This is a genomic window from Streptomyces sp. NPDC002787 (genome assembly GCF_053592095.1).
In genome coordinates this window covers 1-57,671 of the sequence record NZ_JBSFVC010000027.1, presented here as the reverse complement: position 1 = coordinate 57,671, position 57,671 = coordinate 1, and the positions used below count along the sequence as shown (strand labels likewise).

Below are 57,671 nucleotides of genomic sequence, written 5' to 3'. Positions count from 1 at the left end.
TGGGCGGCCGAACGGTTTTCGTACGGCCGGGCGAGTGATCTCCTGGGCCGGCACGGAGCCGATCATGGTCCGCCGGTGCGCCGCGCGACCTGCGGATCCTCCCCGCCGACCAGGCATGTGAGGGAAAGTCCGCAGGTCAAACGGCGGTTGACAGTCGGCCGCAGGTGGCCGGTAGGTTCGGCCGGGTCCACCACCGGACGTCCGACCGGGGAACTTCCGCGCGGTCGTCGAAGCGCCGCTGGGTCAGGGGTGGTGTGCCGCATCGGCGCACCGCCACTGGGAGCCAGGCCCAGGGTTCGCGCTACGTCGAGGGAACGTTCCGGCTCGGTCGGGTAGGTGTGACCCGGGTGGGGCCCGGACGCTCAGTAGACAACGGCTCTCGGTCGACCCGCAGCCAGCGGGCCCCAGGTCGGCCCGAAGGGCGTCGGGCCCCCATCCGCAGCTCGGCGCACGACACCTGGACTCCGTACCGCGTTGGTATCAGATTGGTTCTGTGGCGGCGCACGGGCCACTCAGGGCGCGCTCCCGCACACCCCTGGTTGAATCGACACCCCTCTGGACACGAGCCGACACTCCATCGCAGGCCGCGGCCACTATGGTGGTCCCCTGCGTACGGACTTGAAGGGGCAGTAGTGAACGACGGCGACGGGACCCTCGCGGCGGAAGGCCAGGAGAGGCGGTTCGGCCCGCTCGGCACGGCCTTGGTGATCATCCCGACCTACAACGAGGCGGAGAACATCAAGGCGATCGTCGGCCGGGTGCGCAAGGCCGTTCCCGAAGCGCACGTCCTGGTGGCCGACGACAACAGCCCCGACGGCACCGGCAAGCTCGCCGACGAACTGGCCGCCGAGGACGACCACGTCCAGGTGCTGCACCGCAGGGGCAAGGAAGGGCTCGGCGCCGCCTACCTCGCGGGCTTCCGCTGGGGCATGGAGAACGGCTACGGCGTACTGATCGAGATGGACGCCGACGGCTCCCACCAACCCGAGGAACTGCCCCGGCTGCTGACCGCGCTCAAGGGGGCCGACCTCGTCCTCGGCTCCCGTTGGGTGCCGGGCGGGCGGGTGGTCAACTGGCCGAAGTCCCGCGAGTTCATCTCACGTGGCGGCAGCCTCTACTCCCGGGTCCTGCTCGACGTCCCCGTGCGTGACGTCACCGGCGGCTACCGTGCCTTCCGCCGCGAGACCCTCGAAGGGCTCGGTCTCGACGAGGTCGCCTCCCAGGGCTACTGCTTCCAGGTCGACCTCGCCCGCCGTGCGATCAAGGCGGGTTACCACGTCGTCGAGGTGCCCATCACCTTCGTCGAGCGCGAGTTGGGCGACTCCAAGATGAGCCGGGACATCCTCGTCGAGGCGTTGTGGCGGGTCACGGCGTGGGGTGTGGGGGAGCGGGTCGGCAAGGTGCTGGGGCGGGACGTCAAGGGGACCGGGGAAGGCAAGCAGGGCTGAGGCCGAGGGTGGCCGGGGGCCGTGCGGATCGACGGCCGTGCCTGATCATCCCCTTATCCCGTGCTGAGCCGGGGCCAGGCACACTGGGAGCATGACGACTGGCGTTCCGTCCTCGACGTACCCTGCCCGGCCCCGGCGTTCCCGGCTGCGCACGTTTCTGCCGTTGGGTGTCGCCGCCTGGCTGGTGCTGGAGATCTGGCTGCTCACGGTGGTCGCGGGTGGGGCCGGTGGGTTCACGGTCTTTCTGCTGCTCGTCGCCGGGTTCCTCGTCGGATCGGCGGTGGTGAAGCGGGCCGGGCGGCGGGCGTTCCGGGCGCTGTCCGAGACGCTGCAACGGCAGCAGGGCGGTGGGGGTGTGCCGGGTGCCGGTGCCGGCGGCGGTAAGAGCGAGGGCAACGGCTTCCTGATGTTGGGGGGTCTGTTGCTGATGCTGCCGGGGCTGGTGTCCGACGCGGTGGGGCTGGTTTTGTTGGTTCCGCCGGTGCAGAAGGCGTTGGGGCGGTATGCCGAGCGGACCTTCGAGCGGAAGATTCGGGAGGCGGGGTCCGGGGCCTTGGGGGATGCCTTTCAGCAGGCGCGGATGCATCGGCCTGACGGCAAGGTCGTGCAGGGGGAAGTCATTCGGGACGACGAGGGCCCTGGTTCCGGGGATGTGCCGCCGCGATCGCCGCTGGGCAGCTGAGACGTTTTTTCCTCGCCCCCGCCGCCCCTACCCGTCCCATCCTCCAGGGGCTGTGCCCCTTCGACCCCCCTTTTCGCGCTCCGCGCGGGGTGGGTGGGTGTGCGAGCGTCCGGTGGGGGCTGGTCGCGCAGTTCCCCGCGCCCCTTAAGGGCCTGCGGCCCTTTCGGGGGCGGAAAAGCAGGGGGTCAGCCCCGCTTTTTCAGGGGCGCGGGGAACTGGCGCGAGAAGCCCGGCTACCCGCACCCGACAACGAACCCAAAAAGACCGAGGGCGCCGTACAGGTTCGTACGGCGCCCTCGGTCATCGGTTGCGCTGTTGGTCCGCCCGACCCCGGAGGGGTTACGCGGACTTGCGGCTGTCTCGCGGATGTACCGCGATGTTCATCGCGCCGGAGCGGAGGACCGCCAGGCGCTCCTCGAGGACCTCTTCGAGTTCCTCACGGGTGCGCCGCTCCATCAGCATGTCCCAATGCGTACGCGCGGGCTTGGCCTTCTTTTCCTCAGGGCCGTCGCCGTCCACGAGGAGTGCCTGGGCCCCGCAGACCTTGCACTCCCACTCCGGCGGAATCTCCGCCTCGACCGAGAAGGGCATCTCGAAGCGGTGCCCCTTCTCGCATGCGTACTCCACGGCCTGGCGCGGAGCCAAGTCGATGCCGCGGTCCGTCTCGTAGCTGGTCACCACGAGGCGCGTGCCGCGAAGAGCTCGCTCACTCATGAATCGTGCCTCCCGGGCTTGTCGCCCACAGGACAGGTGTCGCTGTCGTCGTCATCCGGTCAACGTCCGGTCGGCGGTAAAGATTCCCGTTCCGTGTCCCGTTCCGGGTCATGCGTCGCCGTCGTAGCCGCCCTTGTTGTACCCACCAGCGCCCGGTTTGTCACATCTGACAGCAGATGTCACCCAGCGTTTCGGCATCTTTGACGCGCAGTAACGGTACGCCTGGCAGGCCAAACGCGTACACTACAGCCCTTTCGCTCCGGGCGCTAAATCCTGTCGGGTACGGGATTGCCCGCGTCGCTGATCGCCCGGCGCACCGGAACCCTTGCGAGCAGGGCGAATCCCAGAATGAAGAAGCCCACCAGGGAGATGATCGCGTCGCGATAACTTCCGGTCAGCTGGTACGTCACACCGAACAGCAGGGGGCCCAGCCAGCTCATTCCGCGGTCGCTCATCTCGTACGCGGAGAAGTACTCGGCCTCCTTGCCGGGCGGTACGAGGTGGGAGAAGAGGGAGCGGGAGAGGGCCTGGCTGCCGCCTAGGACCAGGCCGATGCCCGAGGCGAGGACGAAGAACCAGACGGGGGCGCCGGACGGGAGGAAGTAGCCGGCGGCGAGGATCAGTGTCCAGACGACCAGGGAGCCTAGGATCGTGCGCTTGGCACCGTAGCGGCGGGAGAGCCGACCCATGCCGAGGGCGCCGCACACCGCCAGGACCTGTACGAGCAGCACGGCCACGATGAGCGTGGACTGCCCCAGGTCGAGCTCCTCGGAGCCGTACACCGAGGCCTGCGAGATCACCGTCTGGATGCCGTCGTTGTAGACGAGGTAGGCGAGGAGGAAGCCGAGGGTCAGCGGGTGGCGGCGCATGTCGCGGACGGTCGCCGCGAGCTGGCGCAGGCCGGGGGCCGTCGCCTCCTCGGACCTCTTGGACTCTCCCGCCGGACCGCGGCGGTCGCGCAGGCGGCTCAGCGGGATCAGGGTGAACGCGCCCCACCACAGGCCGGCCGAGGCCAGGCAGATGCGGACGGCCATGCCCTCGGAGACCCCGAAGGTGTCGTGGGCGGTGAACAGGACCAGGTTGGCGACCAGGACCAGGGAACCGGCCGCGTAGCCGAAGGCCCAGCCCCGCGAGGAGACGGCGTCGCGTTCCTCCGGGGGTGCGATCTGGGGGAGGTAGGAGTTGTAGAGCATCATCGCGACGGACTGCGCCGCGTTCGCGACGACCAGCAGGACGCCGCCGAGGAAGTAGCGGTCGCCGTCCAGGAAGAACATGCCCGCGGTCGCGGCGGCCCCGATGTAGGCGGCCGCGCCCAGGAGGGGCTTCTTGCGGCCCGTACGGTCGGCGGCCGCGCCCACCAGCGGCATGATCACGACGGCGAGGATCACCGAGAGGGACACCGAGTAGGCGAAGAAGGAGCCCGCGCGGACCGGTATGCCCAGAGGGTGGACGTACCCGTCCGCGTCGGCGGCGGACTTGGCGACCTCGGTCAGATACGGGCCGAGGAACACGGTCAGGACGCTGGTCGAGTAGACGGAGCAGGCCCAGTCGTAGAAGTACCAGCCGCGTTGTTCGCGCCGTCTGCCCTCGGCCTCGTCGGCCGCGTCCGTCCGCACGGTGTCGGTGCCCACCCGTGCCCCTCGCTTCCCCCTGAACGGGCCGCGTGAGGGCGTCAGACCCAGGTCCCCCGGTCCTCAAGCACCTTGCGCAGCGTGTCGATGTGATCGGTCATGATGCCATCGACGCCCAGGTCCAGGAGCCGGTGCATACGTTGCGGTTCGTTCACGGTCCAGACGTGGACGTGCAGCCCGCGCGCGTGGGCGGCGCGCACGAACCGGTGGTCCACGACGGGCACCCCGGACTGCGCCTCGGGCACCTGCGCCGCGACCGCCGAGCGGCGCACCGTGGCGGGGATGCCCCAGGAACGCAGCCGCAGCCCCAGGACGCCGCTCGTGCCGTACGAGGTCGCCAGGCGCGGTCCGGCGAGGCGCTGGGCACGGGCGACCCGGCTCTCGGAGAAGGAGCCCACGCAGACGCGGTCCCAGGAGTCGGTGCGGGCGATCAGGTTGAGGAGGGGGTGGAGGGCGGGCTCCGCCTTGATGTCGACGTTCCAACGGACCTCGGGGAAGGTTTCGAGGAGTTCCTCGAAGAGGGGGACCGGTTCGACGCCCGCCACGCGCGCGTGCCGGATCTCCTTCCAGGGCAGGTCCGCTATCCGGCCCGCCCGGTCGGTCATCCGGTCCAGGGTCGCGTCGTGGAAGGCGACGAGCTTGCCGTCGAGCGTGGCGTGCACATCGGTCTCGATGTAGCGGTAGCCCGACTCCACCGCCCGGCGGAACTGGGCCATGGTGTTCTCCAGGCCGTCCGCCGCTCCGCCCCGGTGGGCGAAGGCGATCGGGCCCGGATGGTCGAGGTAGGGGTGGCGTATGAGGGCGGTCACCCGGGCAGTATGGCCCGCTTCGATGGACCGGTGGCAACGACCGTGCTGCCGGATTCCGAGGGGACGGCGAACACGCGCAGGAAGAGCTGGGCGAGCGGACCGATGGAGAGGGCGTAGAGGAGCGTGCCCACACCGACCGTGCCGCCGAGGGCGAAGCCGGTCGCCAGCACCGCCACCTCCACGGCGGTCCGCATCAGCCGGACCGAGCGGCCGGTACGGCGGTGCAGTCCCGTCATCAGGCCGTCGCGCGGGCCCGGGCCGAAGCGGGCCGCGATGTAGAGGCCGGTCGCCACGCCGTTGAGCACGATCCCGGCGATCATCAGGGGAATCCGCACGGCCAGGGTGTGCGCCTCGGGCACCAGCGCCAGAGTGGCGTCCATCGCGATGCCGACGACGAAGACGTTGGAGACCGTGCCGAGACCCGGGCGCTGGCGGAGCGGGATCCACAGCAGCAGCACCACCGCGCCCACGACGATCGACACCACGCCGATGGTCAGGCCGGTCAGCTCCGCCAGGCCCTGGTGCAGCACGTTCCAGGGCTCCAGGCCGAGGCCCGCCTCCACGAGGAGCGCGGAGCTGGCGCCGTACAGCGCGAGGCCGGTGTACAGCTGGATCAGCCGTCGCCCCAGACGGCGCGGTGGGTGGTGTGGCTGGTGTGGCTGGTCCTGTGGGTCCTGCTGCGGCTCGTGCTGCGCGGACAAGACGTCCCCCCGTGGTGTTGGTGGCCTGACGCATGACACTCTGTGGCTTGGAGAACGAAGCCATCCATGGCCAATTCGGGGAAGGTGGACTGGAATCATGGCGCAGTGGACTTCGGCGGTCGGGGCGGCCCAGCTCGCCCGGCTGCTCACTTCGCAGCAGGAGCGTCCCGCCGGTCCCGGCACCCGCCGCCCGCCCGCCTATCGTGCGCTCGCCGACGGGATCCGGCTGCTGGTGCTGGAGGGCCGGGTGCCCGTGGCCGCCCGGCTGCCCGCCGAGCGCGAGCTGGCGCTCTCCCTCTCCGTCAGCCGTACGACAGTCGCGGCGGCCTACGAGGCGCTGCGGGCGGAGGGGTTCCTGGAGTCCCGGCGGGGGGCGGGCAGTTGGACCGCCGTACCGGCCGGGAATCCGCTGCCCGCGCGGGGGCTGGAACCGCTGCCGCCCGAGGCGCTCGGCTCGATGATCGACCTGGGCTGTGCGGCCCTGCCCGCGCCCGAACCCTGGCTCACCCGAGCCGTGCAGGGCGCGCTGGAGGAGCTGCCGCCGTACGCCCACACGCACGGCGACTATCCCGCCGGGTTGCCCGCACTGCGCTCGATGCTCGCCGACCGGTACACCGCGCGCGGGATCCCGACCATGCCCGAGCAGATCATGGTGACGACGGGCGCTATGGGGGCCATGGACGCCATCTGCCACCTCTTCGCGGGGCGCGGTGAGCGGATCGCGGTGGAGTCGCCGTCGTACGCCAACATCCTGCAGCTGATGCGGGAGGCGGGGGCCCGGCTGGTGCCGGTCGCCATGGCCGACGGGCTCGCCGGGTGGGACATGGACCGGTGGCGGCAGGTCCTGCGGGACGCTGCGCCCCGGCTCGCGTACGTCGTCGCCGACTTCCACAATCCGACCGGTGCGCTCGCCGACGAGGACCGGCGGCGGGGGCTCGTCGACGCGGCGCGGGCCGCCGGGACGGTGCTCGTCGCCGACGAGACGATGAGCGAGCTGTACCTCGACGACGATGTGTCGATGCCGCGGCCCGTCTGTGCGTTCGACCCCGCGGGGTCCACCGTCATCACCGTCGGATCGGCGAGCAAGGCGTTCTGGGCCGGCATGCGGATCGGATGGGTGCGGGCCGCGCCCGAGGTCATCCGGAGTCTGGTGGCGGCTCGGGCGTACGCGGATCTGGGGACGCCGGTGCTGGAGCAGCTGGCCGTGAACTGGCTGATGAGTACGGGGGGTTGGGCGCAGGCCGTCGGGATTAGGCGGGAGCAGGCGCGGGACAACCGGGACGCGCTCGTCGCGGCGGTGCGTCGGGAGTTGCCGGACTGGGAGTTCTCGGAGCCGCGGGGTGGGCTGACCCTGTGGGTGCGTACGGGAGGTCTGTCGGGGTCACGGCTGGCGGAGCTGGGGGAGCGGGTGGGGGTGCGGGTGCCGTCGGGGCCTCGGTTCGGTGTCGACGGGGCCTTCGAGGGGTATGTGCGGTTGCCGTTCACGGTGGGGGGAGCGGTTGCCGAGGAGGCGGCCGTGCGGTTGGCCGCGGCGGCGCGGTTGGTGCGGGACGGGGCGTCGGGTGGGGGCGAGGGGCCGCGGACGTTCGTGGCCTGAGCGTTCGGCTGGGCCCCGCCCGGCGGCGCTGTGCCCGGGCGGGGCCGGCTTTCGCTTGCCGGCGCGGGCGGGGTGCCGCCGCGCCCATCCGTGCCGCCGCCCCCCCACCGTGTCGCCCTGGTGGCGAGCTGCCCGAGTTGAGTACGGCCGTGCGGGGTCGGTTCAGGTCTCGGCTGCCGCTGTCTTCGTCAAGGCGTCCGCCGGTGTCGTGTGGGGTGGCAGGAGGGCGAGGACTGCCTCGCGGTAACGGTCGGGGGTCGTCTCGTCGTAGGGGTCCGGGGTGGCGGGGACCTGGAGGCGGAGTGTGGGGGTGGAGCCGAGGCGGGCATAGCCGCGGCCCGGGGGGACGTCCGGGGTGGGGGTGGTGGGCGGTGGGGCGCCCAGGACCGCTTCCACTTGTTCGGCGGAGGCGGGGCCCAGGACCACGCGCGCGCGGGTGTGGTGGCGTACCGCGTCCGTGAGGGTGTCCAGTTGGTCGAACTGTTCGGTGACCACCACGGTGACGTTGGCCGCGCGGCCGTGTCGGAGGGGGACCTGGAGGAGGGACTGCGGGTCGCGTTGGCCGTCGGCGCCGGCGAGGTGGGTGAGGACGCTCGGGCGGTCCAGGAGGAGCCAGAGGGGGCGGAGGGTGTCGTCCGGCGTGGGGTGCCCCGCCTGGCGGGCGCGGTTCGTGGCGATGAGCCGGCGTTCCGTCTCCTGGGACGCCCACTCCAGGCTCGCCAGGGCCCCGGAGAGGCCGCACTCCACGGCGAGGACCCCGTCGCGGCCGGTCAGGCACGCGTACTCGCCGCTGCCGCCGCCCTCGACGATGACGACGTCGCCGTGCTGGAGGGCCTGGAGGGCGATCGAGCGGAGCAGGGTCGTCGTGCCGCTGCCCGGTTCGCCCACGGCCAGCAGATGCGGCTCGGTGGAGCGGGCGCCGGTGCGCCAGATGACGGGCGGTACATCGCGCTGTTCCTCTCCGGAGGAGAGCTGCTCCTCCCCGGAGGGGAGGGGCAGCGTGCGCTGGACATGGGCGGCGTCGGTGAAGCCGAGGACCGTCTCGCCCGGGGCCGTCACGAACCGCTGGGCGGCGATGTCGGTGGCGAGCGGGGGAAGGACGGCGACGGTGAGCTCGTTGCCCTCCTCGTCCCAGGTGAATCGGTACTCGCGGCCGCGGCCCGCCTTGGTGTGCAGCAGCTGCTCCACGCGCGCGCGGGTCCCGGCATCGCCGTCGGCGAAGTACGCCGGGTAGCGGATCAGCAGATGGCTGACGCGGCCGGTGCCGTCGAACGCGTACGTGGGAAAGGCCTTGTCCCAGGCACCGCCGTGCGCATAGAGGGGCTCGGGGTCCTCGGCGGCCGAGAAGCAGGGGACCAGGGCTTCGTAGAGGGACCGCAGACGCTGGGTCTGGGACTCGTCGGGCCCGGCGGAGTCCGGGCCGGCGCTGTCGCGGCCCGACCAGGCTGCCGCCGCCATCAGGGCGATGACGGCGAGCAGCGGGCCGTACGGCACCAGGGTCACGACCAGAAGGACCGAGGCCGCCAGGAACAGCAGCGACCCGCGCCGGTCCTTCGGTGTCTCGGCCCATCTGCGTCGCCCGGCGGTGACCAGTCGGCGCAGTCCACGCGTGATCGTGATCAGCGGGTGGAGAACGTCGGTGGCGCCGTCGGCCGCCGTCCGGACCAGCTCCCGGCTTCTGGCGAGGTGCGCGCCGCCGGTGCTCAGAATGCGGGGGAGGGGGACCCGGGCCACGGCTGTCTCCTGGGGGTGCGTACGGATGGGGGCGGGGTCAGAACTTGATCCCACCGAGAAGGCTCGCGAGGCTCTCGCCGCCCGCCGTGATGCTCGGGGCGATGCCCGTGCTGGCGAGGTAGAAGCCGAAGAGGGTCACGACGATGCAGTGCGAGGCCTTCAGGCCGTCCTTGCGGAAGAACAGGAAGACGATGACGCCGAGCAGGACGACGCCTGAGATGTTCAGGATCATTTGGGCTCTCCTGGTTGAGGGGACAGTCACCATGAGTTCTTCCAAGGTCACAGCATGTATCCATACGATAAAAGGTGCAACTGGGTGAAATCCTGCCGATTTCGCCTGTATGGCCGAATCGGCGTTGGGCCGTCCGGGCTGGGCTGTTGCGCACGACGGGACTCGATGTGATCTTTGCCTCGGCTCTGTCCGCGCTTGTGCGCGATGAGCCAGTACTCTGGCGACTCACCCGTTCGGCTTGCGGTGCGTATGTGAGAGGTGGTCCCGGCGATGAGCGAAGCCCCCGACCCTGAGGTCGTGGAGCTGGCGACCAAGATCTTCGATCTGGCCCGGAGGGGCGAGACCGAGGCACTCGTGGCGTACGTCGACGCGGGTGTTCCGGCCAACCTCACCAATGACCGCGGCGACTCGCTCGTGATGCTCGCCGCCTACCACGGTCACGCCGACGCGGTACGGGCCCTCCTGGCCCGCGGTGGTGAGGCCGACCGCGTCAACGACCGGGGCCAGACTCCGCTCGCCGGCGCGGTTTTCAAGGGTGAGGAGAGCGTCATCCGGGTCCTTCTGGAAGGCGGGGCCGACCCGCTCGCGGGCACTCCGAACGCGGTGGACACCGCCCGGATGTTCGGCAAGACGGAACTGCTCGAACTGTTCGCAACACACTGATCCACATGTTCTGACCAGGCAAAACGCAAAAGACGGGGGAGGCGGTACAGGGCCGCCGGAAATTTCGGTCGCGGCAGGACGAACCGCCGGGTCATCATGACGTCGTGATTCACGGACATGATGGCTGGGCAGGTGTTGCCGCACCGCGTGGGCCGTGATGCGGTCCGCATGGGCCACCGACGAGAGGCAGAGGAAGATGGTCTACAGCAAGCAGGAAACGGCGGGCGCCCCGACGTGTTGTCACGCGGCCAGGTGAAGCAAGAACCCCGGTTGCGTCGACGCTTGATGTGAGGCTGTTTCCCATGTTCGAACCGGTCATAGCGCCCAGCGGTACGCTGCTCGGCCTGCTGCAGCGGGGCCGCGGCGACGGCACCCTGCACGCCCTCACCGCCCCGCGGGCCGAGGCGCTCGCGGCACTGAACCACTGTGTGCTGAGCGACCCCCGCCACGACTGGCAGGTGGAGAACCGCTCCCTGTACTACGCCCGTCTCTACCTCGACCTCGGCGGTGAGCTCGACGAGATCGAGCGGCACCTCTTCGACGCCGAGGACGTGCTGGACACCGACGAGTCACGCACCGGGCTGGCCCTCGCGGTCCTCGGGCACCTCGCCTCGTACGGCAGGCGGGACGCGCTCGAACTGCTGCGCAGGTACGCCGCCGTGGGCACCAGCTGGGCCTGGGCCCTCGACGAGCTGGCCCTCAGGGACGACGACGAAGGGCTGCGCGCCCTCGCCGAACCCGTCCTGGCCCGCTTCACCACCGATCCGCAGGGCGAGGCCGAACTGGCCGCCGCCGTCCGTGACGCCTTCGAGCCCCGGCCCTGGCGGTTGTGGGCCGACGATGCCCGCGAGGCGATCGCCACACGCGTGCGTGCCGCCCAGGAGACCGGCTGTTTCGACCGCTGGCAACGGCAGATGCGACCAAGCGGGCCCCGGCCGGGGTGGAGCGTCAAGGCCGTGTTCGAGTGGGCCCAGCAGGGCATCGAACGCGGAGCCGTTCTCCATGTGCCGGCCGCCCGGTGTCTCACGGCCGTCGCCGGTCCCGAGGACCGGCCCGAGATCCTCCAGGCCGCCCGATCCGGTGACGACGGCGCCCGCTGCACCGCCCTGCGCTACCTCGCCGACGGCAACGATCCCGACGCCCTCGACCTGATCGAGGGCGCCGTGACCGACGGTACGACGATGGTCGTGGAGGCCGCCGTCGACGCCTTCGAACGGATGCGCAGCGTGGCCGCCGTCGACCGGGCGCGCGGCTGGGTCCACCGGCCGGACCCCCTCGGCGCCGCCGCCGGGCGCATGCTCGCCTGTCTCGGCGGAGCCAAGGACAGCGACCTGGTGCTGGGCGCGCTGCGGGAGGCCGTACGCGGCGAAGGACCCGACGCGCCGACCCTGTGGACCCTCGTCGACGGCACCGGCCGCCTGGGCATCGCCTGCGCCGCACCCGTGCTGCGCCACATCTACCGCGAGACCGCCTCCTCCCACCTCCGTGGCCGCGCCGCCCGCGCGCTCGCCGCCACCGACCCCTCCTTCCCGGCCGGCTTCGCCGTCGAGTGCCTCTGGGACTGCGAGGAGACCACCCGCGAGATCGCCGCCCGGTACGCCGAGACCGGGGACACGCGAGTCGTCGACCAGCTTCGCCGCCTGGCCGCCGACCCGGCCGAGGAGGCCGAGGTCCAGACAGCCGTACGTAGCCGAATCGGTCCTGACATGCCCGCAGTGTGAACATCGGGTGACTCGGAGGTCAGGTGGGCGTGGACGTGGCCTGACCTGGACATGTGCGCAGCGCAACGCTCATGGGACGTTCCCCGCCCGGAAAGATCCACGTTGACGCGGCCACGTCCAGCACGACGACAACACCGGTATGCGTGTCGTCATAGTGACCGAGTCCTTTCCCCCCGATGTGAACGGCGTGGCCCACTGCGCCCTGCAGACCGCGCGACACCTCGTCGCGCGGGGGCGTGCCCCGCTCGTCGTGGCCCCGGCCACCGCCCAGGGAACCGGGGCCGGAGCCGACCTCCAGGCACCGTGCCCCGTCGTCCGCGTCCCTTCCCTTCCGCTCCCGGGTTACCCCCAGGTCCGCGTCGCCCTGCCCAGTCGCAGAGTCGCCGCGGCGATCGTCGAACACCGGGCCGACATCGTCCATCTGGCCAGCCCCTTCGTCCTCGGCGTGCGCGGCATGGCGGCCGCCGCCCGCCTCGGTGTCCCCGCCGTCGCCATCTACCAGACCGACCTCGCCGGATACGCCCGCACCTACGTGCACGCCGGCGAGGCGGCGGCCTGGCGGCGCATCCGCTCCGTGCACGCCGCCGCCGACCGCACCCTCGCGCCGTCCAGCGCGGCCCTGCGCGACCTGGAGGCACACGGCGTGCCCCGGGTGAGCCTCTGGCCGCGTGGCGTCGACACAGTCCGGTTCCGCCCCGAGCTGCGCGACGAGGCGCTGCGCCGGGAACTGGCCCCGAACGGTGAACTGATCGTCGGCTACGTCGGCCGACTCGCCCCCGAGAAGCAGGTCGAGCTGCTGGCCGGGGCATGCGGCCTGGACGGCGTACGCGTCGTCGTCGTGGGCGACGGGCCGAGCGAACCGGGCCTGCGCGAAGCCCTGCCCGGCGCCGTCTTCCTGGGCCGCCGCACCGGCGACGAGCTCGCCCGGATCTTCGCCTCGTTCGACGTCTTCGCCCACACCGGCCCCTTCGAGACCTTCTGCCAGACCGTGCAGGAGGCCATGGCGAGCGGGGTTCCCGTGGTGGCGCCCGCCGCCGGAGGCCCGCTCGACCTCGTCGCCCACGGGCGCACCGGGCTGCTCGTCCCGCCGCGCGACGGGGCCGCCGTACGCGACGCCGTGTGGTCGCTGGCCGCCGATCCCGGACTCCGGGCCGCGTACGGGGCCGCCGGACGGGCCATGGTCGAGGGCCGCACCTGGGCGGCCGTCGGCGACCAGCTCATCGGGCACTACGCCGATGTGCTCGCGGCGCGGACGGTGGTGGCGGCATGAGCGGAACCACGTCCCAGAGGCTGAGGATCGTGCGGCTCGCCAACTTCGTCGCGCCCGCCTCGGGTGGGCTGCGGACCGCGTTGCGGGAGCTGGGCAAGGGGTTCGAGGCGGCCGGGCACGAGGCCGTGCTCGTCGTGCCCGGCGAGCGGTACACCGACCGCGAGACCGAACAGGGCCGGGTCATCACCCTGCCCGGGCCGCTGCTGCCGGGGACCGGCGGCTACCGGGTCCTCATCGACAAACGGCGGGTGGCCGGCCTGCTGGAATCGCTGGAGCCCGACCGGCTGGAGGTCTCCGACCGCACCACGCTGCGCTGGACCGGCGCCTGGGCCCGGCGGGCCAGGGTGCGCGCGGTGATGGTCTCGCACGAGACCGCCGACGGCGTGCTGCGCACCTGGGGCCTCTCCGAGGGCATGGCCCGACGGGCCTCCGACGCCCTCAACGTCCGTACCGCCCACACCTACTCGCGGGTCGTGTGCACGACCGAGTTCGCGGAACGGGAGTTCGTGCGGATCGGCGCCCGGAACGTCGTACGGGCACCGCTCGGCGTCGACCTCGTGGGACGCCACCCGGCGCTGCGGGACCCGGGGCTGCGCGCGCGGCACGCGCGCGGGGACGAGGTTCTGCTGGTGATGTGCTCCCGGCTGTCGGTGGAGAAGCGGCCCGGTACGGCCGTCGACGCCCTGGAGGCGCTGCTCAGGCGCGGACGGCGGGCCGTGCTGGTCGTCGCCGGGGACGGGCCGCTGCGCGGCAGGCTCGAACAGCGGGCGAAGGGCCTGCCGGTGACCTTCCTGGGGCATGTGGGCGACCGCGACATGCTGGGCGCCCTGCAGGCCTCCGCCGATGTGGCCCTGGCCCCTGGGCCCGCCGAGACGTTCGGGCTGGCCGCCCTGGAGGCGATGGCCTGCGGTACGCCCGTGGTGGCCAGCTCGTCGTCCGCGCTGCCGGAGGTCATCGGGTCGGCCGGGGCGACGGCGGCGGACAACGGGGACCCCTTCGCGGACGCCGTCGAGCTGCTCCTAGACCTGCCCGAGGACGAGCGCAGGGAGGCGGCACGCGCGCGTGCCGAGTGCTTCGGCTGGCAGGCGGCGGTGGACGCCTTCCTCGCCGCGCACGACGCGACCGTCGGGCGCCCGGTGCGGGAGGGCGTCGGATGAGACCCCTGCGGTTCGTGGCCCTCGGCGACTCCCTCACCGAGGGCGTGGGCGACCCCGCCGAGGGCGGCCGGCGGGGCTGGGCCGCGCTGCTCGCCGAGGGGCTCGGACCCGCGGTGGAGTTCAGCAACCTCGCCGTCAGCGGCTCCCAGACACGTGACGTGCTGGACCGGCAGCTGTCCGCCGCGCTCGCGCTCGGCCCGGACATCGCCTCCGTCGTCATCGGCGTCAACGACACCCTCCGCTGCACCTTCGACATCCACGCCGTCGCCGCCCGCCTCGACGAGATCTACGGGGCCTTCCGGGAGCGGGGCACGATCCTGCTCACTGCGTGTCTGCCCGACCCCGGGGCGATGCTCGGCCTGCCCGGGGCGCTCGCCAGGCCGCTCGCCCGTCGCCAGCGGGCCGTCAACACGGTGGTCCACGCCCTGTCCGAGCGCCATGGGGCGGTGCATCTGCACGTCTCCGAGGGCGCCTGGCTGACCGACCGCGCGATGTGGAGCGCGGACCGGCTGCATCCCGGCGAGCGAGGGCACCGGCAGCTCGCCGTCCGCTTCCACGCCCTGCTCACGGAGGCCGGCATCGCCACGGGCCCCGCTCCTTGCGCCGAGCCCGAGTTCCCGACGCCCACCCGCGGTGCCAGCCTGTGGTGGCTGGCCACCGCGGGCACGGGCTGGGTGGCCCGGCGCTGCACCGACCTGCTGCCGCAGCTCCTCACCCTCGCCGCCGCCGAGGTGCGCCACAAGGCGCGCGGCACCAGCGCCCGCCTCGACCTGTCCGCCTCCCACGCGGTCGCGTCGGCCCTGGCGGCACTGTCCGTGTCGGAACAGCGGCCGGAGGTGGCGTGAGGCGGCCCCCGGCGACGGACACGCGACGGTTACGCGCGGTTGGTCAGCGGCGGTGCCGTACGGCGATGAACCGCACTGGCGTTCCCGGCGCGGCCTGGGCCGCGCCGGGCAGGTCCGCGGGACGGACCACCGCGATCACGGGGTAACCCCCGGTGGTCGGATGATCGGCGAGAAAGACGACCGGGCGGCCGTCCGGCGGCACCTGGACGGCGCCCAGCACCATCCCCTCACTGGGCAGTTCACCCGCCCGGGCACGCTTTAGCGCGGGTCCCTCCGTGCGCAGCCCGATGCGGTTGCTCGCGGACGAGACGGTGTACGGGTGCCTGGTGAGGGTGCGCAGTGCCGTGGCCGTGAACCAGTCGTCGCGGGGCCCCAGCGTGACGCGCAGGACGAGTTCCGAGGGCGGCGCCGGGTGCGGGACGACGTCCACGCGCGCGTGGACATGGGTCGGGCGGCCGAGCGGGAGCACGGTGCCGTCCGTCAGCGGCGCCGGGCCGAGACCCGACAGCAGATCGGTGGAGCGGCTGCCGAGCACCGGCTCCACGGCCACACCGCCGGAGACGGCCAGATAGCCGCGTACGCCGGAGCGAGCGGCACCGACATCGAGGAGAGCCCCGCCGGGTACCCGAACCGGTGCTCCCCAAGGGGCCGGGCGGCCGTCCACGGTGACGGGGCACGGGGCGCCGCAGACAGCGACGGTCACCGTCGAGCGGGGGCGGACGGAACAGCCGTTGAGGGTGGTCTCCAGAACGGCGGCCTGCGGGGGGTTGCCCACCAAACGGTTGGCCAAGGCCGCCGCGGGCGCGTCGAGCGCTCCCGAGCGCGGTACGCCGAGGTGGGCGTGGCCGGGGCGACCCTGGTCCTGGACGGTGGTCAGCGCACCGGCGCGGACCACCACGAGGGCATGGTCCGTCACGACGTCCCCAGGGGCGTGAAGCGGACGCGGGTGCCCGGTGCCAGCAGCGCGGCCGGCACGCGCGCGTGGTCCCACAGAACGGTGTCCGTCGTACCGATCAGCTGCCAGCCGCCGGGGGAGGAGCGCGGGTAGACCCCGGTGTACGGGCCGGCCAGGGCGACCGACCCCGCCGGGACGGCCGTCCGCGGGGTCGCCCGGCGGGGGACCTCGCGGGGCAGCCCGGTGAGGTAGCCGAAGCCGGGGGCGAAGCCGCAGAAGGCCACCCGGAACTCGGCCGACGCGTGGATACGGGCCACCTCCGCCTCGTCGACACCCCAATGGGCGGCGACATCCGGCAGATCGGGGCCGTCGTACCGTACGGGGATCTCGACGACGTCCTCCGCGCGCGCGGCGACGGGCGGTACGTCCCAGGCGGTGAGGCGCTCGGCGAGGCGGGACGGGTCGTCGAGGCCGTCCAGGAGCACCGTGCGGGCCGCGGGGACGATCTCGGTCGCCGCCAGCTCGCCCGTCGCGCGGCGGCGCAGCAGCTCGGCGTGCAGGGCCTCGGCCTCCTCACCCGTGCCCACCTCGATCAGCAGCGCGCGGTCCCCCACCGGGAGCGTCCTCATGCGAACGCCTCCACGCGCACGTCGGCCGCCGTCAGTTCGGTCCGCACCCGCCGGGCCAGCTCCACCGCGCCCGGAGTGTCCCCGTGCAGGCACAGGGAGCGGGCGCGGACGGGGATGCGTTCCCCGGAGCGGGAGACGATCGTGCCGGAGCGGGCCAGCTCGACCGACCGCCCGACCACGGCATCGGCGTCCGTGATCACGGCACCGTCCTGGCCGCGCGGCACCAGTGTGCCCTGGTCGGTGTACGCGCGGTCCGCGAACGCCTCGGTGACGGGGGGCAGTCCCGCCCCCTCGGCCACCTTGAGGAAGCGCGAGCCGGGAAGGCCGAGGACGGGCAGCGAGGCGTCGGCGAGGAGCACCCCGTCGACCACCGCCGCCGCCTGTTCCTCGTCGAGCACGACACGGTTGTAGAGCGCGCCGTGCGGTTTCACGTACGACACGCGCGTGCCCGCCGCGCGTGCGAAGACCTCCAGGGCGCCGATCTGGTAGGCCACCTCGGCCGCCAGTTCGGCGGGCGGCACGTCCATCGCGCGCCGCCCGAAGCCCGCCAGGTCGCGGTACGAGACCTGGGCGCCGACCCGTACACCGCGCTCGGCCGCCAGCTCGCACACACGGCGCATGGTGGCCGCGTCCCCGGCGTGGAAGCCGCAGGCCACGTTGGCGCTGGTGACGACGGACAGCAACTGCTCGTCGTCTGTCAGCGTCCAGCGGCCGAAGCCCTCGCCGAGGTCGGCGTTGAGGTCGATGGAGATCATGGGTCCCATTCTGCTGGTCGTTCCGGTGGTCGGTCCGGTGGTCGTTCCGGTGGTCGGTCCGGTGGTCGGTCCGGTGGTCGTTCTGCCCGTCTCCTGGGCACGGCTCCCGTGGGATCACGGCTCCCGTCGGATCGCCCGTCAGAGCACGCGATACTGCTCGTCACGGGCGTCGGTCAGGAACATCTGGCCCGGTGCGTGGGTGATCGCGAACGGCGGGCGTGAGGCCATCACCGCGGCCTGCGGTGTCACCCCGCAGGCCCAGAACACCGGGATGTCGTCCGGTTCGGCGTCCACCGGGTCGCCGAAGTCCGGGCGGGACAGGTCCGCGATGCCGAGGCCGGCCGCCTCGCCGCAGTGCACCGGGCCGCCGTGCACGGCCGGGAGCAGGCTGCTCTCCCGGATCGCGGCGGCCAGGTGCTCGGGAGGCACGGGGCGCATCGACACCACCATCGGGCCGCGCACGCGCCCTGCGGGCCGGCACTGACGGCCGGTGACGTACATGGAGACGTTGCGGCCCTGCTCGATGTGGCGCATCGGGACGCCCGCCTCGGTGAGCACCCACTCGAAGGTGAAGCTGCAGCCGATCAGGAACGACACCAGATCGTCCCGCCAGACGTCCACCACCTCCGTCGGCTCGGCCACCAACTCGCCGTGCTCCCAGACCCGGTAGCGCGGCAGATCCGTACGCAGGTCCGCGCTCTCCGCCAGCGGAGTCGTCCACGCGCCCGCGTCCGTGACGTCGAGCACGGGACACGGCTTGGGGTTGCGCTGGCAGAACAGCAGCATGTCGTACGCCCAGTCGGCGGGCACCGAGATCAGGTTCGCCTGGGTGTGGCCGGCGGCGACCCCGGCCGTGGGGCCCGACACGCCCGAACGGAACCGGGAGCGTGCCTCTTCGGGGGTCCACGCGTGCGCGTGCGGGTCGACGAGGGTCAAGGGGCGGTCGGGCGGAGGGGGTTGCGTGCTGCCGGTGCCGCTGCTGGTGCTGGTGCGGGGGCGGGGGCGGGGGCGGTCCTGGGTGGTCACGTGGTTCACACCAGTTCCTTTCCGCGCGTCTCCGGAAGGCCGAGCAGGGCCACCGCCGCCAGGCCGTAGCCGATCGCGCCGAAGATCAGCGCGCCGCCCACGCCCCAGCTGTCGGCCAGGAAGCCGACCGTGGTGGGGAAGATCGCGCCCACCGCCCGCCCGGTGTTGTACGTGAAGCCCTGCCCGGTGCCCCGGACGGCCGCCGGGTACAGCTCGCTGAGGAACGAGCCGAAGCCGCTGAAGATGGCCGACATGCAGAACCCGAGCGGGAAACCGAGCACCAGGAGCAGGGTGTTGGCGCCGCTGGGGATGTTCGCGTACGCCAGGATGCACAGCGCCGAGAGCACGGCGAAGAGCCAGATGTTCCGGCGCCGGCCCAGCCGGTCGGTGAGATAGCCGCCGGTGAGGTAGCCGATGAAGGCGCCGGAGATCAGGAAGGTGAGGTAGCCGCCGGTGCCGACGACCGACAGGCCGCGCTCCGTCTTCAGGTACGTGGGGACCCAGGTCGCCAGCGTGTAGTAGCCGCCCTGCACACCGGTGGAGAGCAGCACCGCGAAGACCGTGGTGCGCAGCAGTCCGGGAGCGGTGGCCGTGCCTCGCCGGAAGATCGCGGCGAACGAGCCCTTCTCGGCGCTCTGCTCCCGCGCGGCCGCCGCTTCGGGCGCGTCCTTCACCGAGCGGCGCACCCAGACCACCAGCAGTGCGGGCAGTGCGCCGGTCCAGAACATGACGCGCCAGGCGAGGTCGTCGTCGAAGAACGAGAAGACCATCGTGTAGACGATCACGGCCAGTCCCCAGCCCACGGCCCAGGAGCTCTGGATGGCGCCGAGCGTGCGCCCCCGGTGCTTGGCGCTCGCGTACTCGGCGACCAGGATCGCGCCGACCGCCCACTCACCGCCGAAGCCCAGTCCCTGAAGGGCGCGGAAGACCAGCAGGGTCTCGTAGTTGGGCGCGAAGCCACAGGCCACGGTGAACACCGCGTACGTCGCGACGGTGATCATCAGAGCCTTCACGCGCCCTATCCGGTCCGCGAGCACACCCGCGGCGGCGCCGCCGATCGCCGAGACGACCAGGGTGACCGTGGTGAACAGCCCGGTCTGGCCGCTGTCCAGGCCGAAGTAGGCCGCCAGCGCGACCATGCTCAGCGGCAGCGTGAAGTAGTCGTACGAGTCGAGCGCATAGCCGCCGAACGCGCCGCCGAAGGCGCGTCGGCCGCGCGGGCCGAGGGCGCGCAGCCAGCCGAACGCGCCGTCGTCGGAAGCCGGTTCGTCCGGGCCGGGCTTGGTGGTGGAACTCAGGGCCGGGGAGGGAGGGGTCGTGCTCATGGGCACCTCGCAGTGAGGGAGGAGAGTGCGTGAGGACTGAGCCGTGCCGTGTTGCGGTGCGTCGTGGTGCCGTGCCGTAGTGCTGTTCCGTGGTGCGCCTTGGCGCCTCGATGTGCGTCGCGGTGCGTCGCAGTGCCGTGCGGGAGCGGGCGGCGCCGGGGACGAGCGGAGGGCGCCTGCCCAGCAAGGTAGAGGATCGTTGAACGATCCCTCAATACCCATGTTGTTTCGTTCTTGTGTCTGCGGTTGAATTCCGGGCATGGCCCCCGAACTGACCGGCCTTGCCGACGATCGCGCCCTCCTGGGGCGGACCAGCACCGCCGAGCGGGTTTCGGACATCCTCCGGAGCCGGATCGCCGAGGGCTTCTTCCTGCCCGGGACGCGGCTGTCCGAGGACAGCATCGGCGGCGCCCTCGGTGTGTCCCGCAACACCCTCCGTGAGGCGTTCCGCCTGCTCACCCATGAACGGCTCCTCGTGCACGAGCTCAACCGCGGGGTCTTCGTGCGGGTGCTGACCGTCGAGGACGTCGAGGACATCTACCGCACCCGCCGCCTCGTCGAGTGCGCCGTCGTACGCGGGCTCGGTGAGCCGCCGTACGGCCTCGACGGGCTCGCCGAAGCCGTTGCGGAGGGGCAGCGCGAGGCCCGCGAAGGTGACTGGAAAGGTGTGTCCACCGCCAACATCCACTTCCACCGCGAACTCGTCGCCCTCGCCGGTAGCGCCCGCACCGACGAGCTGATGCGCAGCGTCTTCGCCGAACTCCGGCTCGCCTTCCACGTGGTGGACAATCCGCGCAAGTTGTACGAGCCGTACCTGGCGCGAAACCTGCTGATCCTGCAGACGCTGCAGCGGGGGGAGCGGGACGAGGCGGAGCGGATGTTGGCGGCCTATCTCGACGACTCGCTCCAGGGCCTGGTGGAGGTCTACGGGCGAAGGGTGATGGACAGCGCCCCGTAAGGGACGCGGGGAAGCGTTTGGGTTGTTGTCAGACCCAGGACCTAGTCTGTGCAGCGTGACTTCACCCGCATCGACGGACAGTGTTCCGCCCCAGTTCAGCGCGGGGTCGCGCCCCGCACCGGGCCCGGCCGCCGACGAGGGACTGGCGCGGCGGCTGCGCGCGCTCGCCTGCACCGCGCCGCTGCACGACCTGGACGCCCGCAAGGCGAACCTCGCCGGTGAGTACTCGGTGTACGGCATGGCCGAGGTCGCCCTCGCCGCCATCGACCTGGTCACACTGAACATGGACTTCGATACGGGCGCGGACCACGACCAGATCGTCGCCCGCCTCATCCCGCGCATCGCCGCCCAGGCCCCGCAGCGCCCGGTCGAGGAGCACGAGCGGGTGGCCCGCTGGGTCCTGGAGAACCTGATCAACGTCGGCAGCGTCGACCGGGGCTTCCGGGCCGTGTACGGGACGTTCGCGCCGGACGGCACCTATGTCCGCCGCGACTACGACTTCAAGCTCATCGAGGAGGTCCCCGGCTACGGCGGCGGTGTCTACCTCCGTACGACCGACGAGGCCGTCAACGTCCTGGTGGGTGCCCTCGACACCGATGTCACCAGCGCCCAGATCGCCGCCGAGGTCAAGCTGGAGGTGCTGATCAGCCGGGGCCGCCTCGCCGACGCCCAGCTCGCCGCCGAGCAGGCCCGGTACCGGACCGTGCAGTACTCGGAGACGCTCAGGAAGGCACTGGACGCCACCCGGCGCAATGTCCGCGCGGTCGACTGGCTCCAGACCGTCCCCGACATGATCGCCGAGGCGCTCGACCACGTCGCCGACCGCTACCGCCACGAGAACGCGATCCTCACCAACATCCGCAAGGCCCGCGACGAGTCCGAGGACCCCGAGCACAAGCGGCGCGCCGCCGAGCTCGTCGACATCGTCAAGGACTGCATCCGGCGCCACACACAGCTCCAGTCCCGGCTGCTGGAGGCCGGCCCGCTGTTCCGCGCGGAGCAGGACCGACAGGCGTTCGCCACACCGATGACGACGTCGGGGATCGACCTGTACGGGCATCTCGTCGCGCCTCTGCTTCCACTGCCCGTGGAGCGGGCCCGGCGGGTGACCGACGCGTTCTTCGCGCGCGGGACGGGCATGCGTACACCGGTGTCCGTGCGGGTCGGGGATCTCGTCGATCTGCTGTTCACGCCGCCGGTGGAGCGGGAGCACCTCGGTGCGGAGATGCCGGAGCCGGATCTGATCGCCACGCCCGACGACAGCCGGTTCAGCGAGGAGCAGTTGGCCGCGGCGAAGGAGCTGCTGGACCTGCCGGCGGACGCGCCGCGGCGGTTGTCCGGGCTGTTGGCGGAGGCGCGGCTTCAGGATCCTGAACTGCCTTACCTGGTAGCCCTGTTGGCCGTGCATGCGGCCAGCCCGCCCGTCGGTACGGCTTATCGGCAGGGGGAGGAGAAGCTCCTGTTCGCCGTGGACGACGGGACGGAGTTGGACGATCCCGAGTTCGGCGGGGCCGATCTGATCGTGGGGATGGCCTTGCTGGACGCGGCGGGGATGGCAGCGGACAGGGAGGCGGCGTGAACGCTCCGCCGGGAGAGCCGAGAAACCGCCGGGCGTGCGTCGGGTGCGGGTCGTCCGTGACTGGTGGCGCGGTTCCCCGCGCCCCTTACCTTGCTGCCCCGCCCTCTTGCCATGAGATCAAGGAGTTCTGCCGTGAGTGAGCACGTCGAGTGGAGTGAGCCGGAAGTCGCTGCCGCTCCGGTGGCCGCCGCCCTCACCCCCGCCGACGCCGCTGACGCGGCTCGGCTCGTCGCCTTCGGGCTGCAGCCCAAGTTGCAGCCTGCCCGGGACCAGGAGTACGGGGAACTGCTGCGGCGATATCGGGAGGATCCGGCGTTCGCGCGGCTGGCCGATGCCGTGGCCGCCGGGCTCGGGCTGGTCGTGTTGGAGGTCTCGCCCCGGGCGGGGATGGCGGTGACGGCGGCCGAGGACTCGGTGTTCGCGGTGCGCATGGGGGACTACGCGCGGCGGACGTCGGCGGACTCGGTGGACCGGTTCCTGCACGGGCTGGCGCATCTCGCGGTCGCCGCGATGGCCTTTCCCCGGCCGGAGGATCTCGCGGACGACGGGTACATCGGGCGGGTGTCGGTCAACGGGGTCGACGCCTTCGTACGCCAGGCCTGTCGGCGGCTGGAGGAGCGGGCCGAGGAGCAGGGGGAGAACACCGACCCGGCCAGCGACGCCCCAGGACTGGAGTCGGCCTGGCGGATCTGGGCGAGACGCAGCTCCACCGGGGCCACCAAGGACGCCCGCCGACTGGCGGGGTCCACCACCGGCATCATCGGCAAGGCGGTGGGCTTCCTGACCGAATCGGGCTTCCTCCAGCGCACGGGGGACGACAACGGCGGTACGTATCGGACGACCGCGCGTTATCAGCTCCAGGTGCGGGACATGGCGGGCAGCGCCGCGATGGCCGAGCTGCTGGAGCTGGGCATCGTGCCGGTCACCGACGGCACGGCCACACTGTTGCCCGCCGAGGACACCGATGATCTGGAGCTGGTGGGCGACGCGGGGCTGCCGTTCCACTCCTGATTCCAGGCCACTCCGTAGCCCCGACATCCCTGAAACTCCCGAGATCCCTGAAACGCCCGACATCCCTGACGCACCACCGACATCCCCAGCTTCACGCACCACCGACCGCACCACCGTTACGACCGCGAAAGTCCGCCGCCATGTACGAGCTGTCCCGGGTCCGCCTCTACTCCATCGGGCCGGCCGGTGCGCGTTACGCCGACACCGTGCTGGACCTGAGAGGTGTGGGCGAGTACGTGCCCGACCCCGCGCCGCAGCAGGCGGAGTTCTTCGAGGAGGAGCCGACCGGGCCGCCGCGTCGGCCCGCCCCCGCCGGCGTGCTCTTCCTGGAGAACGGCGGTGGCAAGTCGGTCCTGCTCAAGCTGATCTTCTCGGTGATGCTGCCGGGCCACCGGAACACCCTGGGCGGTGCCAGCTCGGGCGTCCTGCGGAAGTTCCTGCTGGCCGACGACTGCGGCCATGTCGCGCTGGAGTGGCAGCACACGCTGACCGGTGAATGCGTCGTCGTCGGCAAGGTGAGCGAGTGGCGGGGGCGGCAGGTCTCCAACGACCCCAGAAAGTTCGCCGAGGCCTGGTACTCCTTCCGGCCCGGGCCCGGGCTGAGCCTGGACAACCTGCCTGTGGCCGAGTCCACCGCCGTACGGCCGTCCGTCGAGGGCGCGTCCGGCGCGCAGGGGCGGCGGCGGACCATGAAGGGATTCCGTGACGCGATCACCGAGGCGGGCAAGGCGTATCCGCACCTCGAAGTGCACTGGGAGGAGATCCACGACCGCTGGAACGAGCATCTGACGGCCCTCGGACTCGACCCCGAACTCTTCCGGTACCAGCGGGAGATGAACGCGGACGAGGGCGAGGCCGCCGGCCTGTTCGCGGTGAAGAAGGACTCCGACTTCACCGATCTGCTGCTGCGGGCCGTCACCGACACGCGCGACACCGACGGACTCGCCGACCTGGTCTCCGGCTTCGGCAACAAACTGGGGCGGCGGTCCGAGCTGATCGCCGAGCGGGACTTCACCGCCGGGTCCGTGGACCTGCTCGGGCGGATCGTCGAGGCCGCCGAGGCGCGGTCGCGGGCGCGGGACATCCACACGGGCGCCGAGCGGCGCACCCGCACCCTGGTCCGGCGGCTGTCGGCACGGGGCACGCGGGAGCGGGTGCGGGGCGCTGACCTCGCCCAGCGCGTCACCGCCGCCGCGTACGCGGTGACGCACGCCGAGGCCGCCCGGGACCGCAGCGCGCTGATCGCGGCCGAACTGGCCTACCGGCACGCCTCCTTGGCGCTGGCCGCCGCCGAGAAGTCGGCCGCCGCGCAGAAGCGGGAGCTGGCCGACGCGCGCACCCTGCACTCCGCCTGGCAGGCCGCCGAAGCCGTGCTCAGGCACCGGGCGGCAGCCGACCGCGTCGCGCGCGTGGCCGCCGCCATCCAGGAAGCCGAACGGGACGCGGCCCCGGCACTCGCCGCCCGCGCCAAGGCCGCCGTCGACCTCGTACGCGCCCTGCACGCCGCCGCCGAGGGCGCCGAGAACCTGGCGAACGAGGGCGAGGAGCGGTCGGCCGCCCTGCAGGAGATCGGCGAAGCCGCCCACCGGGACGCGACGGTCGCCGCCACCGAGGCGCAGCGCGCCCGCAGCGAGGTCGGGCATCTGAAGCAGCGGCTCAGCGAGGTCGAGCAGGAGACCGCCGAGGCGGTCCGCGCGGGCTGGCTCGACGACAGCGCGCCCGACGCCGATCCGGCCCGGGCCGCCCTCGCCGCCAGTGACGCCGAGAAGTCGGCCGTCGCCGCCTGGGACACCGCGCGCGAGGCCTCGCGCCGTGCCTCCGAGCACGCCCGGGAGGCGGCCACCGCCGAGTCCCGCGCGGAGCTGACGGCCGCCCGCGCGGCGGACGCGGCCGTCGCCGCCGAGCGCGCCTACGACGGGGAGCGGCGCACGGCGGAGGCCCTGGCCGGGGAGGAGCGGCTGGCGGAGCTGCTGAGCCTGCCGGGGGCGCGGCCCGGGGTGCCCGTGCCGCGCAGCGCCGAGGGCGCGGGCCGTGCCGCGGCCGCGAAGAACGCCGGAGCCGAGGGCGCGGTGGCCGACGGCGCGCGTACGGAGTCCGGTTCCGCCGAAGCCACGCCCGCTGCCGCCGAAGGCCCCCTCACCCCCGAAGAGCTGGACCGCTTCGCCGACGAGCTGCGCGAGTTGCTCGACGAGAACGTGTCGTCCGCCGAGCGCCACCTCTTCGAGCTGCGCACCGCCGCCGCCGACGACTCCCGCATCCTGGGCGCCCTCGGCGACGGCGGGCTGCTGCCGCCGGGTCCGGACGTCCTGGCCACCGTCGAGTTCCTCGGCGAGCACGGCATCCCGGCCCTCCCCGGCTGGCGCTACCTCGCCCAGGCCGTGGACCCCGTCGACCACGCGCGCGTGCTGGCCGCGCGCCCGGAGCTGGTCGACGGCGTGATCATCACCGACCCGGCCTCGCACGCCCGGGCCCGCGAGGCGCTGAGCGCCGCCGCACTGCTCCCGAGGTCCGCCGTGGCCGTCGGCACGGCAGCCGCCCTGCTCGCACCGACGCCGCCTGTGGACGCGGGCGACGGCCCCTCTCCCGACGTGTTCCTCGTCCCGCCGAACCCGGCCATGCACGACGAGCGCGCCGCCGACGAGGAGCGGCAGGCGCTGCGCGCGCGGGCCACCGAGCGGGACGAGGAGATCCGCGAGCTGGCGGCCCGCCTCGGCAAGGACCGGGAGCTCGCCGCGCGGCTCGCCTCGTGGCGCACGGGCTGCCCGGCCGGGCGGCTCACCGAGCTGGCCGCGGCCGCCCAGGAGACGCGGGCGTTCGCCGAGGAGGCCGAGGCGGAGCTGGCGGAGGCGCGGACCGTGCGGGCCGAGGCCGATGAGGCGGCGGCCGAGGCGGCCCAGGTGCGCGACGAGCGGCAGGAGGCCGCGCAGAAGGCGCGCCGCGCCGCCGACGCTCTCGCCGGACTCGCCTTCCGTCTGCGCGAGCGCGCCGGCTGGCAGGTCAAGTTGCGCGAACTCGCCGACGAGGCCGCCGAGTCCGAGGCCCGCGCCCAGTCCTGCCTGGAGCGGGCCCGAGCCGCCGACGAGGACCGGCGTGCCACCCAGCGCGGCGCCGACGACGCCCGCCGCACGGCGCGTGCGCTGCGCGCCGAGCGCGCGGAGATCGCGGGCGCCCCCGACGACGTACCGGAGACGGACGCCGGCGCGCCCAAGCAGCCCCTCGCCGCCCTCCGTGAGGCCTACCGCGCCGCCTCCCAGGTGTACGAGAAGGTCGGCGTCGGCGCCGATCTGCGGGCCGAGCAGGCGCGGGCCGAGAGCGACGAGAGCGCCGCGATCGCCGAGCTGGACCGGTTGACCAACAAGGTCCGCAACCGCGCCGAGCAACTGCTCCAGTCACCCGACGGCTCCGACGGGCCCTCCCGGCAGGCGGCCGCCGCCCGCGCCGAGGAACTCGTACAGCTCCTCGAAACCCGTGTGTCGACCGCGAGCGAGCAGCTCGGGCGGCTGCGCGGCGAGGCGGAGCGGCACGCGCCCGAGGACGGTGAGGCGCACACCGAGCTGCCCGAGGAGCTGCTCCCCCGCGACGCCGACCACGCCCAGGCCCTGCTGCGCACCGCCACCGCCGAACTCGCTTCCCACACCGAGGCGTTGACCCAGGCCCGTGAGGCCCACGCCGAGCTGCTGGACTCCCACCGCGCCGCCGAGGACGCGGCCGGCGGCTTCGACGAGACCGCCGCCCTGCTCCGGGACCTCCTGCGCGACCACTCCACGGACGACGACCAGGAAGAACCCGAGCCCTACCCCGGCAGCCTCGAAGAGGCCCGCAAGGCCGCCGCCGAGGCCCGCCGCTCCCTGCGCGGCTGCGCCGCCGACCTCTCCGCGGCCGAGGGCGCCGTACGCGAGGCCAGTGATGTCCTCGTACGCCACGCCAACTCCACCCGCTACGAACAGGTCCGCACCCCCGCCCGCCAGCAGATCCGCGAGCTGCCCGCCTCCTCGCTCCCCGAGCACGCCCAGAAGTGGGCGGACGCCTTCGCGCCCCGGCTCCGGGTCCTCACGGACGAGCTGGCCCAGCTGGAACGCAACCGGGACTCGATCGTCGACCGGCTGCGGGGCCTGGTGGAGTCGGCCCTCGCGACCCTCCGCTCCGCCCAGCGGCTGTCCAGGCTCCCCGAGGGGCTGGGGGAGTGGTCCGGGCAGGAGTTCCTGCGGATCCGCTTCGAGGAGCCCGACCAGGCCACCCTCACCGAACGCCTCGGAGAGGTGGTCGACGAGGCGACTCGCGCGGCGGTGAAGAAGAACTCGGACATGCGCCGCGACGGCATGTCCCTGCTGCTCCGGGGCGTCAGCGCCGCGCTCCAGCCCAAGGGCGTCGCCGTCGAGATCCTAAAGCCGGACGCCGTGCTGAGGGCCGAGCGGGTCCCCGTCGGACAGATGGGCGACGTCTTCTCGGGCGGCCAGCTGCTCACCGCCGCCATCGCCCTCTACTGCACGATGGCCGCGCTGCGCAGCAACGACCGGGGCCGTGACAAGCACCGCCACGCCGGCACGCTCTTCCTCGACAACCCCATCGGCCGGGCCAACGCCACGTACTTGCTGGAACTTCAGCGGGCCGTGTCGGACGCGCTGGGCGTCCAGCTCCTCTACACCACGGGCCTCTTCGACACGACCGCCCTGGCGGAGTTCCCCCTGGTCATCCGCCTCCGCAACGACGCGGACCTACGAGCGGGCCTGAAGTACATCAGCGTCGAGGAACACCTCCGCCCGGGACTGCCCAAGCAGCCCCAGGCGGGGGAGGCGGTACACACGGAGATCACCGCGACACGCATGTACAAGAGGCCCACCGCAGCCGCCCCTTGAGGGGCGCGGGGAACTGCGCGACCAGCTCCGACGGACCCGCGGTTCCCCACTGCCTTGCCGGCGCGGCGATTACGCGTCGGCCCTCAAAAGATCCGCACACTTCTCGCCGATCATCATCGTCGTGATGCAGGGATTCACGGTCACGAGATCCGGCATGACCGACCCGTCCGCCACCCGCAATCCCTCCACCCCCTTGACCCGCAACCGCGCGTCGAGCGGGGCCGAGGCGTCGTCGTCCGCGCCCATCTTCACGGTGCACGCGGGGTGGTAGACGGTGTTGTGGGTCTTGCGGATGTAGTCCAGCAGTTCCTCGTCGGTCCGCACGTCGGGCCCGGGCGCCAGCTCGGCCCCGGCCCACCCGCTCAGCGCCGGCTGCGCCGCGATGTGCCGGGCGAGACGTAGGCCGTACGTCATCACCCGCACATCGTGTTCATGCGTGAAGTAACGCGGATCGACCTTCGGCTTGTCCCGGTAGTCCCGGGTGCGCAGCCGCACGGTCCCCCGGGACTTCGCGCGCGTGACGTTCGGCGTCAGACAGAACGCGTTCTCGGACGTGGGGTAGCCGTGTCGTGCCGTGTTCATGTCGAACGGGACGGACCCGTAGTGGAACATGAGGTCCGGCCGGTCCAGGCCCGGTTCTGTGTCGTAGAAGATGCCCGCCTCCCACCACTGGTTGGACGTGGCGGGCATCGGCTGGGCGGCCTCCCACATGATGACGCCCTCGGGGTGGTCCTGAAGGTTCTCGCCGACGCCGGCCGAGTCCACGACCACGTCCACCCCCACCTCGCGCAGGTGTTGGGCGGGGCCGATGCCCGAGAGCATCAGGATCTTCGGGGTGTCGATGGCGCCGCAGGAGACGACGACCTCGCGCCGTGCGCGCACGGTCCGGGTGTGGATGAGGTCCGGGTCGAGGTACTCGGCGCCGACGCAGCGCCGCCCGTCGAGCACCAGCTTCTTGGCGCGGACCCCGGTCCGTACCTCCAGGTTCGGGCGCTTGCCCATGATCGGGTGCAGATACGCCACCGACGAGGACTGCCGGATGTTGTTCTCGTCGGAGTTGATCTGGAACCAGTTGGCGCCCCGGATCACGGTCGTGCCGGTGTTGAAGGGCGTCGTCGGGATACCCGCCTGGGCGCAGGCCTCCAGCAGGGCGGTGCCGCACGGGTCCTCGCTCTTGATCGTGCGGAGCTTGACCGGGCCGGTGCGGCCGTGGTGGTCGCCGGGCGCGTCATTGGTCTCCAGGCGCTGGTAGAGCGGGAAGAGGTCGGCCGCCGACCAGCCCGTACAGCCCGCGGCCGCCCAGTCGTCGAGGTCCTCCGCCGGTGCCCAGAAGGCTATGCAGGAGTTGTGGGACGAACAGCCGCCCAGGACCTTCGCTCTCGCATGCCGCATGAAGCTGTTGCCGCTGGCCTGCGGTTCGACCGGGTAGTCCCAGTCGTAACCGGACTCCAGCAGGCCCATCCAGCGTTCCAGTTTCAGGACGTTGTCGTCGCCGACGTCACTGGGTCCCGCCTCCAGTACGCATACCGTGACCGACGGATCCTCGGAGAGCCGGGCCGCCACCACGTTTCCCGCGGTGCCGCCGCCGACCACGACATAGTCGAACTCATCTGCCTGCATGGGGAGTTGGCCTCCTTGTATTGCTGTGCTGCGTCGGTTCCCGCGGAGCCGGCGCTCAGTCGGCCGCCGGGGAGACGACGGGTGTGGCGGGCGGCGCGGGCGGTGTGGTGCCGGCCTCGGCGATCACCCGGTGCTCGGCGAGCACGCCCGTCTTGTGTCGCTGGATGAACCAGTAGTAGGCGAAGCCGCCGCCGGCGATGATCCCGACGAAGAGGACGGCGCCCCACTGCAGGTACCAGTGGAACGGGGCGGTGGCGTTGTAGACCGAGGCGCGCGGCCAGATCAGGTTGAGGGTCATACCCGCGCCCCACACGACGGCGAGGATGTTCACGAGGACGCCCCAGCGGCCCAGCGAGAACCTGCCGTCCCCGGCGGGCTGCCACTTGCCGCGCAGCCGCGCCACCAGCATCGGCACGGTGACGCCCAGGTAGGCCAGATAGATCATGATGATGCCGATGCTGGTCACCACGGTGAAGATCTGCGGCTGACGGATGTTGACCACGAGGATCGCCAGCGCCAGGACACCGATGATCACCGTCGGCAGCACCGGCGTCTGGAAGCGCGGGTGGCACTTGGCCAGCTTCGAGGACGCGGGCAGGTTGTTGTCCCGGGCCATCGCGAACGCCAGCCGCACCGCGGCCGTGTGGACGGCCAGGGCACAGACGGTGACCGCGATCAGGACGCACCACAGCATCGCCTTGCCGGCCGTAGGACCGAGCACATTGAGCACGACGTACTGCAGACCGTCCGTGGACAGCTGCTCGCCCTTCAGGCTGGAGACGCTCATCAGCGCCAGAAGCAGGATCAGGCCACCGAGGAGGAACGAGGCGACGATCGCCCGGATGATCGCGCGGGGCGCGTTCCGGGTCGGGTCCAGCGACTCCTCACCCAGCGAGGCGGCCGTGTCGAAGCCGTACATGACGTACGCGGAGGCCAGCGAGGCCACGAGGAACGCGCCCAGGTAGCCGTTGCCGTAACTGTCCCCGGTGCCGTTGGTCTCCAGGACCACCTGCGGGCCGCGCGTGATGTGCACCGCGAACAGCACGATCAGTACGACGGTGGCGATCAGCTCGATGAACACGCCCGCCGTGTTGATCCGGGCCATCAGCTTGACGCCGAAGGCGTTCACCAGGGTGGTGAACAGGATCAACACCGCGGCCAGGATGACCGCGTTGGTCGCCACGTCGTACTTGCCGGTGCCGTCCCCGACGATCTGGAACACGTCGGAGATCTGCGGCAGCGTCAGCTGGTAGGCCAACGCGACCGCTGCGATCGACACGATGGAGGCGGTGAGCATCATCCAGCCGGCGAGCCACCCCAGGTGCGGATTGCCTATCTTCTTCGACCAGTTGTAGACCGAGCCGGCGACCGGGTAGCGGGCCGCCAGCTCCGCGAAGCAGAGCGCGACCATGAACTGGCCGACGAACACCATCGGCCACGACCACCAGTAGGCGGGGCCGCCGCTGGCGAAGCCGAAGTAGAACAACTGGAAGGTGCCGGTCAGGATCGAGATGTAGCTGATCCCGGCGGCGAAGGTGTGGAAGTTCCCGAGGGTGCGCTTGAGTTCCGGTTTGTAGCCGAACTCCGTCAGTTCGGTGTCGTCGGATGAGTTCTTGGGGCCGGTGGGTTGCTCGATGGTCGTCATGAGCGGACTCCTGATGGGCCTGAGGGAGGAGGGGGAGCGGCTCTTGCGGGTGCCGGGGACGGTGCGGGGATCTGTGCCGGGATCGGAGCCGGGAACGGTGAGGGGAAGGAGCGTGTGGGTAGAGCGCGCAGTTATGACTACGCCTCAAGTACCCTGCGCAACAAGGGAGTTGTCACGCGGAAGTCAGGCGAACCAGCCCTGTGGTGAGGGGTCGGTGTTCCGCCAGATGTGCTTCGCCTCGCGGTACTCGGCGAGCCCCGCGGGCCCGAGTTCACGGCCGAAGCCGGACTGCTTGTAACCGCCCCACTCGGCCTGCGGAACGTACGGGTGGTAGTCGTTGATCCACACCGTGCCGATCCGCAGCCGGGCCGCGACCCGCTGGGCCCTGGCCTCGTCCGTCGTCCATACGGCGCCGGCCAGACCGTAGATCGTGTCGTTGGCCCGCCGTACCGCCTCGTCCTCGGTGCTGAACCGTTCCACCGTCAGCACCGGCCCGAACGACTCGTCCTGGACCACGGACATCGTGCTCGTGCACTCGTCCAGGACCGTCGGCAGATAGTAGAAGCCCCCGTCGTACGCGTCGCCGCTCGGCCGCTCGCCGCCACAGCGCAGCACCGCCCCCTCCGCGATGCCCTTGGCGACGTACTCCTCGACCTTGGCGCGGTGCGCCGCCGAGATCAGCGGGCCGGTCTGCGCCCGCTCGTCGAAGGGGCCCCCGAGCCGGATCTCCTGCGCCCGGCGCACGACCTCGTCGACGAACCTGTCGTGCAGCGAGTCCTCCACCAGCAGCCGGGCGCCCGCCGAGCACACCTGTCCCGAGTGCAGGAACACCGCGGTCAGGGCCATGTCCACGGCCGTGTCGAAGTCGGCGTCGGCGAAGACGATGTTCGGGTTCTTGCCGCCGAGCTCCAGGGCGACCTTCTTCACGCTCGCTGCGGCATTGGCCATCAGTCGCCGACCGGTCTGCAGGCCGCCGGTGAAGGAGACCAGGTCCACGTCCGGGTGATCGGAGAGCGGGGCGCCCGCCTCGGGGCCGGCGCCGAGGACCAGGTTGGCCACGCCGGCGGGCAGCCCGGCCTCCTCCAGGAGACGCATGAGGTGGATCGCCGTGTGCGGGGTCAGCTCGCTCGGCTTCAGCACGAAGGTGTTGCCGGCCGCGAGCGCGGGAGCGACCTTCCAGGCCGTCTGGAGGAGGGGGTAGTTCCAGGGCGTGATCAGCGCGCACACCCCGACCGGTTCGTACACGACCCGGCTGTCGACGCCCGCCTGGCCGGTGTCGACGACCCGGCCCGTCTCGGCGGCGGCCGCCCGCCCGAAGTAGCGGAAGCAGTTCGCGATGTCGTCGATGTCGTACTCGCTCTCCACCAGCCGCTTTCCGGTGTCGAGGGACTCGGCGCGGGCGAGCGCGTCCTTGTCGCGTACGAGCAGGTCGGCGACCCGAAGCAGCAGGTCACCGCGGTCGGCGGGCGGGGTCGTGGGCCAGGGGCCCTCGTCGAAGGCGCGACGTGCGGCCGCGATCGCCTCCACGGTGTCCTTGGCGTCGCCCTCGTCGACGACCGCGACCAGGCTGCCGTCGGCGGGGCAACGGATCTCACGCGTCCGCTCGTCGAGCGCTGAACGCCACGCTCCGCCGATGAAAAGTTCGGGCATGTCTCTCGTTCCTCCTGGTCAGCGCCGTACGGAAGGGCGCCCTCGCGGCCGGGCGCCTAACCGGACCACCGCGTTCTATGCCAAGAACGAGGCAAAATGTGACGGTCGACACGCTTGACCAGGAGCCCGGGCAGCCGGAGGAAACCGCCCTCACCTGCCGCGGCAGCCACTCGCGGAGGCTCGACGAGCTGCCCGGAGGGGCGGGCCCTGTGTTCACAAGGGCCCGCCACGGCTGCCCTACGGGTGCGACAGCTGCCCGCTGCCGCCCCGGCGGCGTATCCGCTCCTGCACGCGCTCCGCCGCCCTCGCGTCGCGACGGACCCGGCGCCGCTCGCGCCGCAGCGAGCGCGCCGTGCTGCTGGGGGCCGACACCACGCCGTTGCGCTGGTTCCACACCTGCCGGGTCACCCAGACGTCCAGCACGCCCCAGGTCGCCGCGATCGTGCTCGCCACGCTGCTCAGCACCATCGGGAACGCCAACCAGGAACCGGCCAAGGTGCACAGGAACGCCACCATCGCCTGGATCAGGGTCACCGCGATGATGATGACCGCGCGCACCGCCGCCGTCCGCACCGGATCGGGCAGCCTCCGCTTGCGCGCCGACTCCTCGATCCACAACGGCCGGTAATGCACCCGCTCTTCGGCGCAACGGGCGGAGAGCTTCCGTTCTTCCACCGCGATACCCTCCCCCGTCAGGAGGTCCTCCCCCGTCAGGAGGTCGCGCTCCGGTGCCTGGGCGCCCCTCGGCGCCACCTCGGCTGTCGCCGCGCCCTTTCCGGGCGCTACACGCCGCTCCGCCGTGCCCATCAACTCGTCACTCCCCACCGCCGGTGGACCAATTGGCTTCCGGATCCTGGGACCCGGCCCTCCACTGGTGCCCGACTTCCTCCGATTTACGCCGCCTGAGAGCGGCATGCGGGGCCTGTGGCCCATTCCGCCCCCTCATTCCCGTACAGAAAGACGATCGACGTGCGCCGAAGATTCCCGCCGAACGAAGAAATCCGGCCAACCGGCCAACTTCGCCGACGAGATGCCATGGGTTCAAGTGCCCGACAGGGGGAGGCAATCTCCTGTAATGAACGGACAACTCCCCATGTCTGGTGCGCCTCTGGTGGGCAGTGCGTCCGGCCCGCTCTTCGGGATACGGGTGTGTCGGTAGTAGGCTCACGCCGTTTGTTGACGCACGTGTGTGCCCCCGGGTTGGGTGGGGGTCGAGCTGGGGGAGGCCATGCGCTTTCGCGGGAAATCGATCCGCCGGAAGATCGTGGCGCTGCTGCTCGTGCCCTTGGTGGCGCTGACCGGTGTCTGGACGTTCGCCACGGTGTTGACGGGCCGTGAGGCGAGCGAACTCTTCAGGGTCGCGGACATCGTGGAGGAGGTCGGCTTCCCCACCGAGGACACGATCCGTGTGCTCCAGCAGGAACGCCGCGAGACCCTCGTCTATCTCGCCGACCCACGGGCCTCCGAGGCGCGCACGGCGCTCGAACGCAGCCGGTCCGCCACCGATCAGGCCGTCGCGGAGTTCCGTGAACACGCTCAGAACTCCGACCTGTTGGACGAGATGGGCGAGGCCACCTCGCTGCGGCTCACGGCCATCATGGACGCCCTCGACGGCCTGCCGTCCCTGCGCTCGACCGTCGAGAACGGCACCGTCACCGTCCCCCAGGCCCTCGGTCACTACAACGAGCTCGTGGACCCCTGCTTCACCCTGCTGTCCAACCTCCCGGCCCTGGACAGCGTGGAGATGGACAAGCAGGGCCGCGCCCTGATCAACGTCGGCCGCGCCCGCGAACTGCTCTCCCGCGAGGACGCGCTGCTCAGCTCCGTGCTCGTCGCGGACCGGATCACCCAGGACGAGATCCGGGACTTCTCCGACCTCGTGGCCCAGCGCACCCTGATGTACGACATCAGCCTGCCGCAGCTGCCCTCCGCCGAGCGCGACCGCTTCGCCCGCTACTGGAAGAACGCGAAGACCGCGCCCCTTCGCTCGGTCGAACAGGCCGTCATCGCCTCCGATCCCGGCAAGCCCAAGGGCGTCACCGCCAAGAGCTGGGACACCGCCGTCGAGCCCGTGCTCGCCGACCTCCGCGACCTCAGCGTCGAGGCGGGCGACCGCTATCAGGACCGCGTCAGCCCCCTGGCCACCAACGTCATCCTCAAGGCCGCCGTCGCCGGCGTCCTCGGCCTCTTCGCCCTGCTCTTCTCGCTCATCATGTCCGTCCGCATCGGCCGCGTCCTCATCCGCGACCTGCACAGGCTCCGCCACGAGGCCCACGAGACCGCCGGGGTGCGACTGCCCAGCGTGATGCGCCGGCTCGCCGCGGGCGAACAGGTCGACGTGGAGACCGAGGTGCCGCGCCTGGAGTACGACAAGAACGAGATCGGCGAGGTCAGCCAGGCCCTCAACACCCTGCAGCGAGCCGCCGTCGAGGCCGCCGTCAAACAGTCCGAACTCCGCAGCGGCATCTCCGAGGTCTTCGTCAACCTCGCCCGCCGCAGCCAGGTCCTGCTCCACAAGCAGCTCACCCTCCTCGACACGATGGAACGCCGGACCGAGGACACCGACGAACTCGCCGACCTGTTCCGCCTGGACCACCTGACCACCCGTATGCGCCGGCACGCCGAGGGCCTGGTCATCCTCTCCGGCGCCGCCCCGTCCCGGCAGTGGCGCAAGCCCATCCAGCTCATGGACGTCGTCCGCGCGGCCGTCGCCGAGGTCGAGGACTACGAGCGCATCGAGGTCCGCCGACTGCCCCGCGTCGCCGTCACCGGCCCCGCCGTCGCCGACCTCACCCACCTCGTGGCCGAACTCCTGGAGAACGCCACGGTGTTCTCGCCCCCGCACACCGCCGTGCAGGTCCTCGGCGAACGCGTCGCCAACGGCTTCACCCTGGAGATCCACGACCGCGGTCTCGGTATGTCGGCCGAGGCGCTCCTGGACGCCAACCTCAAACTCGCCGAGACCCCGGACTTCGAACTCTCCGACACCGACCGGCTCGGTCTCTTCGTGGTCAGCCGCCTCGCCCAGCGGCAGCAGGTCCGCGTCTCCCTCCAGCCGTCGCCGTACGGCGGCACCACGGCCGTGGTGTTCATCCCCGACGCCCTGCTCACCGACGACGTCCCGGACACCAACGGCATCGGGTTCCGCCTCGACCGCGCCCACCCCACCCGTGAGGCCGAGCTGGAGGAGGAGCGCAACGCGGCGCTCTCGCAGGTGCCGGTCCGGCTTCCGGGGCTCTCCGCCGGCATCCTGGACGGCCCGGTGGAGCTGGAGGCGCCGGTCGGCCTGGAGCCCCTGGACGGCTTCCCGGGCGGCCTCGACGACCAGGACGGCGAGGGAGGCGGGTTGTTCCGGCCGCGCCGCTCCCTCACCGGTGCCGGCGAGGACCCGCAGCAGTCGGCGCGGGACGGCGAGAGGCAGCAGGCCCCCCTCACCGATCCCGACCCGACGGTCGGCCCGGTGGCGCTGCCGCAGCGTCGGACTCCACATCTCGTCAGCTCGCACGGCCGTTCGGTGACCGGGCCGAGGTCGCGTGCCTCGGACGACGAACTCCAGCAGGGCCGCGGCGCCGGGACGGACGGGCTCGCCGACACACAGCCGTTCACCGCCCTGCGCGGCGACCGCGCCGAACCGCCCCACCCCGCAACCGACCGCCCCGGACCCGCGCACGTCTCCGGGGCGCACCTCCCCGGAGCGCTGCCCCCCGGCGGGCATGAGGCTCCCGCCCTGCCCCAGCGCCGTCGTACGACCTCGTCCGGCGGCGCGGCCCCCAGCACCTCGCAGTACGGTGGGGGCGAGCCCACCCCGCGCACGGACACGACGACCGACCAGGCAGAATCGGCTCCGAGCCCACTGCCTCGTCGTGTCCGACAGGCCAACCTGGCGCCGCAGTTGAAGGACGGCCCCGACCGGCGTGCCGAACGGGAGAGGTCCCGGCCCGAGCGGCGCCCGGACCCCGCCGAGCGCGACGCCGACGAGGTACGCAGCCGTATGGCCTCGCTCCAACGGGGTTGGCAGCGCGGCCGCGAGGAGAACGTCGACGGCGACGACGCCCACGACGTCTCAGCACCACGAGGAACGACTAAGGGGGACGGTCGATGACCGCACCGAAGGCCGAAGGGTCCACCACGAGCGGCATGTCCGGGGAGCTGAACTGGCTCCTGGACGACCTGGTGGAGCGTGTCGCCAGCATCCGCAAGGCGCTCGTGCTCTCCAGCGACGGTCTGCCCACGGGCGTCTCCAAGGACCTCACCAGAGAGGACAGCGAGCACCTGGCCGCCGTCTCCTCCGGATTCCACAGCCTCGCCAAGGGCGTGGGCCGCCACTTCGAGGCGGGCAGTGTCCGCCAGACCGTCGTCGAGCTCGACGAGGCCTTCCTCTTCGTCACGGCCGCCGGTGACGGGAGCTGTCTCGCCGTCCTCGCCGACGCCGACGCGGACATCGGCCAGGTCGCCTACGAGATGACGCTCCTCGTCAAGCGGGTGGGCGTCCATCTGGGCTCCGCCCCGCGCACCGATGTGTCCCAGGGCGGGTAGTGGGATGGCATGAACCGAGACGGTCAGGGAAGAAGCCACTGGTTCGACGACGAGGCCGGACCAGTGGTGCGTCCGTACGCCATGACACGCGGCCGGACCAACCACGCGATCCAGCACCGCCTCGACCTGATCGCCGTGGTCGTCACGGAACCGAACGTCGACGACCCGGAGGAGGACCACTCCCTCTCCCCTGAACACGTCCGTATCGTCGAGCTCTGCCGCGACACCCCCCAGTCGGTGGCCGAACTGGCCGCCGACCTGGATCTGCCCGTCGGAGTCGTCCGCGTCCTCGTCGGAGACCTCGTGGACGAGGAACTCGTCCACGTGACACGTCCCGTACCGCCGGCGGAACTGGTGGACGAGAGTATTCTGCGCGACGTGATCAACGGTCTCCGGGCGCTCTGAGCAGCGCGGAAGCGGAGTGGATACGTGACAGGCTGGCAGTTCTGGGTCGACCGAGGCGGCACCTTCACCGACATCGTCGCGCGGCGCCCCGACGGACGCCTGCTCACGCACAAGCTCCTCTCCGACAACCCCGCGCGGTACGCGGACGCGGCCGTCGCGGGCGTCCGGGAACTCCTCGACGCCTCCGGCGCTCCCATCGAGGCCGTCCGCATGGGCACCACCGTCGCCACCAACGCCCTCCTGGAGCGCAAGGGCGAGCGCACCCTCCTCGTCATCACCCGGGGCTTCCGCGACGCCCTGCGCATCGCCTACCAGAACCGGCCCCGCATCTTCGCCCGCGAGATCGAACTCCCCGAACTGCTGTACGAGCGGGTCGTCGAGGTCGACGAACGCATCGCCGCCGACGGCACGGTCCTGCGCACCCCCGATCTGGACGCCCTCGCGGTGCCCCTGCGGGAGGCGTACGACGACGGAATCCGCGCCGTGGCCGTCGTCTGCATGCACAGCCATCTCCACCCCGCCCACGAGCGGGCCGTCGGCGAGCTGGCCGCCCGGGTGGGTTTCCCGCAGATCTCGCTCTCCAGTGAGGTCAGCCCGCTGATGAAGCTCGTCCCACGCGGTGACACGGCCGTCGTCGACGCCTACCTGTCGCCCGTGCTGCGCCGCTACGTCCGGCACATCGCCGACGAACTGCGGGGCGTGCGGCTGATGTTCATGCAGTCCAACGGAGGGCTCGCCGAAGCCGGGCAGTTCCGCGGCAAGGACGCGATCCTGTCCGGGCCCGCGGGCGGCATCGTGGGCATGGCCCGCATGTCGCAGCTCGCCGGCTTCGACCGGGTCATCGGCTTCGACATGGGCGGCACCTCCACCGACGTCTCGCACTTCGCGGGCGAGTACGAGCGGGTCTTCACCACACAGATCGCGGGCGTCCGGCTGCGCGCCCCCATGCTGGACATCCACACCGTGGCCGCGGGCGGCGGCTCGGTCCTGCACTTCGACGGCTCGCGCTACCGCGTAGGGCCGGACTCGGCGGGCGCGACACCGGGCCCCGCCTGCTACCGGGGCGGCGGCCCGCTCACCGTCACCGACGCCAACGTCATGCTCGGCCGCATCCAACCCGCCCACTTCCCCGGCGTGTTCGGGCCCGAGGGCGACCAGCCGCTCGACGACGCGCTGGTCCGGGACCGCTTCACCGCCCTCGCCCGCGAGATCCGCGACCGGACCGGCGACGACCGCACCCCCGAGCAGGTGGCCGAGGGCTACCTGCAGATCGCCGTCGCCAACATCGCCAACGCGGTCAAGCGGATCTCCGTCCAGCAGGGCCACGACGTCACCCGCTACGCACTCACCACCTTCGGTGGTGCGGGCGGCCAGCACGCGTGCATGGTCGCCGACTCGCTCGGCATCCGCACCGTCCTCGTCCCGCCCATGGCCGGTGTGCTCTCCGCCCTCGGCATCGGCCTCGCCGACACCACCGCCATGCGCGAACAGTCCGTCGAGGCCCCACTGGAGCCCGCCGCCATGCCCGGCGTGCGACGGACCGCCGACGCCCTGGAGAGCGCCGCCCGCGCCGAACTCCTCGCCGAGGACGTCCCCGAGGACCGGATCCACCTCACCCGCCGCGCCCAGCTCCGCTACGACGGCACGGACACCCCCCTGACCGTCGAGCTGACCGAGCCCGACACCATGCGGCGCGCCTTCGAAGAACGTCATCGCGCCACGTACTCCTTCACGCTCGACCGACCGATCGTCGTCGAAGCCCTCTCCGTGGAAGCCACCGGTCTCACCGCACCCCCCGATCTCTCCGCCCTCGCCCCGTACGAAGGCCGCACCGCCACCCCGGAGACGGTCAGTCTCCACACAGGCGGTGCCTGGCGAGACGTCACCCTGCATCGCCGCGAGGAACTGCCCCCGGGCGAAACCGTCACCGGCCCGGCGATCATCACCGAGGCCGGCGCGACGACCGTCGTCGACGACGGCTGGCAGGCCGCGACGACCGACGACGGGCATCTGGTCATGGAACGCGCGGCGATCACGCAGAGTTCCGAACTCGACACGGAAAGTGATCCTGTTCTGCTGGAGGTCTTCAACAACCTCTTCATGTCGATCACCGAACAGATGGGCGCCCGCCTGGAGTCCACCGCCCAGTCGGTCAACATCAAGGAACGCCTCGATTTCTCGTGCGCCCTCTTCGACCCCGACGGCAACCTGGTCGCCAACGCCCCCCACATCCCCGTGCACCTGGGCTCCATGGGCACCAGCGTCAAGGAGGTCATCCGCCGACGCGGCACCTCGATGCGCCCGGGCGACACCTACGCGGTCAACGACCCGTACCACGGCGGCACCCACCTGCCCGACGTCACGGTGATCACCCCGGTCTTCGACACGCAGGGCAACCGGATCCTGTTCCACGTCGCTTCGCGCGGCCATCACGCCGAGATCGGCGGCATCCAGCCCGGCTCCATGCCGGCGAACAGCCGCACCATCGACGAGGAGGGCATCCTCTTCGACAACTGGCTCCTCGCCGAGAACGGCCGCTTACGTGAGCGGGAGACCCTCCACCTGCTCACCGAGGCCCCGTACCCCTCCCGGAACCCGCGTACCAACCTCGCCGACCTGCGCGCCCAGATCGCCGCCAACCAGAAGGGCGTGGACGAAGTCGCCCGCATGATCGGTGACTTCGGGCTCGACGTCGTCCAGGCGTACATGCGGCACGTCCAGGACAACGCCGAGGAAGCAGTCCGCCGCGTCATCGACACCCTGGAAGACGGCGAGTACGCCTACGAGACCGACTCCGGCGCCGTCATCCGCGTACGCGTGCGCGTGGACCGCGAGAACCGCGGCGCGACCGTCGACTTCACCGGTACGTCCGCGCAGCTCACCAGCAACTTCAACGCCCCCTTCCCGGTGGTCAACGCGGCCGTCCTGTACGTCTTCCGCACCCTGGTCGCCGACGACATCCCGCTCAACGACGGCTGCCTGCGCCCCCTGGACATCGTCGTCCCGCCCGGCTCCATGCTCGCCCCCGAACCCCCGGCCGCCGTCGTCGCGGGCAACGTCGAGACCTCACAGTCCATCACCGGCGCCCTCTACGCGGCCCTGCGTGTCCAGGCGGAGGGCTCCGGCACCATGAACAACGTCACCTTCGGCAACGAACGCCACCAGTACTACGAGACCGTCGCCTCCGGCTCCGGCGCGGGCGACGGCTTCCCGGGGGCGTCCGTCGTGCAGACCCACATGACCAACTCACGACTGACCGACCCCGAGGTCCTGGAGTGGCGCCTGCCCGTCCACCTCGAGGAGTTCGCCGTCAGGCGGGGCAGCGGCGGCGCGGGGCGGTGGCGCGGAGGCGACGGAGCCGTGCGCCGCATCCGGCTCCACGAACCAATGACCGTGTCCACGCTGTCGCAGCACCGTAGGATCGCCCCCTACGGGATGGCCGGCGGCGCCCCTGGAGCCCTCGGTGCCAACCGGGTGGAGCGCGCGGACGGCAGCCTCGTCGAACTAGGCGGAAGTGATGCGGCAGATGTCCTCCCCGGCGACGTACTAGTCATCGAAACCCCGGGCGGCGGAGGCTACGGCCCACCGCCGCGCGACAACCATCCAGCAGGAGAGAAGACCGATGATCCTCGGGCGCTCTGAGCGCGGCAAACCTCCGGTCGAGCCCGTCACGCTCAAGATCCTCGTGGCCGGCGGCTTCGGCGTGGGCAAGACGACCTGCGTCGGCGCGGTCAGCGAGATCAAGCCGCTGCGCACCGAGGAGGTGCTCACCGAGGCCGGACGCCCGGTCGACGACACCAGCGGTGTGGAGAACAAGACGACCACCACGGTCGCCATGGACTTCGGGCGCATCACCCTCCGCGAGGACCTCGTCCTGTACCTGTTCGGAACACCGGGTCAGGACCGCTTCTGGTTCCTCTGGGACGAGCTCGCCTCCGGCGCCCTGGGTGCCGTCGTGCTCGTCGACACGCGCCGCCTGGAGGACTGCTTCGCCGCCGTCGACTACTTCGAGCGACGGTCCATACCCTTCGTGATCGGCGTCAACTGCTTCGACGAGGCCGCGCGTTACCCGGCCGAGACCGTCCGACAGGCCCTCGACCTCGACCCCGACGTGCCGGTCGTCCTGTGCGACGCGCGCCGGCGGGACTCGGTCAAGGACGTCCTGGTCTCCGTCGTCCGGCACGCGATGGCGCACGCGACGGACAATCGCCAGACCGTCACCACCTGAGAGCACGACCCGTACCCCCGCCGACAGGGGTACGGGCCGTGGCTTCATGGGCACGCGCGCGTGGACCTCGTTCCACGCCGACGACGCGCACGCGCGTGGGCCTCGATCTCAGTCCATGGCGTCCTCGTGCCAGCCGAGGCTCTTCTCCACCGCCTTGCGCCAGTTGTGGTACTCACGGTCACGGACGGATGCCTCCATGGCCGGCGTCCACTCGACGTCCTTCTGCCAGTGCGATTTCAGCTCGTCGAGGTCGTCCCACACCCCGGTCGCGAGCCCGGCCGCGTACGCGGCGCCCAGACAGGTCGTCTCCGAGACCCTCGGCCGGATCACCGGCACGTCCAGGACGTCCGCCTGGTGCTGCATCAACAGGTTGTTCTTGGTCATGCCGCCGTCGACCTTGAGGGTCGTGATGCGCACCCCCGAGTCCTGGAACATGGCGTCCACGACCTCTCGGGTCTGCCAGCTCGTCGCCTCCAGCACCGCGCGCGCGAGATGTGCCTTCGTGACGTACCGCGTCAGCCCGGTGACCACACCGCGTGCGTCGGAGCGCCAGTAGGGGGCGAACAGGCCCGAGAACGCGGGCACGATGTACGCCCCGCCGTTGTCGTCGACGCTCGCCGCCAGCGGCTCGATCTCGTCGGCGGTACGGATGATGCCGAGCTGGTCGCGGAACCACTGCACGAGGGCGCCCGTGATCGCGATCGACCCCTCCAGGCAGTACACCGGCGCCTCACCGCCGATCTTGTACCCCATGGTCGTGAGCAGCCCGCTCTTCGACGGCACGGGCCGGTTCCCGGTGTTGAGCAGCAGGAAGCTGCCGGTGCCGTAGGTGTTCTTCGCGCTGCCCACGTCGTAGCAGGCCTGCCCGAACACCGCCGCCTGCTGGTCGCCGAGCGCCGATGCGACGGGGACACCGGCGAGTTGGCCCACCGCGGTGCCGTACACCTCGGCGGAGGACCGGATCTCCGGCAGGACCGCCTCTGGGACGTTCATCGCGGAGAGGATCGAGGTGTCCCACTGGAGGGACTCCAGGTTCATCAGCATGGTGCGCCCCGCGTTGGTGACGTCGGTGACGTGCCGTCCGCCGTCCGTACCACCCGTGAGGTTCCAGATCAGCCAGGAGTCGATCGTGCCGAAGGCGATCTCGCCGCGCTCCGCGCGGGTCCGGAGCCCCGGCACGTTGTCGAGCAGCCAGGCGGCCTTCGGACCGGAGAAGTAGCTGGCCAGCGGCAGACCGGTCTGCTCACGGAAACGATCCTGCCCGTCCGTTCCGCCGAGTTCGTTGCAGAGCGCCGAGGTACGGGTGTCCTGCCAGACGATCGCGTTGTGCACGGGCTTGCCCGTCGCGCGGTCCCAAAGGACCGTCGTCTCGCGCTGGTTGGTGATGCCGAGTGCGCTGATCTGGTCCGCGCGCAGGCCCGCCTTGGCGATCGCCCCGGCGACCACGGCCTGCACCTTCGACCAGATCTCCGTGGCGTCGTGCTCCACCCAGCCGGGCTTGGGGAAGATCTGGCGGTGCTCGCGCTGGTCGACGGCGACGATGGCGCCGCTGTGGTCGAAGACGATGCAGCGGCTCGAAGTGGTGCCCTGATCGATGGCGGCGACGTACTTCTGGGCGTTGTCCGGCATGACATCCCCTCACGTCTTACGTCGAAATCACGTCTTACGTCGGTTGCGTCAGAAGGCTGCGTTGTAGATGAGACCCGCGAGAACCCCGCCGACCAGCGGGCCGACGACCGGTATCCAGGCGTAACCCCAGTCGGAGGTGCCCTTGTTCGGGATCGGCAGGAAGGTGTGCACGAGGCGCGGGCCGAGATCACGGGCGGGGTTGATCGCGTAGCCGGTGGGCCCGCCCAGGGAGAGACCGATGCCGACGACCAGGAACGCGACCAGCAGGATCGAGATGCCAGAGCCGTAGATCCCGGCCTCCTCGCCGGGGATCTGGCCGATGCCGATGCCCGTGTTCCGTCCGAAGGCGAGGATCGGCAGGACCAGGGCGATCGTCGCGATGATCTCCGTGATCAGGTTGGCGGCCGGATTCCGGATCTCCGGGATGGTGGAGAAGATCCCGAGGGTCGGCGTCGGCTCGTTCGCCGTGCCCTCCGTGGTGCCCTCCTCGCGGACGTTCGCCTGGAACTGCGCCAGGTAGACGAGATAGGCGAGGACCGCCCCGAGCATCGCGCCGACCATCTGGCCGAGCAGATACACCCAGACCTTGTCCCATGTCTCCGTGTCGACCGCGATCCCCAGCGTCACCGCCGGGTTGAGGTGTCCGCCCGACAGGGGAGCGGCGGTGTAGGCGCCCGCCAGCACGGCGAAGCCCCAGCCGAACGCGATCACGATCCAGCCCGATGCCCTCGCCTTAGAGAGCCTGAGAGTGACGGCGGCGCACACACCGGCACCGAAGAGAATCAGGATCGCCGTACCGATGACCTCACCGACGAATATGTCTCCGTTGCTCATGGCGGCTCCTAGGCCCGGCCCGGAGTGATCGACCCCGGACCTTCCGTGCAGGGTGCGTTCCCATGGCTACTTCAGCCGAAGGCAGGGAGGTCCCGCGCCCCGCCCGGCGTCCGTGACGAGCGTGCCGTCGCAGCCGAATCGCCCGTGGGGGATGGCCCGTTGCGCAGGCGGGGAACCCGAGCGGCGCGGTGCACAAAGACGCCCGAATGCGGCGATGCCGACCGACACCGGAAGTGTTCACCGGCACCCAGGGGGCGTCAAGAACAAGGACGGCAATGGTTGGGGGCGGCTACGGGGCGCACACGCCCGCGTGGGGGCGTGTGCGCCCCCGCACGACCTGAGGCCCGGCGTGGTGGGGCCGCGGCCAGACGAGCGGGGACGGTGACGCTGCCGCCCGCCATCGCCGCTGTATCGGGCGACGACGGTGAGAACTGCCGCCCATGGCCGCCGTATCGGGCGACGCTGAGCCGCGCGTGGTGAGTGGTGCTGTGCCGAGCGTGTGAGATCGGGACTGCTGCCCGCCCACGGGCCTGTCCGGGTGTCTCCCGCCCTACCCCGCCGCCACTGCCTCGGCTCCCCGCAGGACCTCGTGGCCCGGTGCCCCGGCCCGCCCCAGCACCCAGCTGCCCCCGCCCAGCGCCTTGGCGGCCTTCTTCAGCGGCGCCAGGCGCGCGGCGGCCTGCCGGTGATCCCTGACGCTGCCGGGCGTACACACGACGGTGGCCAGCGACAGCGTCACCGCGTGCCCGCCGGCGGACCAGGGCGTGTCGAGCATCGCCTCAGCCAGCGGCTCGAGCCCGTCCGGCTCGGCGAGGAACAGGAAGTCGTCACCGCCGATGTGGCCCACCCGGGTCGCACCGGACGCGGCGTGCTGCAACTGCCGCCCCACCGACCGGATCAGCTCGTCCCCGGCAGCGAACCCCGCCCCGTCGTTGACCTGCTTGAAATGATCGACGTCCAGCCAACTCAGCGCGAACACCCGACCGTCCGCGATCCACCGGTCCACCTCGCCGGTGACCGCGTCCGAACCGGGCAGCCGGGTCAGCGGGTTGAGCCCCGCCGCCTCCTCGACCCGGCTCTCCGCGAGCGCCCGCAGAAGGTCCGCCAGCCGTACGACCCCCACGCACCGCCCGACCCGGTCGACCACCGCGACGTCGTCGGACGTACGGTCCCGGTCCCCGACCGCGACTACGTCGAGCACCTCCCACGCCGTGGCGTCCACCCCGACCGTACGCGGCTGGTCTCCGAGCCTGACGGCCGGCCGGTCGGCGTACAACGCGTGCCCGTAGCGCCCCGACAGCGACAGCAGGAACCGCGACCTGTGCACCGACCGCACCGGCCTGCCGGAGCCGTCCACGAGCAGCACCCCGGACACCTCGGGCGCACCGGTGAGCAACGCCCGTACCTCACCCGCCGAAGCCGTCACGGGCAGCAGGGCGGCCGGCCGCAGGAACTGCCGTACCGAAGGCCCCGACACGGGTGCCGAGACCACGGGGGAGAGAGACGGCACGTACACGTCGGCAGCGGGCAGCCGCGCGGGCGGCGCGAACAACTCGCCCTGCGCCAACTGCGCGCCCGCCTCCACGGCGGCCGCACACTGCGCCTCCGTCTCGACCCCCTCGACCGACAGCAGCCCGCCCACATGGTCGCAGAGCGTCCGCATGGCCCGTACCGCCGCGGGCCGCGCCAGCAACGACGCGTCCAGCTTGACCATGTCGGGCCCGAGATCCACGAGCAACCGCAGCGGTACGTCACCGTCGCCGACCCCGTCCGCGCAGATCCGGAACCCCTCGCCCCGGAGCGCGGACACCGCCTCCAGCAGCGCCGGCCGCGGCACGTGCGTGTACGGAGGCACGATGTCGACGGTCACCTCCCACGGCAGCCGTCCCGCTTCCCGTACGGCGTCACGCAGCGCGGCCAGACCGCCGAGGTCGGCCGGCGTCGCGGCGAAGACGTTCACATGCAGGGGCAGCAGGGTCTCCCGGAGTGCCGCGGCCCGGATCGCCGACGCGGCGAGCATGCCGTCGAGTTCCGGGTCCCGGCGGGCCTCCGCGAGGACGTCACCGGCCTCCGGACGCGCGAGTATCTCCAGCGCCGAGACCCCTCCGGTCGTCAAATTGACGATCGGCTGGAAGGCGAAGCGGAGCGTGTCCGACCAGGAGTGCACGGGAGCATGATGGCTCCGCCGACACGGACCCGAACGCGATTCATGAGCTGTTCACGCGGGTTTCCCACGCTGTCACAGCGCGTACGCACACCTGCCCGAGGATCACCGAACCGCGATCACCGCCGACCCGTGCCCGAACAGCCCCTGGTTGGCGCTGATACCCACCCGCGCCGCCGTGACCTGCCGGTCGGTCGCCTCGCCCCGCAACTGCCGCACCAGCTCGCACACCTGGGCGATAGCCTGAGCCGGAACTGCCTCCCCGAAGGAGGCCAGCCCTCCGCTGGCGTTCACCGGTATTCGCCCGCCCGGCGCCGTCACGCCGTCCCGCAACAGCTTCGCGGCCTCGCCCTCGCCACACAGCCCCAGATCCTCGTACCACTGCAACTCCAGCGCCGTGGACAGGTCGTAGACCTCGGCGAACGAGAGATCGTCGGGCCCGATGCCCGCCTCCTCGTACGCCGCCCGCGCGATCGACGACCGGAACGTCTCGTCCGGCGGCGCCACGGCGACCGCCGAGTCCGTCGCGATGTCCGGCAGGTCCAGCACCGTGTTGGGATAGCGGGGCGTCACCGTGGACACCGCCCGTATCCGCACGGGCTCGGCCACACCGTGGCCCCGCGCGAACTCCATGCTGGACAGCACGAGCGCCGCCCCTCCGTCCGAGGTCGCACAGATGTCCAGCAGCCGCAGTGGATCGGCCACGACGGCGGAGGCCGCGACTTCCTCGGCGGTGACCCGCTTGCGATAGCGCGCGTACGGATTGAGCGCCCCCAACGCGGAGTTCTTCACCTTGACCCGCGCGAAGTCCTCGGGAGTGTCCCCGTACACCGCCATCCGCCGCCGCGCGTACAGCCCGAAGTACGTCGGATTGGTCGCCCCGAGGACCCGGAAACGCAGCCAGTCCGGATCGTCCGCCCGGTCCCCGCCCGCAGGCCGGAAGAACCCCTTCGGAGCCGAGTCCGCACCCACGACGAGCACCACGTCCGCGAGACCGGCGAGGATCTGCGCCCGTGCGGTGCCCACCGCCTGTGCCCCGGACGCGCAGGCGGCGTACACACTCGTCACCCGGGCGCCCTGCCAGCCCAGGGCCTTCGCGAAGGTCGCCCCGGCCACATACCCCGGATAACCGCCACGCACGGTGTCCGCGCCGACGACCGAGCCGACGTCCCGCCAGTCGAGCCCCGCGTCCGCCAGTGCCGCCCGCGCGGCCACCGTCCCGTACTCGAGAAAACTCCTTCCCCACTTGCCCCACGGGTGCATGCCCGCGCCGAGCACCGCCACCTCGCCCGTCATGCCGTCACCCCCGTCGGCCGCCAGTGCCACGTCGTCCAGGTCGTCTCCGCGTCCTCGTTCAGGACACCGGGGACGACCTCCACCTCCATGCCCACCGCCAGATCGTCGACGGTGACCCCGGGAACCGCCTGTCCCAGCACCACAAGGCGCTCCGCGGCCAGTTCCACAGCGATCAACGCGTACGGTTCCCACGGAAGTTCCGGATCGGACACGTAGGGTGACGGAGGCCGGTACCGGCCGTCGGTGTACGACCACACACGGCCCCGTGGCGACAGCGGAATCTCGCGCAGGTCACCGCCCGGACAGCCCGGATTGCGGCAGAAGGCGTCCTCGCGAGGGAAGAACACCGAGGCGCACGCCGAACAGCGGGTGCCCAGCAGACGGAACCCCTCGCCTTCCCCGGTGAACCAGCCGGCGACCACAGGTGTGCGACTTCGGGACAAAGCGCCTCCCCGGCAAGTGAATCTGATGGCCCGTCAGGAGTGTGGCACGGCCGATCCGAATTGGGCAGGTCGCAGGAGAACCAACGGGCCCCGTCCGGCGTCGGAGTATCGGGAGGGCGGCCGGGGCCCACGGGGGTGGTTCCGGCCGTCCCTCTCCGTTTCGGCCACGCGGCGGAGTGGCGCAATGAGCCGCCCCGGTAAGACGACCAGCAGATGATCGGATACAGTCCGCCGCGTGTCCGCGAATCAACACCCAACCGCCAACTCCGCACCCGACTCGCATTGTTCGAGTTGCGGAGCGCCCTACGGAGAGGGCGTCTCCGGCTGGCCCCGAACCTGCGACGCCTGCCGCACCGTGGCCTACCGCAATCCGCTCCCCGTGGCGGTGGCCCTCCAGCCCGTGTACGACACCAAGGGCACGGCCCTTGTCGTGATCACACGGACCATCGCCCCCGCGCGCGGGGGAACCGCCCTGCCCGGCGGCTTCATCGACCACCGGGAGGACTGGCGGCACGCCGTCGTCCGGGAACTCAAGGAGGAGACGGGCATCTGCGCGGCCGACCGCGACGTGCGCCTCGCCGACGCCATGAGCTCACCCGACGGCCACTTGCTCCTGTTCGGGATGCTCCCGGAGCGCCCGGCCGCGAACCTGCCGCCGCCCGCCGCCACGGACGAGACGGAGGGCTGGCACCTGCTGCGCAGACCCACCGAACTCGCCTTCCCCCTGCACACCCTGGCCGTACAGGCGTTCTTCGACGGCCGCTACGTCTGAGCTGGGCCACGTCCGTGCCGAGGCCACCTCCGAGCCGGAACCAGGCTCACGCCCGGTCGAGCCCACGCACCCGCACGGGATACGAAGGCTCGACCGGACCCTCGTCCCCGTCCCGCTCCACGACCACACGCCGCCCCTCCCAACGCGCCGTGTAACGCTCGACCTCCGGCTCGTCCCAGCCGTCGCCCGCGTCCGGCACCACGAGCCCGCCCCCCGTCCGCCCGTGCGCGGGTGCCCACACCTCCAGCTCCAGGCCGCCGTCGGCGCCCCGGACCGGCACCACGGCACCCGCGCGCGCGAGTACCGGCACACGTGACAGGGGCGCCTCCAACAGCACCTGCCCCGGCCCCTCGTACGCCTGCCCGGTCACCGTGTCGTACCAGCGCCCCTGCGGCAACTGCACCGCCCGCCGGTCGGCGCCCGGGTCCAGCACCGGCGCCACCAGCAGACAGTCACCCAGCAGGAAGGCGTCCTCGCAGTCCCGCAGCGTCCGGTCCTCGGGCGCGTTCCACCACAGCGGGCGCACATAGGGCGCCCCCGTACGCCGCGCCAGATGGGCCAACGTCACGAAGTACGGCAGCAACCGCCGCCGCTCGACGAGCGCCACGCGCGCGTGCTCGACGATCTCGCCGCCGAACTCCCACGGCTCCCGGCGCCCCGCCCGCAGACTCGCGTGCGTACGGAACAGCGGCAGGTAGGCGCCGAGCTGGAACCATCGCAGATACAGCTCGGGCGACGGGCTCCCGTCGAACCCGCCCACGTCCGGACCCGAATACGGCACCCCGCACAGACCCAGCCCCAGCACCAGCGACAGCGATGCCCTCAGCCCGGGCCAGCCCGTCGCCACGTCCCCGGACCACGTCCCGCCGTAGCGCTGCATACCGGCCCACCCGGAGCGCGAGAAGACGAACGGCCGCTCCCCGGGCACCAGCTCACGCAGCCCCTCGTAGCCGGCGCGTGCCATGCACAGCGCGTACACGTTGTGCGCCTCGCGATGATCACCGCCCCGGCCCTCCAGATCGTGCCGGACCGACCGGGGGAGCGTGTTCTCCCCGAACGCCGTGAACGACGTCGGCTCGTTCATGTCGTGCCAGAACCCGGTGAAACCCTGCGCCAGCCGCTCCTCGTAGAGACCGCCCCACCACGCGCGCGTACGCGCACGCGTGAAGTCCGGGAAGACCGACTCCCCAGGCCACACGACACCCTCCACGACTCGCCCGACGGAGTCCCGCACGAACGCGTCCTCGGCCATGCCGCTGTCGTACACCGCGTTGCCCGGCTGAGACCTGACCGCCGCGTCGACGATCGACACCAGTCGGATCCCGTCGCGGCGCAGCTCGTCGGCGAGGTCCGGCAGCTTCGGGAAGTTCTCGGCGTCGACCGTGAACACCTGATGGGCGTCATAGTGGTCGATGTCCAGGTGCACCGCGTCGAGCGGCAGACCGTGCTCCCGGTAGCCCGCGACGATCCTCCGTACCTCCTGCTCGCTCCCGAAGCCCCACCGCGCGTGGTGATGCCCCAACGCCCACGCGGGCGGCAGCGCGGGAGCCCCCGTGAGCGCGGCCCAGGCGTGCAGCACGCGCGCGGGGGTCCCCACTATCACCCAGCAGCGCAGTGGACCGCCGTCCATCCGCAGCTCGGACGTCCCGGCCCGGTCGTGCCCCGAGCCCGCGCCCTCCTCGCCCTCGCGCAGCGTCACGGTCCCGTCCCACGTCGTGTCGTGGAACACCAGATGCGTGGCCGCGTCCGCCACCACCATCTGCACCGGCATCGTGATGTAGAGCGGATCGTCGCCGGGCGCGAACGGGTGAGCGGGATCCGTGTTCCACAGCCGATACGTTCCGCCACGCAGCCGGGGCCCGTCCGCGCGCCCACCCAGACCGAAGAACCGCGCGTCGGCCGCCACCTCGGAACGCTGCACCCACCGCCCCTCGCCCCCGCCGACCGGCTCCCACCAGCGGGGCGGCAGATCACGCCGCAGCGTCACCCCACCGGGCGTACGCACCTCGACGGCTCCGTGCCGCGACACGACGACCGTCACGCGCTCGGCCACGACCCGCCAGGCCCCGTCCTTGTCCGGCTCCAGAACAGCCCGCGGATCCGGCTCAGGACACCGGCCCGCGAGCGCGTACGACGGCTCCGGCCCCGCCCCGTCCCAGCCCCAGAAGACCGCTCCGTTCACGTCCACGGTCACCCGCAGCTCGGACCGGCTGAACCGGACGATCCCGCCGCCGGGCCCCGGCTCCACACCCACCACGGGCCCGGGCACCCGGGCCCGCTCGGCGCCCCGCGCCGGCAACCCCGCGGCGTCGGCACGCCTCCTGCGCCATGCGGCCCGTACGGTGCGCAGCCCCTGCGCCGCCCCCGCCGAACCGACCGCTTTCACCCAACGCACCAGGTCACGACCGTCCATGCCGCTCACCCTGCCATTGACCGGGCCATTCGTGTGAGCCGTTCAACTTCCGTTCACCCTTGGTGGTGGCGCATCTTCACGCACCGGACCATCTACGGCACACCCTGGTGCGGAAGTCGATCACATGGCATCGTCCGTGTCAGCCGCGTCACGCGCACACCCCTGCCCGTGCGCGCCCGACGCACACGACGCGCACAGTCCGGGAGCCGCCCCATGACCACAGCGAACCCCTCGCCGCTCTGGCAGCCCGACGCGGAACGCATCGCGCGGGCCCAGATCACCCGATTCCAGTCCTGGGCGGCCGAGCACCACGGAGCCCCCGCCGAGGGTGGATACCCGGCCCTGCACCGTTGGTCCGTCGACGAACTCGAGACGTTCTGGAAAGCCGTCACCGAGTGGTTCGACGTACGGTTCACCACCCCCTACGCGCGCGTGCTCGGCGATCGCACCATGCCCGGCGCCCAGTGGTTCCCCGGAGCCACCCTCAACTACGCCGAACACGCTCTCCGCGCGGCCGACGACCGCGCCGACGAACCGGCCCTGCTCCACGTCGACGAGACCCACGAACCCCGCCCGGTGACCTGGTCCGAACTACGCCGTCAGGTCGGCTCCCTCGCCGCCGAACTGCGCGCCCTCGGCGTACGCCCCGGAGACCGCGTCAGCGGCTACCTCCCGAACATCCCCGAGGCCGTCGTCGCCCTCCTCGCCACAGCCGCCGTCGGCGGCGTCTGGACCTCCTGCGCCCCGGACTTCGGCGCCCGCAGCGTCCTCGACCGCTTCCAACAGGTCGAACCCGTCGTCCTGTTCACCGTCGACGGCTACCGCTACGGCGGCAAGGAACACGACCGCCGCGACGTCGTCGCCGAACTCCGCCGAGAACTGCCCACCCTGCGCGCCGTCGTCCACATCCCACTGCTCGGCACCGAAGCTCCCGAAGGCGCCCTGGATTGGCCCGCCCTGACCTCCGCGGACGTGGAGCCGACCTTCGAACAGGTCCCGTTCGACCACCCCCTGTGGGTGCTGTACTCCTCCGGTACCACCGGCCTCCCCAAGGCCATCGTCCAGTCCCAGGGCGGCATCCTCGTCGAACACCTCAAACAACTCGGCCTGCACTGCGACCTCGGCCCTGAGGACCGCTTCTTCTGGTACACCTCCACCGGCTGGATGATGTGGAACTTCCTCGTCTCCGGCCTCCTCACCGGCACCACGGTCGTCCTGTACGACGGCAGCCCCGGACATCCCGACACCGGCGCCCAATGGCGCGTCGCCGAACGCACCGGCGCGACGCTCTTCGGCACCTCCGCCGCGTACGTCATGGCCTGCCGCAAGGCCGACATCCACCCGGGCCGCGACTACGACCTCTCCCGCGTCCAGTGCGTAGGCACCACCGGCTCCCCGCTCCCGCCCGACGGCTTCCGCTGGCTCCACGACGAGGTCCGCGAAGACCTCTGGATCGCCTCCGTGAGCGGTGGCACCGACGTGTGCTCCTGCTTCGCGGGAGCCGTCCCCACCCTCCCGGTCCACATCGGGGAACTCCAGGCCCCCGGCCTCGGCACCGACCTCCAGTCCTGGGACCCCAGGGGCAAACCCCTCATCGACGAGGTCGGCGAACTGGTCGTCACCAACCCCATGCCGTCCATGCCGATCCGCTTCTGGAACGACCCCGACGGCACCCGCTATCACGACAGCTACTTCGACACGTACCCCGGCGTCTGGCGCCACGGCGACTGGATCACCCTCACCGCACGCGGCTCCGTCGTGATTCACGGCCGCTCCGACTCCACGCTCAACCGCCAAGGCGTCCGCATGGGTTCGGCCGACATCTACGAAGCCGTCGAACGCCTTCCGGAAATCAAGGAATCCCTCGTCATCGGCATCGAACAGCCCGACGGCGGCTACTGGATGCCCCTCTTCGTCCAACTCGCCCCAGGAGCAACACTCGACGAGGCCCTCCTCAACCGCATCAAGCAGACCATCCGCGAACAGCTCTCCCCACGCCACGTCCCCGACGAGGTCATCGAAGTCCCCGGCGTCCCCCACACCCTCACCGGCAAACGCATCGAGGTCCCCGTCAAACGCCTCCTCCAGGGGACTCCCCTGGAGGAGGCGGTCAACCCCGGCTCCATCGACAACCTCGACCTCCTGCGCTTCTACGAGGACCTGGCCCGCGAACGAGCCTGATCACCCTCGACCAACCGGCGTTGTCAGTCGCGACGGTTACTGTGAGTGAGCATTGATCGACTGCTCGCACAGGGGGAAGACATGGCACACACCAGCCACCAGAGCATGCGAAGGGTCCTGCGCCGCGAGATCGCGGGCACCATCGGCCTGCTGGCCGACGAGCACGACTTCACCGCGATGCGGCGCTACCGCAGCTTCGCCTTCGACGACCACACGGCCTACCTCCGACAAGTGGAAGCCCTGCTCAAGACACTGGCCGCGCAGGGCAACCACACCATGGTCGCTCTCTTCGACCCGGAGGAGTACGCCGAATTCTGCGCCGACACCGGCCTCGAACCGGACACCCCGTCCAGCCGCACCCGCTTCACCGCCGAACTCGCCTCCACGGGCGCCAGCATCCCGTACGAGGGACAGCCCCTCGCCGAGCTCGTCCCCGACCTGATCGACGAAGCCGTCCGCCTGGCCACCTGGGAGTACGCCACCACACTCCTCGCCCAGATCGGCGACTGCGCTTCCTGCGGCGAGGACATCGGACGCGCCGCCTTCTCCCGCGCCATGCACCTGCTCCGGCGCATCCTCGACACCGCGGACCCCGGCGAGCGCCACCTCGTGTGCAGCGTCTCGGCCAAACCCCAAGCACTCGCCGCCGTCCTCCACGCCGACCAGAACGCCGAAGGAGCCACGCACCTGGACGAGTCCGAAGCCCTGCAGTTCGCCACGGTCCTGGCCCTCGGCATCGCCACCCGAAGCCCCGGTGGACTCGTCATGCGCACCACCGCCCCGGACGCGACCGACCGCGTCTACGGCTGGCGCCTGCGCGGCGACGGCCTCGAACCCCTCACCGCGGGAGAGGTCTTCGACGCCTACTGCACCGACATGGAATCGGGAGACCTCGTCTCCCCGGAATCCGGCGTCGACTACTGCACCCCACCCGACCTCGGAGACGACCTCCGCCAGGGAGGCGCGGCCACGGACGGACACACGCACTGAACGGCGAGGGGCGCTCCACCCACAGGTGGAGCGTCCCTCGGCCGCAAGCGCTCGTCGCGACGCTACTCGCCCGACAGCACCGCCTGCGCCGCGCCGCGTGCCTCCTCGGCCGTGTCCGCCGCTCGCGCGGCAGCCGCGGCACGCTCGCACTGCGCCAGCGTGTACTTGGCCAGCGTGGCCCGCACATACGGAATCGACGCCGCGCCCATGGACAGAGAGGTGACACCCAGACCGGTCAGCACACAAGCGAGCAGCGGATCCGAAGCCGCCTCACCACAGACACCACAGCTCTTGCCCTCGGCCTTCGCCGCCTCGGCGGACAGCGCGACCAGGTCGAGCAGTGCGGGCTGCCACGGATCCTGCAGCCGGGACACCGCCCCCACCTGTCGGTCCGCCGCGAACGTGTACTGCGCGAGGTCGTTGGTCCCTAGCGACAGGAACTCGACCTCCTGCAGGATCGACCGAGCCCGCAGCGCCGCCGACGGGATCTCCACCATGGCACCGAACTTCGCCCGCAACCCCGCCTCCCGACACGCGTCGGCGAACGCCTTCGCGTCCGTGCGGTCCGCCACCATGGGCGCCATGACCTCGAGGTAGACCGGCAGACCCTCGGCGGCCTTGGCGAGCGCCGACAGCTGCGTCCGCAGCACCTCGGGGTGGTCGAGCAGCGTCCGCAGCCCGCGCACACCGAGCGCCGGGTTCGGCTCGTCGGCCGGGGTCAGGAAGTCCAGCGGCTTGTCGGCGCCGGCGTCGAGCACCCGCACGACCACACGCCCCTCGGGGAAGGCCTCCAGCACCTGCCGGTATGCCTCGACCTGCTTCTCCTCGGACGGCGCCGTCTTGCTGTCGTCCAGGAAGAGGAACTCGGTACGGAACAGCCCGACCCCCTCGGCCCCGGCCTCCACGGCCGCGGGCACATCAGCGGGACCACCGACATTGGCCAGCAGCGGAACCTTGTGCCCGTCAGAGGTGGCCCCCGGCCCGCTCGAAGCGGCCAGAGCTGCCCTCCGCGCCGCCGCGGCGGCCTCCAACTCGGCCTTCTTCTCCGCACTGGGGTTCACGAAGATCTCACCGGTACTGCCGTCCACAGCGATGACCGTGCCCTCGGCAAGCTCCCCGGCCCCGGGCAGGGCCACCACGGCCGGCACCCCGAGTGCCCGCGCCAGAATCGCGCTGTGACTGGTCGGCCCACCCTCCTCGGTGACGAAACCGAGGACGAGGGTCGGGTCGAGCAACGCCGTGTCCGCCGGCGCCAGGTCACGAGCGATGAGGACATACGGCTCGTCACTGTCCGGCACACCCGGCATCGGCACCCCGAGCAGCCGGGCGACGATACGATTCCGCACGTCATCGAGGTCGGCCACCCGACCCGCGAGGTACTCGCCGGCACCCGCCAGCAGAGCGCGGTACGCGGCGAACGCGTCGTAGACCGCACGCTCCGCCGTGCTCCCCACGGCTACACGTCGCTCCACATCCGCCATCAGCTCGGGATCCTGAGCCATCAGGGCCTGGGCCTCCAGCACGGCCTGGGCCTCGCCCCCGGCCAGATTGCCGCGCGCCATCAGGTCGGCGGCCACCGCGTCCACGGCCTTACGGGCGCGCCCCTGTTCCCGCTCCGCGTCCTCAGCCGGTATCTGCTTGGCCGGCGGTTCCAGCACCGCCGTACCCATGTGCCGAACCTCGCCGATCGCCACACCGTGGCTCACACCGACGCCTCGCAGCGTTGTCTCCATCTCACCTGTCTCCGTTAGTGCGGCGGGCCCCGCCACCGCGGTGGTTGTGGAACTTGTGGTCCGGTACGGCTGGGCCGTCACTGCCAGCCGAAGAGGGTGTCGCCCGCCTTCACTTCGCCGTCCTCGCGAAGTTCGGAGAGGGAGTCGGCCGTGGCCTCCAGGGCCACGACAGGGCAGATCGGGGACTTGCCCGCGGCCTCGACGTCGGCGGGGTTCCAGCGCACCACGGCCTGACCGCGCTGCACGGTGTCGCCCTTGTTGACGAGCAGCTCGAAGCCCTCACCGTTGAGCTGCACGGTGTCGATACCGAGGTGCGTCAGTACACCGTGCCCCTCACCATCGACCACGACGAACGCGTGCGGGTGCAGCGAGACGATGACCCCCTCCACGGGCGCGACCGCCTCCCCTGCCTCGCGCACGGGGTCGATCGCGGTGCCGGGGCCGACCATCGCTCCCGAGAACACGGGGTCCGGTACGGCGGCCAGTCCAATGGCCCGTCCGGCAAGAGGGGACGTCACGGTGGTCATGGGAAGCCTCCCAGGGTGGAGAGTCAGATGAAGTACCCGTTCCGCACCATAGCTCCGGATTAGAGGTCTAGACCACCCCGCCAAGTGATTTGCACCTGCTCGGCGGCCCCATGTACAGTCGTAGACCTGCCTGAGGGCAAGCGGCACCTTGTGTCTGAGCCCGGCAGCACCAAACTTGTTCAGATCCTATCTCGGGGTCATCTTCTGCATGCCTGCAGGATGGTGGCTAAGAGGCCGGAAAAACACTGATAGAGTTTGGAACACCGAAGGGGAGCGCCCGGAGGAAAGCCCGAGAGTGACTCGGGTGAGTACAAAGGAAGCGTCCGTTCCTTGAGAACTCAACAGCGTGCCAAAAATCAACGCCAGA

44 protein-coding genes (1 of these 44 running past the window's edge) are annotated in these 57,671 nt (G+C 71.6%); 21 read left to right on the top strand and 23 right to left on the bottom strand.

Going from position 1 to position 57,671, the window contains the following annotated elements:
* From ACWD26_RS32510 to fxsA, 3 genes are all read left to right on the top strand, one after another.
* Positions 1-38, top strand: the 3' portion of a protein-coding gene (locus ACWD26_RS32510) for an amidohydrolase (protein WP_451275541.1). It extends 1,567 nt beyond the left edge of the window; 38 of the gene's 1,605 nt are visible here — the last part of the coding sequence; its start codon lies beyond the left edge, outside the window; the stop codon is at positions 36-38.
* 594 nt (positions 39-632) lie between these two features.
* Positions 633-1,448 carry a polyprenol monophosphomannose synthase gene (locus ACWD26_RS32505; protein WP_451275540.1) on the top strand — a complete coding sequence of 272 codons (816 nt, stop codon included), beginning with the start codon at positions 633-635 and terminating at the stop codon, positions 1,446-1,448.
* 91 nt (positions 1,449-1,539) lie between these two features.
* The gene (gene fxsA / locus ACWD26_RS32500) at positions 1,540-2,130 is read left to right on the top strand and encodes an FxsA family membrane protein (protein ID WP_451275539.1); all 591 of its coding nucleotides are present in this window, start codon (positions 1,540-1,542) and stop codon (positions 2,128-2,130) included.
* Positions 2,131-2,469: 339 nt separating this feature from the next.
* On the opposite strand, the gene ACWD26_RS32495 is transcribed toward fxsA, so the two are convergent.
* The 4 genes from ACWD26_RS32495 to yczE all read right to left on the bottom strand — a co-directional run bounded on the left by ACWD26_RS32495 (position 2,470) and on the right by yczE (position 5,913).
* Entirely contained in the window at positions 2,470-2,844 is a 375-nt protein-coding gene (locus ACWD26_RS32495; RefSeq protein WP_003977404.1) for an RNA polymerase-binding protein RbpA, read from the bottom strand.
* 266 nt (positions 2,845-3,110) lie between these two features.
* Positions 3,111-4,475, bottom strand: coding sequence for an MFS transporter (locus ACWD26_RS32490; RefSeq protein ID WP_451275538.1), 1,365 nt, complete (start codon positions 4,473-4,475; stop codon positions 3,111-3,113).
* Between the two features lie 41 nt (positions 4,476-4,516).
* Complete coding sequence (locus tag ACWD26_RS32485) at positions 4,517-5,284, bottom strand: glycerophosphodiester phosphodiesterase (RefSeq protein WP_451275537.1); 768 nt, start codon at positions 5,282-5,284, stop codon at positions 4,517-4,519.
* Complete coding sequence (yczE, locus tag ACWD26_RS32480) at positions 5,281-5,913, bottom strand: membrane protein YczE (RefSeq protein ID WP_451275615.1); 633 nt, start codon at positions 5,911-5,913, stop codon at positions 5,281-5,283. The genes ACWD26_RS32485 and yczE overlap by 4 nt, the downstream gene beginning before the upstream one ends.
* A 169-nt stretch (positions 5,914-6,082) precedes the next feature.
* On the opposite strand from yczE, the gene ACWD26_RS32475 reads away from it, so the two are divergent.
* Complete coding sequence (locus ACWD26_RS32475; RefSeq protein ID WP_451275536.1) at positions 6,083-7,582, top strand: SCO1417 family MocR-like transcription factor; 1,500 nt, start codon at positions 6,083-6,085, stop codon at positions 7,580-7,582.
* Positions 7,583-7,744: 162 nt separating this feature from the next.
* Here the strand turns inward: ACWD26_RS32475 and ACWD26_RS32470 are convergent, their stop codons facing one another.
* Positions 7,745-9,316: a hypothetical protein gene (locus ACWD26_RS32470; protein WP_451275535.1), complete on the bottom strand. Its 1,572-nt coding sequence runs from the start codon at positions 9,314-9,316 to the stop codon at positions 7,745-7,747.
* A gap of 37 nt (positions 9,317-9,353) precedes the next feature.
* Positions 9,354-9,548, bottom strand: coding sequence for a hypothetical protein (locus ACWD26_RS32465; RefSeq protein ID WP_005485586.1), 195 nt, complete (start codon positions 9,546-9,548; stop codon positions 9,354-9,356).
* Between the two features lie 270 nt (positions 9,549-9,818).
* Between ACWD26_RS32465 and ACWD26_RS32460 the strand changes: the two genes are divergently transcribed.
* The 5 genes from ACWD26_RS32460 to ACWD26_RS32440 all read left to right on the top strand — a co-directional run bounded on the left by ACWD26_RS32460 (position 9,819) and on the right by ACWD26_RS32440 (position 15,204).
* Positions 9,819-10,211: an ankyrin repeat domain-containing protein gene (locus ACWD26_RS32460; RefSeq protein ID WP_451275534.1), complete on the top strand. Its 393-nt coding sequence runs from the start codon at positions 9,819-9,821 to the stop codon at positions 10,209-10,211.
* Between the two features lie 302 nt (positions 10,212-10,513).
* Positions 10,514-11,932 (top strand): HEAT repeat domain-containing protein, encoded by a 1,419-nt coding sequence (locus ACWD26_RS32455; protein WP_451275533.1) that lies wholly within the window; start codon positions 10,514-10,516, stop codon positions 11,930-11,932.
* A gap of 139 nt (positions 11,933-12,071) precedes the next feature.
* Positions 12,072-13,202, top strand: coding sequence for a glycosyltransferase family 4 protein (locus tag ACWD26_RS32450; protein ID WP_451275532.1), 1,131 nt, complete (start codon positions 12,072-12,074; stop codon positions 13,200-13,202).
* A complete protein-coding gene (locus ACWD26_RS32445) occupies positions 13,199-14,359 on the top strand; it encodes a glycosyltransferase (protein ID WP_451275531.1) in 1,161 nt (386 codons plus the stop codon). Before ACWD26_RS32450 ends, ACWD26_RS32445 begins: the two co-directional genes overlap by 4 nt.
* Entirely contained in the window at positions 14,356-15,204 is an 849-nt protein-coding gene (locus tag ACWD26_RS32440) for an SGNH/GDSL hydrolase family protein (RefSeq protein WP_451275530.1), read from the top strand. The genes ACWD26_RS32445 and ACWD26_RS32440 overlap by 4 nt, the downstream gene beginning before the upstream one ends.
* Positions 15,205-15,247: 43 nt before the next feature.
* Here the strand turns inward: ACWD26_RS32440 and ACWD26_RS32435 are convergent, their stop codons facing one another.
* The 5 genes from ACWD26_RS32435 to ACWD26_RS32415 all read right to left on the bottom strand — a co-directional run bounded on the left by ACWD26_RS32435 (position 15,248) and on the right by ACWD26_RS32415 (position 19,834).
* Positions 15,248-16,120 (bottom strand): 5-oxoprolinase subunit C family protein, encoded by an 873-nt coding sequence (locus tag ACWD26_RS32435; protein WP_451275529.1) that lies wholly within the window; start codon positions 16,118-16,120, stop codon positions 15,248-15,250.
* Positions 16,117-16,728 carry a 5-oxoprolinase subunit B family protein gene (locus ACWD26_RS32430; RefSeq protein WP_451275528.1) on the bottom strand — a complete coding sequence of 204 codons (612 nt, stop codon included), beginning with the start codon at positions 16,726-16,728 and terminating at the stop codon, positions 16,117-16,119. Before ACWD26_RS32430 ends, ACWD26_RS32435 begins: the two co-directional genes overlap by 4 nt.
* Entirely contained in the window at positions 16,725-17,483 is a 759-nt protein-coding gene (locus ACWD26_RS32425) for a LamB/YcsF family protein (protein ID WP_451275527.1), read from the bottom strand. The genes ACWD26_RS32430 and ACWD26_RS32425 overlap by 4 nt, the downstream gene beginning before the upstream one ends.
* 138 nt (positions 17,484-17,621) lie before the next feature.
* Entirely contained in the window at positions 17,622-18,518 is an 897-nt protein-coding gene (locus ACWD26_RS32420; RefSeq protein WP_451275526.1) for a putative hydro-lyase, read from the bottom strand.
* Positions 18,515-19,834, bottom strand: coding sequence for an MFS transporter (locus ACWD26_RS32415; protein ID WP_451275525.1), 1,320 nt, complete (start codon positions 19,832-19,834; stop codon positions 18,515-18,517). The genes ACWD26_RS32420 and ACWD26_RS32415 overlap by 4 nt, the downstream gene beginning before the upstream one ends.
* 259 nt (positions 19,835-20,093) lie before the next feature.
* Here ACWD26_RS32415 and ACWD26_RS32410 point away from each other — a divergent pair, with 259 nt between their 5' ends.
* From ACWD26_RS32410 to ACWD26_RS32395, 4 genes are all read left to right on the top strand, one after another.
* Entirely contained in the window at positions 20,094-20,792 is a 699-nt protein-coding gene (locus tag ACWD26_RS32410; protein ID WP_451275524.1) for a GntR family transcriptional regulator, read from the top strand.
* 55 nt (positions 20,793-20,847) lie between these two features.
* Positions 20,848-22,371, top strand: a complete 1,524-nt coding sequence (locus tag ACWD26_RS32405; RefSeq protein WP_451275523.1) for a hypothetical protein — start codon at positions 20,848-20,850, stop codon at positions 22,369-22,371.
* Positions 22,372-22,503: 132 nt separating this feature from the next.
* Complete coding sequence (locus ACWD26_RS32400) at positions 22,504-23,382, top strand: hypothetical protein (protein WP_451275522.1); 879 nt, start codon at positions 22,504-22,506, stop codon at positions 23,380-23,382.
* A 140-nt stretch (positions 23,383-23,522) separates the two neighbouring features.
* Positions 23,523-28,238, top strand: a complete 4,716-nt coding sequence (locus tag ACWD26_RS32395) for a hypothetical protein (protein WP_451275521.1) — start codon at positions 23,523-23,525, stop codon at positions 28,236-28,238.
* 69 nt (positions 28,239-28,307) lie between these two features.
* Here the strand turns inward: ACWD26_RS32395 and ACWD26_RS32390 are convergent, their stop codons facing one another.
* From ACWD26_RS32390 to ACWD26_RS32375, 4 genes are all read right to left on the bottom strand, one after another.
* Positions 28,308-29,858, bottom strand: coding sequence for a GMC family oxidoreductase (locus ACWD26_RS32390; protein ID WP_451275520.1), 1,551 nt, complete (start codon positions 29,856-29,858; stop codon positions 28,308-28,310).
* 55 nt (positions 29,859-29,913) lie between these two features.
* Positions 29,914-31,503: an APC family permease gene (locus ACWD26_RS32385; RefSeq protein WP_451275519.1), complete on the bottom strand. Its 1,590-nt coding sequence runs from the start codon at positions 31,501-31,503 to the stop codon at positions 29,914-29,916.
* A gap of 183 nt (positions 31,504-31,686) precedes the next feature.
* Complete coding sequence (locus ACWD26_RS32380) at positions 31,687-33,153, bottom strand: aldehyde dehydrogenase family protein (RefSeq protein ID WP_451275518.1); 1,467 nt, start codon at positions 33,151-33,153, stop codon at positions 31,687-31,689.
* A gap of 237 nt (positions 33,154-33,390) precedes the next feature.
* On the bottom strand, positions 33,391-33,960 hold the full coding sequence (locus ACWD26_RS32375) for a hypothetical protein (RefSeq protein ID WP_451275517.1): 570 nt from the start codon (positions 33,958-33,960) through the stop codon (positions 33,391-33,393).
* A 421-nt stretch (positions 33,961-34,381) separates the two neighbouring features.
* Between ACWD26_RS32375 and ACWD26_RS32370 the strand changes: the two genes are divergently transcribed.
* From ACWD26_RS32370 to ACWD26_RS32350, 5 genes are read left to right on the top strand one after another with little or no spacing between them, the layout of a single operon-like run.
* A complete protein-coding gene (locus tag ACWD26_RS32370; RefSeq protein ID WP_451275516.1) occupies positions 34,382-37,255 on the top strand; it encodes a nitrate- and nitrite sensing domain-containing protein in 2,874 nt (957 codons plus the stop codon).
* Positions 37,252-37,689, top strand: coding sequence for a roadblock/LC7 domain-containing protein (locus ACWD26_RS32365; protein WP_451275515.1), 438 nt, complete (start codon positions 37,252-37,254; stop codon positions 37,687-37,689). Before ACWD26_RS32370 ends, ACWD26_RS32365 begins: the two co-directional genes overlap by 4 nt.
* Before the next feature lie 9 nt (positions 37,690-37,698).
* A complete protein-coding gene (locus tag ACWD26_RS32360) occupies positions 37,699-38,094 on the top strand; it encodes a DUF742 domain-containing protein (protein WP_451275514.1) in 396 nt (131 codons plus the stop codon).
* Between the two features lie 24 nt (positions 38,095-38,118).
* Entirely contained in the window at positions 38,119-41,736 is a 3,618-nt protein-coding gene (locus tag ACWD26_RS32355; protein ID WP_451275513.1) for a hydantoinase B/oxoprolinase family protein, read from the top strand.
* Positions 41,717-42,322, top strand: a complete 606-nt coding sequence (locus tag ACWD26_RS32350) for a GTP-binding protein (RefSeq protein WP_451275512.1) — start codon at positions 41,717-41,719, stop codon at positions 42,320-42,322. The genes ACWD26_RS32355 and ACWD26_RS32350 overlap by 20 nt, the downstream gene beginning before the upstream one ends.
* 108 nt (positions 42,323-42,430) lie before the next feature.
* Here the strand turns inward: ACWD26_RS32350 and glpK are convergent, their stop codons facing one another.
* From glpK to ACWD26_RS32325, 5 genes are all read right to left on the bottom strand, one after another.
* Positions 42,431-43,951 (bottom strand): glycerol kinase GlpK, encoded by a 1,521-nt coding sequence (glpK, locus tag ACWD26_RS32345; RefSeq protein ID WP_451275511.1) that lies wholly within the window; start codon positions 43,949-43,951, stop codon positions 42,431-42,433.
* A 48-nt stretch (positions 43,952-43,999) separates the two neighbouring features.
* Positions 44,000-44,785 carry an MIP/aquaporin family protein gene (locus ACWD26_RS32340; RefSeq protein ID WP_451275510.1) on the bottom strand — a complete coding sequence of 262 codons (786 nt, stop codon included), beginning with the start codon at positions 44,783-44,785 and terminating at the stop codon, positions 44,000-44,002.
* A 550-nt stretch (positions 44,786-45,335) separates the two neighbouring features.
* Positions 45,336-46,952 carry an EAL domain-containing protein gene (locus tag ACWD26_RS32335; RefSeq protein ID WP_451275509.1) on the bottom strand — a complete coding sequence of 539 codons (1,617 nt, stop codon included), beginning with the start codon at positions 46,950-46,952 and terminating at the stop codon, positions 45,336-45,338.
* A gap of 102 nt (positions 46,953-47,054) precedes the next feature.
* A complete protein-coding gene (locus tag ACWD26_RS32330) occupies positions 47,055-48,245 on the bottom strand; it encodes a lipid-transfer protein (protein ID WP_451275614.1) in 1,191 nt (396 codons plus the stop codon).
* The gene (locus tag ACWD26_RS32325) at positions 48,242-48,667 is read right to left on the bottom strand and encodes a Zn-ribbon domain-containing OB-fold protein (RefSeq protein ID WP_451275613.1); all 426 of its coding nucleotides are present in this window, start codon (positions 48,665-48,667) and stop codon (positions 48,242-48,244) included. Before ACWD26_RS32325 ends, ACWD26_RS32330 begins: the two co-directional genes overlap by 4 nt.
* Positions 48,668-48,923: 256 nt before the next feature.
* Here ACWD26_RS32325 and ACWD26_RS32320 point away from each other — a divergent pair, with 256 nt between their 5' ends.
* Positions 48,924-49,460, top strand: a complete 537-nt coding sequence (locus ACWD26_RS32320; RefSeq protein WP_451275508.1) for an NUDIX domain-containing protein — start codon at positions 48,924-48,926, stop codon at positions 49,458-49,460.
* Positions 49,461-49,506: 46 nt separating this feature from the next.
* On the opposite strand, the gene ACWD26_RS32315 is transcribed toward ACWD26_RS32320, so the two are convergent.
* A complete protein-coding gene (locus ACWD26_RS32315) occupies positions 49,507-51,873 on the bottom strand; it encodes a glycoside hydrolase family 31 protein (protein WP_451275507.1) in 2,367 nt (788 codons plus the stop codon).
* A gap of 213 nt (positions 51,874-52,086) precedes the next feature.
* Here ACWD26_RS32315 and ACWD26_RS32310 point away from each other — a divergent pair, with 213 nt between their 5' ends.
* On the top strand, positions 52,087-54,054 hold the full coding sequence (locus ACWD26_RS32310) for an acetoacetate--CoA ligase (RefSeq protein WP_451275506.1): 1,968 nt from the start codon (positions 52,087-52,089) through the stop codon (positions 54,052-54,054).
* A gap of 81 nt (positions 54,055-54,135) precedes the next feature.
* A complete protein-coding gene (locus ACWD26_RS32305) occupies positions 54,136-55,044 on the top strand; it encodes a hypothetical protein (protein WP_451275505.1) in 909 nt (302 codons plus the stop codon).
* Between the two features lie 62 nt (positions 55,045-55,106).
* Here the strand turns inward: ACWD26_RS32305 and ptsP are convergent, their stop codons facing one another.
* Both ptsP and ACWD26_RS32295 read right to left on the bottom strand, forming a co-directional pair.
* Positions 55,107-56,777, bottom strand: a complete 1,671-nt coding sequence (gene ptsP, locus ACWD26_RS32300) for a phosphoenolpyruvate--protein phosphotransferase (protein ID WP_451275504.1) — start codon at positions 56,775-56,777, stop codon at positions 55,107-55,109.
* A gap of 77 nt (positions 56,778-56,854) precedes the next feature.
* Positions 56,855-57,304: a PTS sugar transporter subunit IIA gene (locus ACWD26_RS32295; protein WP_451275503.1), complete on the bottom strand. Its 450-nt coding sequence runs from the start codon at positions 57,302-57,304 to the stop codon at positions 56,855-56,857.
* Positions 57,305-57,671: the final 367 nt, after the last annotated feature.

Excerpts from the sequence above, each read along its gene's own strand:
- fxsA (WP_451275539.1), top strand. The coding sequence starts at position 1,540 with ATGACGACTGGCGTTCCGTCCTCGACGTACCCTGCCCGGCCCCGGCGT.
- ACWD26_RS32495 (WP_003977404.1), bottom strand. The coding sequence starts at position 2,844 with ATGAGTGAGCGAGCTCTTCGCGGCACGCGCCTCGTGGTGACCAGCTAC.
- ACWD26_RS32475 (WP_451275536.1), top strand. The coding sequence starts at position 6,083 with ATGGCGCAGTGGACTTCGGCGGTCGGGGCGGCCCAGCTCGCCCGGCTG.
- ACWD26_RS32465 (WP_005485586.1), bottom strand. The coding sequence starts at position 9,548 with ATGATCCTGAACATCTCAGGCGTCGTCCTGCTCGGCGTCATCGTCTTC.
- ACWD26_RS32460 (WP_451275534.1), top strand. The coding sequence starts at position 9,819 with ATGAGCGAAGCCCCCGACCCTGAGGTCGTGGAGCTGGCGACCAAGATC.
- ACWD26_RS32455 (WP_451275533.1), top strand. The coding sequence starts at position 10,514 with ATGTTCGAACCGGTCATAGCGCCCAGCGGTACGCTGCTCGGCCTGCTG.
- ACWD26_RS32450 (WP_451275532.1), top strand. The coding sequence starts at position 12,072 with ATGCGTGTCGTCATAGTGACCGAGTCCTTTCCCCCCGATGTGAACGGC.
- ACWD26_RS32445 (WP_451275531.1), top strand. The coding sequence starts at position 13,199 with ATGAGCGGAACCACGTCCCAGAGGCTGAGGATCGTGCGGCTCGCCAAC.
- ACWD26_RS32440 (WP_451275530.1), top strand. The coding sequence starts at position 14,356 with ATGAGACCCCTGCGGTTCGTGGCCCTCGGCGACTCCCTCACCGAGGGC.
- ACWD26_RS32430 (WP_451275528.1), bottom strand. The coding sequence starts at position 16,728 with ATGAGGACGCTCCCGGTGGGGGACCGCGCGCTGCTGATCGAGGTGGGC.
- ACWD26_RS32425 (WP_451275527.1), bottom strand. The coding sequence starts at position 17,483 with ATGATCTCCATCGACCTCAACGCCGACCTCGGCGAGGGCTTCGGCCGC.
- ACWD26_RS32415 (WP_451275525.1), bottom strand. The coding sequence starts at position 19,834 with ATGAGCACGACCCCTCCCTCCCCGGCCCTGAGTTCCACCACCAAGCCC.
- ACWD26_RS32410 (WP_451275524.1), top strand. The coding sequence starts at position 20,094 with ATGGCCCCCGAACTGACCGGCCTTGCCGACGATCGCGCCCTCCTGGGG.
- ACWD26_RS32395 (WP_451275521.1), top strand. The coding sequence starts at position 23,523 with ATGTACGAGCTGTCCCGGGTCCGCCTCTACTCCATCGGGCCGGCCGGT.
- ACWD26_RS32390 (WP_451275520.1), bottom strand. The coding sequence starts at position 29,858 with ATGCAGGCAGATGAGTTCGACTATGTCGTGGTCGGCGGCGGCACCGCG.
- ACWD26_RS32385 (WP_451275519.1), bottom strand. The coding sequence starts at position 31,503 with ATGACGACCATCGAGCAACCCACCGGCCCCAAGAACTCATCCGACGAC.
- ACWD26_RS32380 (WP_451275518.1), bottom strand. The coding sequence starts at position 33,153 with ATGCCCGAACTTTTCATCGGCGGAGCGTGGCGTTCAGCGCTCGACGAG.
- ACWD26_RS32375 (WP_451275517.1), bottom strand. The coding sequence starts at position 33,960 with ATGGGCACGGCGGAGCGGCGTGTAGCGCCCGGAAAGGGCGCGGCGACA.
- ACWD26_RS32370 (WP_451275516.1), top strand. The coding sequence starts at position 34,382 with ATGCGCTTTCGCGGGAAATCGATCCGCCGGAAGATCGTGGCGCTGCTG.
- ACWD26_RS32365 (WP_451275515.1), top strand. The coding sequence starts at position 37,252 with ATGACCGCACCGAAGGCCGAAGGGTCCACCACGAGCGGCATGTCCGGG.
- ACWD26_RS32360 (WP_451275514.1), top strand. The coding sequence starts at position 37,699 with ATGAACCGAGACGGTCAGGGAAGAAGCCACTGGTTCGACGACGAGGCC.
- ACWD26_RS32350 (WP_451275512.1), top strand. The coding sequence starts at position 41,717 with ATGATCCTCGGGCGCTCTGAGCGCGGCAAACCTCCGGTCGAGCCCGTC.
- glpK (WP_451275511.1), bottom strand. The coding sequence starts at position 43,951 with ATGCCGGACAACGCCCAGAAGTACGTCGCCGCCATCGATCAGGGCACC.
- ACWD26_RS32340 (WP_451275510.1), bottom strand. The coding sequence starts at position 44,785 with ATGAGCAACGGAGACATATTCGTCGGTGAGGTCATCGGTACGGCGATC.
- ACWD26_RS32330 (WP_451275614.1), bottom strand. The coding sequence starts at position 48,245 with ATGACGGGCGAGGTGGCGGTGCTCGGCGCGGGCATGCACCCGTGGGGC.
- ACWD26_RS32315 (WP_451275507.1), bottom strand. The coding sequence starts at position 51,873 with ATGGACGGTCGTGACCTGGTGCGTTGGGTGAAAGCGGTCGGTTCGGCG.
- ACWD26_RS32310 (WP_451275506.1), top strand. The coding sequence starts at position 52,087 with ATGACCACAGCGAACCCCTCGCCGCTCTGGCAGCCCGACGCGGAACGC.
- ACWD26_RS32305 (WP_451275505.1), top strand. The coding sequence starts at position 54,136 with ATGGCACACACCAGCCACCAGAGCATGCGAAGGGTCCTGCGCCGCGAG.
- ptsP (WP_451275504.1), bottom strand. The coding sequence starts at position 56,777 with ATGGAGACAACGCTGCGAGGCGTCGGTGTGAGCCACGGTGTGGCGATC.
- ACWD26_RS32295 (WP_451275503.1), bottom strand. The coding sequence starts at position 57,304 with ATGACCACCGTGACGTCCCCTCTTGCCGGACGGGCCATTGGACTGGCC.